The organism is Herbaspirillum sp. WGmk3 (assembly GCF_023952535.1).
GTDB classification, from domain to species: Bacteria; Pseudomonadota; Gammaproteobacteria; order Burkholderiales; family Burkholderiaceae_D; genus Herbaspirillum; species Herbaspirillum huttiense.
The window spans coordinates 169,105-225,986 of the sequence record NZ_JAKYWT010000007.1 but is presented as its reverse complement, the minus strand read 5'-3'; the positions used below and the strand labels follow the sequence as shown (position 1 = coordinate 225,986).

At 62.1% G+C, this 56,882-nt stretch carries 52 protein-coding genes and 4 tRNA genes (1 of these 56 running past the window's edge); 16 read left to right on the top strand and 40 right to left on the bottom strand.

All coding sequences use genetic code 11. The features are described 5' to 3' along the window. The 38 genes from rpsC to MKD49_RS23665 form a co-directional block, all read right to left on the bottom strand. Positions 1 to 227, bottom strand: the 5' end (the start) of a protein-coding gene (rpsC, locus tag MKD49_RS23850) for a 30S ribosomal protein S3 (protein WP_008334135.1). 592 nt of this gene lie to the left of the window's left edge; the window shows 227 of its 819 coding nt (coding positions 1-227); its start codon is at positions 225 to 227; the stop codon falls past the left edge of the window. Positions 228 to 236: 9 nt separating this feature from the next. Next, positions 237 to 569, bottom strand: coding sequence for a 50S ribosomal protein L22 (gene rplV, locus MKD49_RS23845; protein WP_008334132.1), 333 nt, complete (start codon positions 567 to 569; stop codon positions 237 to 239). A gap of 6 nt (positions 570 to 575) precedes the next feature. Then, a complete protein-coding gene (gene rpsS / locus MKD49_RS23840) occupies positions 576 to 851 on the bottom strand; it encodes a 30S ribosomal protein S19 (protein WP_006464930.1) in 276 nt (91 codons plus the stop codon). A gap of 10 nt (positions 852 to 861) precedes the next feature. Then, positions 862 to 1,689 carry a 50S ribosomal protein L2 gene (gene rplB, locus MKD49_RS23835; RefSeq protein ID WP_006464931.1) on the bottom strand — a complete coding sequence of 276 codons (828 nt, stop codon included), beginning with the start codon at positions 1,687 to 1,689 and terminating at the stop codon, positions 862 to 864. Continuing rightward, positions 1,689 to 2,006: a 50S ribosomal protein L23 gene (rplW, locus tag MKD49_RS23830; protein ID WP_006464932.1), complete on the bottom strand. Its 318-nt coding sequence runs from the start codon at positions 2,004 to 2,006 to the stop codon at positions 1,689 to 1,691. Before rplW ends, rplB begins: the two co-directional genes overlap by 1 nt. After that, positions 2,003 to 2,623 carry a 50S ribosomal protein L4 gene (gene rplD / locus MKD49_RS23825; protein WP_006464933.1) on the bottom strand — a complete coding sequence of 207 codons (621 nt, stop codon included), beginning with the start codon at positions 2,621 to 2,623 and terminating at the stop codon, positions 2,003 to 2,005. Before rplD ends, rplW begins: the two co-directional genes overlap by 4 nt. A gap of 2 nt (positions 2,624 to 2,625) precedes the next feature. Beyond that, entirely contained in the window at positions 2,626 to 3,294 is a 669-nt protein-coding gene (gene rplC / locus MKD49_RS23820; RefSeq protein ID WP_013232185.1) for a 50S ribosomal protein L3, read from the bottom strand. Positions 3,295 to 3,445: 151 nt separating this feature from the next. Beyond that, entirely contained in the window at positions 3,446 to 3,763 is a 318-nt protein-coding gene (gene rpsJ / locus MKD49_RS23815) for a 30S ribosomal protein S10 (RefSeq protein WP_006464935.1), read from the bottom strand. A gap of 98 nt (positions 3,764 to 3,861) precedes the next feature. Beyond that, the gene (gene tuf, locus MKD49_RS23810) at positions 3,862 to 5,052 is read right to left on the bottom strand and encodes an elongation factor Tu (protein ID WP_008334097.1); all 1,191 of its coding nucleotides are present in this window, start codon (positions 5,050 to 5,052) and stop codon (positions 3,862 to 3,864) included. A 109-nt stretch (positions 5,053 to 5,161) separates the two neighbouring features. Then, a complete protein-coding gene (gene fusA, locus MKD49_RS23805) occupies positions 5,162 to 7,267 on the bottom strand; it encodes an elongation factor G (RefSeq protein WP_013232184.1) in 2,106 nt (701 codons plus the stop codon). Between the two features lie 126 nt (positions 7,268 to 7,393). Further along, positions 7,394 to 7,864, bottom strand: a complete 471-nt coding sequence (gene rpsG / locus MKD49_RS23800) for a 30S ribosomal protein S7 (RefSeq protein ID WP_006465489.1) — start codon at positions 7,862 to 7,864, stop codon at positions 7,394 to 7,396. 158 nt (positions 7,865 to 8,022) lie between these two features. After that, a complete protein-coding gene (gene rpsL, locus MKD49_RS23795) occupies positions 8,023 to 8,406 on the bottom strand; it encodes a 30S ribosomal protein S12 (RefSeq protein WP_006465490.1) in 384 nt (127 codons plus the stop codon). Between the two features lie 353 nt (positions 8,407 to 8,759). Further along, positions 8,760 to 9,917, bottom strand: coding sequence for a hemin-degrading factor (locus tag MKD49_RS23790; RefSeq protein ID WP_252697538.1), 1,158 nt, complete (start codon positions 9,915 to 9,917; stop codon positions 8,760 to 8,762). A gap of 42 nt (positions 9,918 to 9,959) precedes the next feature. After that, positions 9,960 to 12,257 carry a TonB-dependent hemoglobin/transferrin/lactoferrin family receptor gene (locus MKD49_RS23785; protein WP_252697537.1) on the bottom strand — a complete coding sequence of 766 codons (2,298 nt, stop codon included), beginning with the start codon at positions 12,255 to 12,257 and terminating at the stop codon, positions 9,960 to 9,962. 365 nt (positions 12,258 to 12,622) lie between these two features. Further along, positions 12,623 to 16,864, bottom strand: coding sequence for a DNA-directed RNA polymerase subunit beta' (gene rpoC, locus MKD49_RS23780; protein WP_121037792.1), 4,242 nt, complete (start codon positions 16,862 to 16,864; stop codon positions 12,623 to 12,625). 293 nt (positions 16,865 to 17,157) lie between these two features. Further along, positions 17,158 to 21,264: a DNA-directed RNA polymerase subunit beta gene (gene rpoB, locus MKD49_RS23775; RefSeq protein ID WP_121037795.1), complete on the bottom strand. Its 4,107-nt coding sequence runs from the start codon at positions 21,262 to 21,264 to the stop codon at positions 17,158 to 17,160. A gap of 279 nt (positions 21,265 to 21,543) precedes the next feature. Next, positions 21,544 to 21,921 carry a 50S ribosomal protein L7/L12 gene (gene rplL, locus MKD49_RS23770; RefSeq protein ID WP_034333536.1) on the bottom strand — a complete coding sequence of 126 codons (378 nt, stop codon included), beginning with the start codon at positions 21,919 to 21,921 and terminating at the stop codon, positions 21,544 to 21,546. 96 nt (positions 21,922 to 22,017) lie between these two features. Next, on the bottom strand, positions 22,018 to 22,515 hold the full coding sequence (gene rplJ / locus MKD49_RS23765) for a 50S ribosomal protein L10 (RefSeq protein ID WP_006465496.1): 498 nt from the start codon (positions 22,513 to 22,515) through the stop codon (positions 22,018 to 22,020). Positions 22,516 to 22,850: 335 nt separating this feature from the next. After that, positions 22,851 to 23,546: a 50S ribosomal protein L1 gene (gene rplA, locus MKD49_RS23760; RefSeq protein WP_008334113.1), complete on the bottom strand. Its 696-nt coding sequence runs from the start codon at positions 23,544 to 23,546 to the stop codon at positions 22,851 to 22,853. Next, entirely contained in the window at positions 23,546 to 23,977 is a 432-nt protein-coding gene (gene rplK / locus MKD49_RS23755) for a 50S ribosomal protein L11 (RefSeq protein WP_007875265.1), read from the bottom strand. The genes rplA and rplK overlap by 1 nt, the downstream gene beginning before the upstream one ends. Before the next feature lie 160 nt (positions 23,978 to 24,137). Then, the gene (gene nusG / locus MKD49_RS23750) at positions 24,138 to 24,728 is read right to left on the bottom strand and encodes a transcription termination/antitermination protein NusG (protein WP_034333546.1); all 591 of its coding nucleotides are present in this window, start codon (positions 24,726 to 24,728) and stop codon (positions 24,138 to 24,140) included. 1 nt (position 24,729) lies between these two features. After that, positions 24,730 to 25,110, bottom strand: a complete 381-nt coding sequence (gene secE / locus MKD49_RS23745) for a preprotein translocase subunit SecE (protein WP_013232176.1) — start codon at positions 25,108 to 25,110, stop codon at positions 24,730 to 24,732. Between the two features lie 31 nt (positions 25,111 to 25,141). Further along, positions 25,142 to 25,217 (bottom strand) — tRNA-Trp (locus MKD49_RS23740). Between the two features lie 73 nt (positions 25,218 to 25,290). Beyond that, complete coding sequence (gene tuf / locus MKD49_RS23735) at positions 25,291 to 26,481, bottom strand: elongation factor Tu (RefSeq protein ID WP_008334097.1); 1,191 nt, start codon at positions 26,479 to 26,481, stop codon at positions 25,291 to 25,293. 80 nt (positions 26,482 to 26,561) lie between these two features. Beyond that, positions 26,562 to 26,636 (bottom strand) — tRNA-Thr (locus MKD49_RS23730). A gap of 46 nt (positions 26,637 to 26,682) precedes the next feature. Further along, positions 26,683 to 26,756: transfer RNA gene (locus MKD49_RS23725), tRNA-Gly, on the bottom strand. A 79-nt stretch (positions 26,757 to 26,835) separates the two neighbouring features. Further along, positions 26,836 to 26,921: transfer RNA gene (locus MKD49_RS23720), tRNA-Tyr, on the bottom strand. A gap of 128 nt (positions 26,922 to 27,049) precedes the next feature. Next, positions 27,050 to 28,312: an AmpG family muropeptide MFS transporter gene (locus MKD49_RS23715; protein WP_209585359.1), complete on the bottom strand. Its 1,263-nt coding sequence runs from the start codon at positions 28,310 to 28,312 to the stop codon at positions 27,050 to 27,052. Positions 28,313 to 28,441: 129 nt separating this feature from the next. Beyond that, on the bottom strand, positions 28,442 to 29,044 hold the full coding sequence (metW, locus tag MKD49_RS23710; protein ID WP_034337480.1) for a methionine biosynthesis protein MetW: 603 nt from the start codon (positions 29,042 to 29,044) through the stop codon (positions 28,442 to 28,444). Further along, entirely contained in the window at positions 29,041 to 30,180 is a 1,140-nt protein-coding gene (locus MKD49_RS23705; protein ID WP_209569967.1) for a homoserine O-acetyltransferase, read from the bottom strand. The genes metW and MKD49_RS23705 overlap by 4 nt, the downstream gene beginning before the upstream one ends. A gap of 317 nt (positions 30,181 to 30,497) precedes the next feature. Then, positions 30,498 to 32,288 carry a phosphoenolpyruvate--protein phosphotransferase gene (ptsP, locus tag MKD49_RS23700; RefSeq protein WP_252697536.1) on the bottom strand — a complete coding sequence of 597 codons (1,791 nt, stop codon included), beginning with the start codon at positions 32,286 to 32,288 and terminating at the stop codon, positions 30,498 to 30,500. A gap of 249 nt (positions 32,289 to 32,537) precedes the next feature. Beyond that, the gene (locus MKD49_RS23695; protein ID WP_034335020.1) at positions 32,538 to 32,807 is read right to left on the bottom strand and encodes an HPr family phosphocarrier protein; all 270 of its coding nucleotides are present in this window, start codon (positions 32,805 to 32,807) and stop codon (positions 32,538 to 32,540) included. Between the two features lie 57 nt (positions 32,808 to 32,864). After that, positions 32,865 to 33,275 carry a PTS sugar transporter subunit IIA gene (locus MKD49_RS23690; RefSeq protein WP_008334083.1) on the bottom strand — a complete coding sequence of 137 codons (411 nt, stop codon included), beginning with the start codon at positions 33,273 to 33,275 and terminating at the stop codon, positions 32,865 to 32,867. 65 nt (positions 33,276 to 33,340) lie between these two features. After that, positions 33,341 to 34,309 carry a glutathione synthase gene (gene gshB / locus MKD49_RS23685; RefSeq protein WP_039790493.1) on the bottom strand — a complete coding sequence of 323 codons (969 nt, stop codon included), beginning with the start codon at positions 34,307 to 34,309 and terminating at the stop codon, positions 33,341 to 33,343. A 38-nt stretch (positions 34,310 to 34,347) separates the two neighbouring features. Beyond that, the gene (gene gshA / locus MKD49_RS23680) at positions 34,348 to 35,646 is read right to left on the bottom strand and encodes a glutamate--cysteine ligase (RefSeq protein WP_034335012.1); all 1,299 of its coding nucleotides are present in this window, start codon (positions 35,644 to 35,646) and stop codon (positions 34,348 to 34,350) included. A gap of 405 nt (positions 35,647 to 36,051) precedes the next feature. Beyond that, complete coding sequence (locus tag MKD49_RS23675) at positions 36,052 to 37,587, bottom strand: ammonium transporter (protein WP_134134532.1); 1,536 nt, start codon at positions 37,585 to 37,587, stop codon at positions 36,052 to 36,054. 15 nt (positions 37,588 to 37,602) lie between these two features. Then, positions 37,603 to 37,941 carry a P-II family nitrogen regulator gene (locus MKD49_RS23670; RefSeq protein WP_006713297.1) on the bottom strand — a complete coding sequence of 113 codons (339 nt, stop codon included), beginning with the start codon at positions 37,939 to 37,941 and terminating at the stop codon, positions 37,603 to 37,605. Positions 37,942 to 37,953: 12 nt separating this feature from the next. After that, on the bottom strand, positions 37,954 to 38,736 hold the full coding sequence (locus MKD49_RS23665) for a TorF family putative porin (protein ID WP_034334997.1): 783 nt from the start codon (positions 38,734 to 38,736) through the stop codon (positions 37,954 to 37,956). Positions 38,737 to 38,902: 166 nt separating this feature from the next. On the opposite strand from MKD49_RS23665, the gene MKD49_RS23660 reads away from it, so the two are divergent. From MKD49_RS23660 to MKD49_RS23615, 10 genes are all read left to right on the top strand, one after another. Beyond that, positions 38,903 to 39,133 carry a hypothetical protein gene (locus MKD49_RS23660; protein WP_134134533.1) on the top strand — a complete coding sequence of 77 codons (231 nt, stop codon included), beginning with the start codon at positions 38,903 to 38,905 and terminating at the stop codon, positions 39,131 to 39,133. A 58-nt stretch (positions 39,134 to 39,191) separates the two neighbouring features. Beyond that, positions 39,192 to 39,437, top strand: a complete 246-nt coding sequence (locus MKD49_RS23655; protein WP_121037228.1) for an accessory factor UbiK family protein — start codon at positions 39,192 to 39,194, stop codon at positions 39,435 to 39,437. 73 nt (positions 39,438 to 39,510) lie between these two features. Next, entirely contained in the window at positions 39,511 to 41,034 is a 1,524-nt protein-coding gene (locus MKD49_RS23650; protein ID WP_252697535.1) for a YifB family Mg chelatase-like AAA ATPase, read from the top strand. A gap of 159 nt (positions 41,035 to 41,193) precedes the next feature. After that, complete coding sequence (locus MKD49_RS23645; protein WP_134137604.1) at positions 41,194 to 41,823, top strand: LysE family translocator; 630 nt, start codon at positions 41,194 to 41,196, stop codon at positions 41,821 to 41,823. A 316-nt stretch (positions 41,824 to 42,139) separates the two neighbouring features. Continuing rightward, positions 42,140 to 42,754 carry a CDP-alcohol phosphatidyltransferase family protein gene (locus MKD49_RS23640; protein WP_121037236.1) on the top strand — a complete coding sequence of 205 codons (615 nt, stop codon included), beginning with the start codon at positions 42,140 to 42,142 and terminating at the stop codon, positions 42,752 to 42,754. Further along, complete coding sequence (locus MKD49_RS23635; protein WP_252697534.1) at positions 42,751 to 44,502, top strand: bifunctional alpha/beta hydrolase/class I SAM-dependent methyltransferase; 1,752 nt, start codon at positions 42,751 to 42,753, stop codon at positions 44,500 to 44,502. The genes MKD49_RS23640 and MKD49_RS23635 overlap by 4 nt, the downstream gene beginning before the upstream one ends. Continuing rightward, the gene (locus MKD49_RS23630) at positions 44,499 to 45,857 is read left to right on the top strand and encodes a phosphatase PAP2/dual specificity phosphatase family protein (protein WP_252697533.1); all 1,359 of its coding nucleotides are present in this window, start codon (positions 44,499 to 44,501) and stop codon (positions 45,855 to 45,857) included. The genes MKD49_RS23635 and MKD49_RS23630 overlap by 4 nt, the downstream gene beginning before the upstream one ends. Continuing rightward, positions 45,850 to 46,380 carry a hypothetical protein gene (locus MKD49_RS23625; protein ID WP_252697532.1) on the top strand — a complete coding sequence of 177 codons (531 nt, stop codon included), beginning with the start codon at positions 45,850 to 45,852 and terminating at the stop codon, positions 46,378 to 46,380. The genes MKD49_RS23630 and MKD49_RS23625 overlap by 8 nt, the downstream gene beginning before the upstream one ends. A gap of 20 nt (positions 46,381 to 46,400) precedes the next feature. Beyond that, the gene (locus tag MKD49_RS23620; protein ID WP_084320412.1) at positions 46,401 to 47,021 is read left to right on the top strand and encodes a 1-acyl-sn-glycerol-3-phosphate acyltransferase; all 621 of its coding nucleotides are present in this window, start codon (positions 46,401 to 46,403) and stop codon (positions 47,019 to 47,021) included. A 16-nt stretch (positions 47,022 to 47,037) separates the two neighbouring features. Continuing rightward, positions 47,038 to 47,979: a phosphatidate cytidylyltransferase gene (locus MKD49_RS23615; protein WP_121037242.1), complete on the top strand. Its 942-nt coding sequence runs from the start codon at positions 47,038 to 47,040 to the stop codon at positions 47,977 to 47,979. A 30-nt stretch (positions 47,980 to 48,009) separates the two neighbouring features. On the opposite strand, the gene MKD49_RS23610 is transcribed toward MKD49_RS23615, so the two are convergent. Further along, on the bottom strand, positions 48,010 to 50,016 hold the full coding sequence (locus MKD49_RS23610) for an OPT family oligopeptide transporter (RefSeq protein WP_034334977.1): 2,007 nt from the start codon (positions 50,014 to 50,016) through the stop codon (positions 48,010 to 48,012). Between the two features lie 140 nt (positions 50,017 to 50,156). Between MKD49_RS23610 and MKD49_RS23605 the strand changes: the two genes are divergently transcribed. The 6 genes from MKD49_RS23605 to MKD49_RS23580 all read left to right on the top strand — a co-directional run bounded on the left by MKD49_RS23605 (position 50,157) and on the right by MKD49_RS23580 (position 56,630). After that, positions 50,157 to 50,684 (top strand): hypothetical protein, encoded by a 528-nt coding sequence (locus MKD49_RS23605; protein ID WP_252697531.1) that lies wholly within the window; start codon positions 50,157 to 50,159, stop codon positions 50,682 to 50,684. Between the two features lie 173 nt (positions 50,685 to 50,857). Then, positions 50,858 to 51,202 carry a DUF1840 domain-containing protein gene (locus MKD49_RS23600; protein ID WP_039790503.1) on the top strand — a complete coding sequence of 115 codons (345 nt, stop codon included), beginning with the start codon at positions 50,858 to 50,860 and terminating at the stop codon, positions 51,200 to 51,202. Between the two features lie 292 nt (positions 51,203 to 51,494). Then, a complete protein-coding gene (gene rsmB / locus MKD49_RS23595) occupies positions 51,495 to 52,814 on the top strand; it encodes a 16S rRNA (cytosine(967)-C(5))-methyltransferase RsmB (protein ID WP_252697530.1) in 1,320 nt (439 codons plus the stop codon). Beyond that, positions 52,811 to 53,440, top strand: coding sequence for a DUF4390 domain-containing protein (locus MKD49_RS23590; RefSeq protein ID WP_232729800.1), 630 nt, complete (start codon positions 52,811 to 52,813; stop codon positions 53,438 to 53,440). The genes rsmB and MKD49_RS23590 overlap by 4 nt, the downstream gene beginning before the upstream one ends. Continuing rightward, positions 53,437 to 55,713 (top strand): ATP-binding protein, encoded by a 2,277-nt coding sequence (locus tag MKD49_RS23585; protein ID WP_121037251.1) that lies wholly within the window; start codon positions 53,437 to 53,439, stop codon positions 55,711 to 55,713. The genes MKD49_RS23590 and MKD49_RS23585 overlap by 4 nt, the downstream gene beginning before the upstream one ends. A 167-nt stretch (positions 55,714 to 55,880) precedes the next feature. Beyond that, positions 55,881 to 56,630, top strand: coding sequence for a response regulator (locus MKD49_RS23580; protein ID WP_121037254.1), 750 nt, complete (start codon positions 55,881 to 55,883; stop codon positions 56,628 to 56,630). Between the two features lie 66 nt (positions 56,631 to 56,696). On the opposite strand, the gene MKD49_RS23575 is transcribed toward MKD49_RS23580, so the two are convergent. After that, complete coding sequence (locus tag MKD49_RS23575; RefSeq protein ID WP_252697529.1) at positions 56,697 to 56,882, bottom strand: hypothetical protein; 186 nt, start codon at positions 56,880 to 56,882, stop codon at positions 56,697 to 56,699.

Genomic DNA, 56,882 nt, shown 5'->3' with positions numbered 1-56,882 from the left:
ACAACGCCCGGACGGGAGCTGTAAATGGTGATGCGGGCGTTCTTGGCCGGACGCTCGATGACCACGCGGCCAACCGAAGCGTTCTTCAGCTTCTTCTTCAGGTAAGCACGGACCTTCAGGTCCTCGTTGAGCATGTCGGCAAAGTTGTTGTTGCCTGCATACCAACGCGAGCCCCAGTTACGCGTAACCGCCAGACGGAAACCGGTTGGATGAATCTTCTGTCCCATCGTGACTCCTTAGTTTCCGACGGTCACGTAAATGTGACACGACTGCTTGGAAATACGATCACCACGGCCCTTGGCACGCGCTGTGAAGCGCTTGAGGACCGCACCCTTTTCCACATAAATAGTCTTGACTTTCAGCTCGTCAATGTCGGCACCATCGTTGTGTTCGGCGTTCGCGATGGCGGACTCCAGAACCTTCTTGATGATGACCGCGCCCTTCTTGGGGCTGAAGGCCAAGATATTCAGTGCCTGATCAACTTTTTTACCGCGGATCAGGTCTGCAACCAGGCGGCCTTTCTGGGCCGACAGGTGCACACCGCGCAGAGTAGCTTTAGTTTCCATCATAGGACCTTATTTCTTAGCCTTCTTATCGGCAGCGTGACCCTTGAAAGTACGGGTCAGCGCGAATTCGCCGAGCTTGTGACCAACCATGTTTTCCGACACATAGACCGGCACGTGTGCCTTGCCATTGTGCACGGCAATCGTCAGGCCGATGAAGTCCGGCATGATGGTCGAACGACGCGACCAGGTCTTGATCGGCTTCTTGTCCTTGGTAGCCTGGGCAGCCTCAACCTTTTTCACCAGGTGGGCGTCGCAGAAAGGACCTTTTTTCAATGAACGTGTCATGTTTTATCCTTTATTTCTTGCCGCGACGCGAGACAATCATCGAAGTCGTACGCTTGTTGCTACGAGTCTTCTTGCCCTTGGTCTGCTGGCCCCACGGGGAAACCGGGTGACGACCAGCGGCGGTCTTGCCTTCACCACCACCGTGCGGGTGATCCACCGGGTTCATGACAACGCCACGAACGGTCGGACGCACACCGCGCCAACGGGTTGCACCGGCCTTACCGATCTTGCGCAGGTTGTGCTCGCCGTTACCGACTTCACCGATGGTGGCGCGGCATTCGATGTGAACGCGACGCACTTCACCGGAACGCAGACGAACCTGAGCGTAGGTGCCTTCGCGTGCCATCAGCACGACAGCGGCGCCAGCGGTACGGGCGATTTGCGCGCCCTTGCCCGGCAGCATTTCCACGCAGTGGATGGTGGTACCGACGGGGATGTTGCGGATCGGCAGAGTGTTGCCCGACTTGATCGGAGCTTCAGAACCGCTGATCAGCTGATCGCCAACCGACACGCCCTTGGGAGCGATGATGTACTTGCGCTCGCCGTCCGCGTAGCACAGCAGTGCGATGTGCGCGGTACGGTTCGGGTCGTATTCGATACGCTCAACCTTGGCAGGGATACCATCCTTGTTGCGACGGAAGTCGACAACACGGTAGTGCTGCTTGTGACCACCGCCGATGTGGCGGGTGGTGATGTGGCCGTTGTTGTTACGGCCGGCGGTCTTGGACTTCTTTTCGACCAGCGATGCCAGCGGACGGCCCTTGTACAGGTCGGGATTGACGACCTTGACCATGCCGCGCCGACCGGGCGAGGTCGGCTTCACTTTTACGAGTGCCATTATTTAGCCTCCTCGGTGAAGTTGATTTCTTGACCCGGCTTCAGGCTGACGAAAGCACGGCGGGTGTGGTTGCGGCGGCCCATACCGTTGCGCGAGCGCTTCTGCTTGCCCTGACGGTTGGCGACTTGCACCGATTCCACTTCCACCTTGAACAGCAGTTCGACGGCGGCCTTGACTTCCAGCTTGGTGGCGTCCTTGGCGACCAGGAAGACGACTTGCTCGTTCTTCTCGGCGACAAAGGTTGCCTTTTCGGAGATCACCGGTGCCAGCAGCACCTTCATCAGGCGCTCTTCGCTATGTTTCACGATTGCGTTCATGCCAGCAACTCCTCAATCTTTGCCAGAGCCGGCTTGGTGATCAAGACATTCTTGAAGTACACCAGCGACACGGGATCAGCTTGACGCGGCTCGACCACCAGCACGCCCGGCAGGTTGCGCGAGGCCAGCAGCAGCTTTTCGTCCAGGCTGTCGGTAATAACCAGCACCGATTCCATGCCCATGCCCTTCAACTTCTGGGCCAGCAGCTTGGTCTTCGGGGCTTCGACGGCGAACTCTTCGACGACCGACAGGCGGCCTTCACGTGCCAACTGGGACAGGATCGAGCAGACACCTGCCCGATACATCTTCTTGTTGACCTTGTGGGTGAAGTTTTCGTCAGGCGAGTTCGGGAAGATACGGCCACCACCGCGCCACAGAGGCGACGAGGACATACCGGCACGTGCACGGCCAGTACCCTTTTGACGCCAAGGCTTCTTGGTGGTGTGGCTGACTTCTTCACGATCCTTTTGCTTGCGGTTGCCGCTACGAGCGTTGGCTTGGTAGGCAACCACGACCTGGTGGATCAGGGCTTCGTTGTAGTCACGACCGAAAATGGTATCCGGTGCGGCGACGTTCGAAGCAGCTTGACCTTGGTCATTCAGGAGCTTCAGTTCCATTATTAAGCCCCCTTCTTCGCTTTGACTTTGACTGCCGGCGAAACGATCACTTGACCGTTCTTGGCGCCAGGAACGGCACCCTTCACCAGCAGCAACTGACGCTCTGCGTCCACACGGGCGATTTCCAGGTTCTGGACGGTGGTCTTGACATCACCCAGATGACCGGTCATGCGCTTGCCGGGGAACACGCGGCCCGGATCCTGCGCCATACCGATGGAGCCAGGAACGTTGTGCGAGCGGGAGTTACCGTGGGTCGCGCGACCCGACGAGAAGTTGTAACGCTTGATGGTACCGGCGTAGCCCTTACCGATCGACACGCCTTGCACGTCGACTTTCTGGCCAGCTTCAAACATGCCGATGCCAACGACGTCGCCAGCCTTCAGTTCGGCAGCCTTGGAAGCGTCAACACGGAATTCTTTGAGGACAGTACCTGCCTCGACGCCAGCTTTGGCGAAGTGGCCGGCGGCGGCTTTCACCACGCGCGAAGCGCGGCGTTGACCGAAGGTCACCTGAACAGCGGAATAACCATCCACTTCAGGCGTTTTGATTTGAGTCACGCGGTTGTTGGACACGTCCAGCACGGTCACAGGGATCGAATCCCCATCTTCCGTGAAGATGCGCATCATACCAACCTTGCGACCAACAAGGCCCAGGCTCATTGTTTTCTCCATTCCCGCCTGCGATTGGGCGGGGCTGATGTTCGTACTACCATAAATTATGGGCCTTGCAAACGCAAAACCCACATCGAAGCCGAGCATTATAGCCCGTAAAACAAAAGCGCACAACCGAGGTTGTGCGCTTTTCCAACACTATGCCAGCTGATTACTGCAGCTTGATTTCAACATCAACGCCAGCGGGCAGGTCCAGCTTCATCAATGCGTCAACCGTCTTGTCAGTCGGATCGACGATATCCATCAGGCGCTGATGGGTACGGATTTCGAACTGATCGCGGGAAGTCTTGTTGACGTGCGGCGAACGCAGAACGTCGAAGCGCTGGATGCGGGTCGGCAGGGGAACCGGGCCCTTGACGACAGCGCCGGTACGCTTGGCGGTGTCAACGATTTCCAGTGCGGACTGGTCGATCAGACGATAGTCGAAAGCTTTCAGACGGATACGGATTTTTTGGCTAGGAACCGACATGATTTTCCTTTAAAGAACGAACCGGGGATGGGAATCATCCCCGGCGATGTTAAAAATGCGACTAGTGTTACTGGGTACTGCTACTGCTGATCCGACGATCAGTCGAAGATCTTGGCAACCACGCCGGCGCCGACGGTACGGCCGCCTTCACGGATAGCGAAGCGCAGACCTTCTTCCATAGCGATCGGGTTGATCAGTTGCACGGTGATCGACACGTTGTCGCCCGGCATGACCATTTCCTTGTCCTTCGGCAGTTCGATCGCACCGGTCACGTCGGTGGTACGGAAGTAGAACTGCGGACGGTAGTTGTTGAAGAACGGGGTGTGACGGCCGCCTTCATCCTTCGACAGAACATAGATCTCGCCGGTGAAGTGCTTGTGCGGCTTGATCGAACCCGGCTTGGCCAGAACCTGGCCACGCTGCACGTCTTCACGCTTGGTGCCGCGCAGCAGCACGCCAACGTTGTCGCCAGCTTGACCCTGGTCCAGCAGCTTGCGGAACATTTCCACGCCGGTGCAGGTGGTCTTCTGGGTGTCAGCGATACCGACGATTTCGATTTCTTCGCCGACCTTGATGATGCCGCGCTCAACGCGACCGGTCACCACGGTGCCACGGCCGGAGATCGAGAACACGTCTTCCACCGGCATCAGGAAGGTACCGTCAACGGCACGTTCCGGGGTCGGGATGTAGGTGTCCAGGGCTTCGGCCAGGGCCATGATGGCTTGCTCGCCCAGGGGACCAGTGTCGCCTTCCAGCGCCAGCTTGGCCGAACCCTTCACGATGGGCAGGTCGTCGCCAGGGAACTCGTACTTCGACAGCAGTTCGCGGACTTCCATTTCCACCAGTTCCAGCAGTTCAGCGTCGTCCACCATGTCAGCCTTGTTCAGGAAGACGATGATGTAAGGCACGCCAACCTGACGCGACAGCAGGATGTGTTCGCGGGTCTGGGGCATCGGGCCGTCAGCGGCCGAGCACACCAGGATCGCGCCGTCCATCTGGGCTGCGCCGGTGATCATGTTCTTCACATAGTCGGCGTGGCCTGGGCAGTCAACGTGCGCGTAGTGGCGGTTTGCGGTTTCGTATTCGACGTGCGCGGTGTTGATGGTGATGCCGCGTGCCTTTTCTTCAGGCGCTGCGTCGATCTGGTCGTAGGCCTTCGCTTCGCCGCCGAACTTCTTCGACAGAACGGTTGCGATTGCAGCGGTCAGGGTGGTCTTGCCGTGGTCAACGTGACCGATGGTGCCGACGTTCACGTGCGGCTTGGTCCGTTCAAACTTGCCTTTTGCCATTTTAAATTTCCTTCAAAAGAACGATATGTTCGATGTTCAATATTCAATGTAAGGCTGGTGATCCAGCCAGCGATCCCCTCCACTCGGAAGGGATCGCCATTCCTGCGACTTACTTGGCCTTGGAAGTGACGATTGCGTCGATCACGTTCTTGGGCGCTTCGGAGTAGTGCTTGAATTCCATCGAGTAGGTTGCACGGCCTTGGGTAGCCGAACGCAGCGTGGTCGAGTAACCAAACATTTCCGACAGGGGCACTTCAGCCTTGATGATCTTGCCACCACCGCCGGCGATTTCATCCATGCCCTGGACCATGCCACGGCGGGAGGACAGGTCGCCCATCACGGTACCGGCGTAATCTTCCGGGGTTTCCACTTCGACAGCCATCATCGGTTCCAGGATGACGGGGCTGGCGCGGCGGCAACCTTCCTTGAAGGCCATCGAGCCGGCCATGCGGAAGGCGTTTTCGTTCGAGTCCACATCGTGGTACGAACCGAAGAACAGGGTGACCTTGACGTCAACGACAGGGTAACCCGCCAGCACGCCGGTGTTCAGGGTTTCACGCACGCCCTTTTCAACGGCCGGGATGAATTCGCGAGGAACGGTACCGCCCTTGATCGCGTCGACGAACTCGAAGCCCTTGCCGGCTTCTTGCGGCTCGATCTTCAGGACGACGTGACCGTACTGACCACGGCCACCCGACTGCTTGACGAACTTGCCTTCGGATTCTTCGCAGGTCTTGCGGATGGTTTCGCGGTAAGCCACTTGCGGCTTGCCAACGGTGGCTTCCACGTTGAATTCACGCTTCATGCGGTCAACGATGATGTCCAGGTGCAGCTCGCCCATACCGGCGATGATGGTCTGGCCCGATTCTTCGTCGGTTCGCACGCGGAACGACGGATCTTCAGCAGCCAGGCGGTTCAGGGCCAGGCCCATCTTTTCCTGGTCGGCCTTGGTCTTGGGTTCCACAGCCTGCGAGATCACCGGCTCGGGGAAGACCATGCGCTCCAGCACGACCATTGCCTTGTCGTCGCACAGGGTGTCACCGGTGGTGGTGTCCTTCAGGCCCACGACGGCGGCGATGTCACCGGCCATCATTTCCTTGATTTCTTCACGCTGGTTGGCGTGCATCTGAACGATACGGCCGATACGCTCCTTCTTCGACTTCACCGAGTTCAGCACGGTGTCGCCCGAGTTCAGGGTACCGGAGTAGCAGCGGATGAAGCACAGCTGGCCAACGAACGGGTCGGTAGCGATCTTGAAGGCCAGGGCGGAGAACTTCTCGTCGTCCTTGGCTTCGCGCACGACCGGCTCGTCGTCTTCGTTCAGGCCCGGAACCGGGGGAATGTCCACCGGCGACGGCAGGTATTCAACGACGCCGTCCAGCATCGCTTGCACGCCCTTGTTCTTGAAGGCGGTGCCGCACATCATCGGGACGATTTCGCCGGAGATGGTGCGTTGACGGATCGCGCCCTTGATTTCGGCTTCGGTCAGGTCGCCTTCTTCCAGGTACTTGTTCATCAGGTCTTCCGATGCTTCAGCAGCGGTTTCGACCAGGTTTTCACGCCACTTCTGCGCGTCAGCCTTCAGGTGCTCGGGGATGTCGCGGTAGTCGAACTTCATGCCCTGGGAAGCGTCGTCCCAGTAAATTGCGCGCATCTTGACCAGGTCGATCACGCCTTCGAAGTTTTCTTCGGCGCCGATAGGCACTTGCATCGGGATCGGGTTGGCCTTCAGGCGAGCACGCATCTGCTCGTAGACCTTGAAGAAGTTGGCACCGGTACGGTCCATCTTGTTGACGAAGGCCAGACGCGGGACCTTGTACTTGTTGGCCTGACGCCACACGGTTTCCGACTGCGGCTGCACGCCGCCCACTGCACAGTAGACCATGCAGGCGCCGTCGAGCACGCGCATCGAACGTTCCACTTCGATGGTGAAGTCAACGTGACCCGGGGTATCGATGATGTTGATGTGGTGGGCCGGGAAGTTGTTCGCCATGCCCTTCCAGTAACAGGTGGTCGCTGCGGACGTGATGGTGATGCCGCGCTCTTGTTCCTGTTCCATCCAGTCCATGGTGGCGGCGCCGTCGTGCACTTCACCGATCTTGTGGTTCACACCGGTGTAGAACAGCACGCGCTCGGTCGTGGTGGTCTTGCCAGCATCGATGTGCGCGGAGATACCGATGTTGCGGTAGCGCTCAATGGGGGTCTTGCGAGCCATGATTTATTCCTAAGTCTTTAATGCACGAAACCGAGCGTCATTTTTTTCAAATAAACGCTCGGCTCGAACCAATTTAGATGCAGGCCTGGAAACACCCGGATAGGGTACGTCCCGGCCCAGTCTTGATTAGAAGCGGAAGTGCGAGAACGCCTTGTTCGCTTCTGCCATACGGTGCACTTCATCACGACGCTTCATGGCGCCACCACGGCCTTCGGCGGCTTCCATCAGTTCACCACCCAGGCGCTGCGGCATCGACTTTTCGCTGCGCTTGTTGGCGGCTTCACGCAGCCAGCGCATCGACAGGGCCATACGGCGCACCGGACGCACTTCAACGGGCACCTGGTAGTTGGCGCCACCGACGCGGCGGGACTTCACTTCCACCATCGGCTTGCAGTTGTTCAGGGCTGCAGAGAACACTTCCAGCGGGTCCTTGCCCGACTTGGTCTGGATGTAGTCGAAGGCACCGTAGATGATGTTTTCAGCGACGGACTTCTTGCCCGACAGCATCAGCACGTTCACAAACTTGGCGACTTCAACGTTGCCGAACTTCGGATCCGGCAGAATTTCCCGCTTGGGGACTTCACGACGACGTGGCATTTCGATTCCTTTCAATCTTCAGTTGAGTGGGCGAACCCTGCTTCAACTTCGCCTGCACTCGCGGAGAGCCATCATGGCTTCCACTTACTCGGCCCAACCTGGACCGACTCTGAGTCTGTTCACACGACGCGCGAAAGCGTCATGATAAACACCAATTATTACTTCTTCGCTGCCTTGGCGCGCTTGGCACCGTACTTCGAGCGAGCTTGCTTACGATCCTTGACGCCCTGGGTATCCAGTGCACCGCGAACCATGTGGTAACGCACACCCGGCAAGTCCTTCACACGGCCGCCGCGGATCAGCACGACGCTGTGTTCTTGCAGGTTGTGGCCTTCACCGCCGATGTACGAAATGACTTCGAAACCGTTGGTCAGACGCACCTTGGCCACCTTACGCAGCGCCGAGTTCGGCTTCTTCGGGGTGGTGGTGTACACGCGGGTGCAGACACCGCGCTTTTGCGGGCTGTTTTCCAGCGCCGGCGACTTGCTCTTCACGATCGCGCGGACACGTGGTTTGCTAATCAGTTGATTGATGGTTGGCATCGTTTTAATCCAACAAAGTACAACATTGAAAACAGGTTCCGGAATCGGTTGCCCGGAACCACACAGGAAACTCTTGTGCGCAAGACAATGCGCAAATCGGATTTAAGACCGGAAGGGAGGGTAGCGTCGCAGAAGCGATGTTTCAGACCAAAGAACGCATAAGCCCGGGAGAGCCTAAATTCGAGAACTCGCGAGTGTACGCCGGAATGTCCAGCGGGTCAACCCGAAGCGGGCTCCAGTGCCGATTTGACGCGGTTTATGGCCATTTCGCCACGGTTTACGGGTGGCGAAATGGCAATGTTTTCCTTGATGCAAGAGTTGCACGCAACGCCTGCATTGCCCTCGTGGCAAGTTCAGCCGCGCGGCAGCGCCTCGACCATGTTGCGCCACTGCATCGTCTCGGGCTGGCCGCGGTCGCGGCGCGAGAAGAAGTTGACGATCTGCTTGCCCTGGGCGTCATAGAACTCCACCGAGGTGATCATGCCGTGATCGGTCGGACGACGCACCACCCAACCGTGATCCACCGCCTTGGCGCGCAGATGGAGGTTGAAATCCGGATCGAGCACGTTGTACCAGTCCCCCGCCACGGCAGTCTTGCCGATCAGGCCGCTATAGATCTGCGTCATGCCGCCATTGCTGACGAACACCATGATGGGCTGCTGGCGTTGCCTGGCATCTTCCAGCAGCGCCTGGGCCGCCTGCGGCGCAATACGCCAGGCGGAGTCGGGACCAATGAGCTGCAGTGCCTGTTCGCGGGTCAGCTTGAGCTCGCGCAGCAGGCGCGGGAATTGGTGCACGTCGGTCAACTCATGCCAGGACTGGCGCAGTTCGCGGATCGCCTCGGCACTGGGTGGCGCAGCCTGCTGTGCAGTCGCCGTCACCGGGCCGGGCTCGATGTTCAAGGCCGCCTGTTGATCGGGCAGCCTGAAGTCCGCCACCAGACGATCGAATTGGGCCACGTGCTGCTCATTGTCCAGATAGACCTTGTGCACGGCATCGCCCTGGCGGTCGAAGAACTGCAGGCTGCGGCTGGTCTTGCCATCCCGGCCCGCTTGCACCACCGCAAAGGCGCTGCCCCATTTGGCCGTGGCAAAACGCAGATCAATGGGGCCGCCCGCGAAGCCGGTCCCGGGGATCACCCTGCCCTGCTCATCCCGTTTGACGGGCGTGACTTCGCCGCTGCGCTCCAGCACGGCGTCTTCATTGCGCGTGATGGCCTTGATGCGGCCCAGCTCCGGCAGACGTTCGAACAGGGCCTCGATATCGGCCGGGTCCCCCTTGAGGCGCACGGCATTGCGGCCGATCTGGGTGGCCAGCAAGGCCGATTCTTTGACACCGAGTTCACGTGCGGCATCTCTGGTATGAAGTTTTGGCTGCGAACGCTGCAGCTCTGCCCAGCGTTCGGACAAGGAGGGCTGAGTTGCGCAGCCGGCAGCGGCCAAGGTCGTGGCCAGCAACACGGCCAGGGAGGTACGGCGCAATGCGGGGCGGGCGATGATGTGCTTGCTCATGGAATTCCTTCAGGATGAATGAGAGGTGACGGGTCCGGTGAATCAGTAGGCGATCTTCAGGCTGACATTGAAGCTGCGCCCCGGCTCGGTATAGGCATCCTTGTTGACCGCGCTGTCGGCCAGCGACAGGCCGCGGATGTCGGTCCAGCTCCAGTACTTGCGGTCGAACAGGTTGCGAATGCCGGCGGTGACGGTCATGTTGCGGGTGAGGTGATAGCCCCCCGAGAGATCCATCACGAAGAAGGAGGGCGAGACGAAGTTGGTGGCGGTCGGAATGTCTTCCTTCTTCTTGGCCGCGTTGTAGACCAGGTCGCTCTGCACGAACCACTGCTGGGCACGCTCATAGCGCAGGCCCGCCACCACCGACAGCGGGGCCACGGATTCCAGTCCCTGCTCGACGCCATTGGCGGTCGTAGTTCCCTTGGTCCAGGCGAACCCGCCCTTGACGGTGAAGCCATTGTCGAGCGCGTAATCGATCCGCCCTTCCAGCCCGTGGATCTCGGCCTTGGCCGCATTGCGGTACTGGAAGATGGTCGGGTTGGCCGCCGTGAGGTTGCCGCCCACCGTCACGAGGTCGATGAAGTTGCGGTAATTGCCCTTGTATGCCGCCGCACTGTAGCGCAACGCTCCGGGCCCGGCCGCCAGCTTGCCGCGCAGGCCGACTTCGACCGTGTTGCTGGTCTCGGGCTTGAGGTCAGGATTGGAGATCTGGCGATAGACGGTATTGTTGAAGAAGGAATTGATCTCCTGCGGCGAGGGCGAACGGAAGCCGCGCGCATATTGGATGTAGGGGATGAAAGCCGGCGTGACTTCATAGAGGAACGCCAGGCGCGGCGAGAAGGCGCTGTCGCGGCTGCTCACTGCAGGCTGCCCGCTGGCGATGGCCTGGGCGTCATATTTCGCGCTGGCCTTGGGCTTGAGTTCATAGCTGTCCAGGCGCAGGCCGGCGATGGTGGTCAGCGCGCCGGTGCGCATCTCATCCTGCACATAGGCCCCGAGCTGGGTGCTCTCGGTCTTGGGGAAGTACTGGCAATACTGCGTGCCGGTGCAACTGGTCCAGCCGGTGCCGTCGGCGCTGGTCTGCAAGGTGGACAAGCTCAGGTCCAGCCCATAGACCAGCTTGTGCCGCCAGCTATCGGAGCCGAAGTTGCTCTCGGCCAGCAGGCTGCCGCTGATCATCTGGTCGCTGTAGGAAACCGCACGGAAACGCGGCCGCACGATCGTCGCCGTGCTGGTGCCGGCTTCATTGGTGAGCTGGTCGGTGTCGGCATTGCGCCAGGTGAGGCTGGCCTTGAATTTTTGTATCCACGGCTGATCCGCATCGTTGCGTTCATAGGCCAGCGTGGCACGCTGGCCGGTGGACTTGCTGCTGGTGCTGTAGGCGGTCACACCATTGCCGATCGCAGAAAGGCTGTCCCCGCTCTCGCGCTCTTCGGTGGCCTGCAGGGTGAGCTTGAAGGTGTCGATGCCATTGGGCTTGAAGACCAGTTTGCCCAGGGCCGAGCGATTGGTAGTGCTCATCGGGTCGGGCGTGGTGCGGGCGCTGCCGCGCACGTCGTTGGTCCCCTTGTTGTCGCTCTCGTTGCCGTGGCGCGCATTGAGGATCAGCATGCCCTGCCATTGCTCGCTGCCCCAGGCCGCGCTGGCCGTCGCGCCAAAGCTCTTGTCGACCGAGTCGTAGGAAGGCTTGAAGGAGAAATAGCTGGACTTGCCATAAACGTCCAGCAAGTCGGACGGGTCCTTGGTGATGAAGTTGACCGCGCCGGTGAGCCCATCGCTGCCGTAGAGCGAAGACGCAGGCCCGCGCAGCACTTCGATGCGGCGATACAGTTCGGTGTCCGTAGTCGCACCCCGCCCCACGCTGGCCACGCCCTGGCTGAAAGCGCGCGGCATGACGATGCCATCCTCCAGCATCAGCACGCGATTGCCATCGAGGCCACGAATGGTGATGCCCTCATTGCCGCCACGCCCGGTAGTGGCCGTCGCCCCCGTGATGCCGGACATGCGATACACCGAGCGCCGCACCTCCACCCCCGGCTCGTAGCGCAAGGCATCCTTGATGTCCTTGGCGTTGTGCTCCTCGATCTCCTCGGAGGTGATGACGGAGACAGTGGCGGCCGCGTGATCGAGGTCACTGCTGCCGGAACGATTGGCCGTGACCACCACGTCCTGCAGCTTCTTGCCGCTGGCTTGCGCCAAGGTGATGGATTCACTCGCCGACGCGCGAGCGGGATCGTTTTGGGTATTGGCATCGGCCGATTGCGCAAAGGCACTCGCACACAGCCACTGCTGCAGCGCCAGGAACACGGCCGCTGCACACTTCGATTTGCTTGGAAACACTGGTAACCACCCCTTGGTCTGGTTCGGTTACTAGCGCTGGCTGGCTACCTCTTGGATAAAAACGGCCTGTGGAAACAGGTCGTCATCGATATGAAGATTGATTCCACGCGACGGGAATCAGATGAGAATCATTATTATTTGGAGATGATAAAAGATTCACTCATCCTTGGCAATGCCGCAAGCAGCAAGGCCTACCGCCAGTAGGGACAAACAGGGATATGAAGGCCGTGATGCCCCGGCAAATAACCCCCATGAACGAAAAAACGGCACCGGAATTGCTTCCGGTGCCGTTCTCTCTTGCAGCTGGTTGTCTTGCCGGGGCGGCCGGTCCTGCTGGCCGCCCCGTGATGCCTTGCGCGTGATGCTTACGCTTCGCCTTCGCCGCCACCAATGGATTCGGTCGAGGAGACTTCCTCGTCGGCGAAGTCGGAACGGGAGGCACGTTCGGCTTCGAGCAGTGCTGCGCGCTCTTCGGCTTCCCATGCATCCTTTTCCTTGCGGGCGCGGTGGAAGGCCAGGCCAGTACCGGCCGGGATCAGGCGGCCGACGATGACGTTTTCCTTCAGGCCGCGCAGGCCGTCCTTCTTGCCCATGATGGCCGCTTCGGTCAGCACGCGGGTGGTTTCCTGGAACGATGCGGCCGAGATGAAGGAGTCGGTCGACAGCGATGCCTTGGTAATACCCAGCAGCACGTTTTCGTAGGTCGCCGGGATCTTGCCTTCGGCGGTCACGCGGTCGTTCTCGTCCAGCAGCTCGGAGCGCTCGACCTGCTCACCGGTGATGTAGTTGGTGTCGCCCGGCTCCACCACTTGCACGCGGCGCAGCATCTGGCGCACGATCACTTCGATGTGCTTGTCGTTGATCTTCACGCCCTGCAGACGGTACACGTCCTGCACTTCGTCCACGATGTAGCGAGCCAGCGCTTCGATACCCAGCAGACGCAGGATGTCCTGCGGATCGGCCGGACCGTCGACGATCATTTCGCCCTTGTTCACCACCTGGCCGTCGTGCACCAGCACTTGCTTGTCCTTGGTGATCAGGAACTCGTGCTTGGTACCTTCCATGTCGGTGATTTCCAGACGCTGCTTGCCCTTGGTTTCCTTGCCGAAGGCAACGGTACCAGTGACTTCGGCCAGCATGCCGGCATCCTTCGGCGAACGGGCTTCGAACAGCTCGGCCACGCGCGGCAGACCACCGGTAATGTCACGGGTCTTCTGCGATTCGGTCGGGATACGGGCCAGCACTTCACCCACATGCACTTGCTGGCCGTCCTTGACGGTGATCAGCGCGCCGACCTGGAAGCCGATGGTCACCGAATGTTCGGTGCCGGCGATCTTCACTTCTTCGCCTTGTTCGTTCAGCAGTTTCACCTGCGGACGCATGACCTTCGAGGAAGGACCACGGCGCTTCGCATCGATGACCACCAGGGTCGACAGACCGGTGACTTCGTCGATCTGCTTGGCCACGGTGGAGCCCTCTTCCACGTTTTCGAACTTCACGGTACCGGAGTACTCGGTGATGATCGGACGGGTCAGCGGATCCCAGGTCGCCAGTGCGGTACCGGCCTTGATGGTCAGGCCATCCTTGACGATCAGGGTGGCGCCGTACGGCACTTTGTGACGCTCGCGCTCACGGCCCAGGTCGTCGGTGATCAGCACTTCGCCGGAACGGGAAATGACGATCTGTTCGCCCTTGCCATTGGTCACGTAACGCATCGTGGCGGTGAAGCGCACGGTGCCGTTGGACTTGGCTTCCACCGAGGATGCCACCGCTGCACGCGATGCCGCACCACCGATGTGGAAGGTACGCATGGTCAGCTGGGTACCCGGCTCACCGATGGACTGCGCAGCCACCACACCGACGGCTTCGCCGGAGTTCACCAGCAGGCCACGGCCCAGGTCGCGGCCATAGCACTTCGCGCACAGGCCATAGCGGGTGTCGCAGGTCAGCGGAGTACGCACCTTCACTTCGTCGATACCCATGCGTTCGATCTCTTCGACCTTGTCTTCGTCCAGCAGGGTGCCGGCTTCGAACAGGGTGGATTGATCTTCCGGGTTGACGATGTCGGTCGCAGCCACACGGCCGAGGATACGGTCGCGCAGGGCTTCGATGACTTCACCGCCTTCGACCAGCGCCTTCATGGCCGAACCGTTGGAAGTGCCGCAATCGTCTTCGATCACGACCAGATCCTGGGTCACGTCCACCAGACGACGGGTCAGGTAACCGGAGTTTGCGGTCTTCAGCGCGGTGTCGGCCAGACCCTTACGGGCGCCGTGCGTCGAGATGAAGTACTGCAACACGTTCAGGCCTTCGCGGAAGTTCGCGGTAATCGGCGTCTCGATGATGGAGCCGTCAGGCTTGGCCATCAGGCCGCGCATACCGGCCAGCTGGCGAATCTGGGCAGCCGAACCACGGGCGCCGGAGTCGGCCATCATGTAAATCGCGTTGAACGATTCCTGAGTGGTCTTCTTGCCTTCGCGGGTGATGACGTCTTCCACCTTCAGCTGGTCCATCATGGCCTTGCCGACTTCGTCACCGGCCTTGCCCCAGATGTCCACAACCTTGTTGTAGCGTTCGCCTGCGGTCACCAGACCGGAGGAGTATTGCTGTTCGATCTGCTTGACTTCCGATTCGGCAGCCGCGATCAGGGTGGCCTTTTGCGGCGGCACCAGCATGTCGTCCACGCAGATGGAGATACCGGCGCGGGTCGCCAGGCGGAAGCCCGACTGCATCAGCTGGTCGGCAAACACGACGGTGGCACGCAGACCGCACTTGCGGAAGGACGTGTTGATCAGCTTGGAGATTTCCTTCTTCTTCAGCGCGCGGTTCAGCACCGAGAACGGCAGGCCCTTGGGCAGGATCTCGGAGAGGATGGCACGGCCGATGGTGGTCTCGTAACGCTTGACGGTACGCACGAATTCGCCGGTGACCGGATCCTTCGGGTGTTCCACGATACGCACCGTGATACGGGTGGCCAGCTCGACTTCCTTGTTGTCGTAAGCGCGGATGACTTCCGACACGTCCTGGAACATCATGCCTTCGTTCTTGCCGTTGATGGCTTCACGGGTGGCATAGTACAGACCCAGCACGATATCCTGGGACGGCACGATCGACGGTTCGCCGTTGGACGGGAACAGGATGTTGTTGGAGGCCAGCATCAGGGTGCGGGCTTCCATCTGCGCTTCGATCGACAGCGGAACGTGGACAGCCATCTGGTCGCCGTCGAAGTCGGCGTTGAACGCCGCGCAAACCAGCGGGTGCAGCTGGATCGCCTTGCCTTCGATCAGGACCGGCTCGAACGCCTGGATGCCCAGACGGTGCAGGGTCGGCGCACGGTTCAGCATGACCGGGTGTTCGCGGATGACTTCTTCCAGGATGTCCCAGACCACCGGCTCTTGCGCTTCCACCAGCTTCTTGGCGGCCTTGATGGTGGTCGACAGACCCATCAGTTCCAGCTTGTTGAAGATGAAGGGCTTGAACAGTTCCAAGGCCATCAGCTTGGGCAGGCCGCACTGGTGCAGCTTCAGCTGCGGGCCCACCACGATGACCGAACGGCCGGAGTAGTCCACGCGCTTGCCCAGCAAGTTCTGACGGAAACGGCCGCCCTTGCCCTTGATCATTTCGGCCAGCGACTTCAGCGGGCGCTTGTTGGCGCCGGTCATGGCCTTGCCGCGACGGCCGTTGTCCAGCAGCGAGTCCACCGCTTCCTGCAGCATGCGCTTTTCGTTGCGCGTGATGATTTCTGGAGCACGCAGCTCCATCAGGCGCTTCAGACGGTTGTTACGGTTGATGACGCGGCGGTACAGATCGTTCAGGTCGGAGGTCGCGAAGCGGCCGCCATCCAGCGGCACCAGCGGACGCAGTTCCGGCGGCAGCACGGGCAGCACTTCCATGATCATCCAGTCGGGCTTGATGCCCGAGCGCTGGAACGCCTCCAGCACCTTCAGGCGCTTGGCGTACTTCTTGATCTTGGCTTCGGACTTGGAGTCCTTCAGTTCCTGGCGCAGGGTTTCCGCTTCGCGGTCGATGTCGATCGAGCGCAGCAGTTCGCGGATACCTTCGGCGCCCATGAAGGCGATGAAGTCGTCGCCGTACTCTTCGTACTTGGCGGCGTAGTCGTCTTCGGACATGATCTGGCACTTCTTCAGCGGGGTCATGCCAGGATCGGTCACGACGTAGGCTTCGAAGTACAGCACGCGCTCGATGTCGCGCAGGGTCATGTCCAGCACCATGCCCAGACGGGACGGCAGCGACTTCAGGAACCAGATGTGGGCAGTCGGGGACGCCAGCTCGATGTGGCCCATGCGCTCACGGCGCACCTTGGCCAGGGTCACTTCCACGCCGCACTTCTCGCAGATCACGCCACGGTGCTTCAGGCGCTTGTACTTGCCGCACAGGCACTCGTAGTCCTTGATGGGGCCGAAGATCTTGGCGCAGAACAGGCCGTCGCGCTCAGGCTTGAAGGTACGGTAGTTGATGGTTTCCGGCTTCTTGACTTCGCCGAAGGACCACGAGCGGATCTTGTCAGGCGAAGCCAGACCGATCTTGATCGCGTCGAATTGTTCGTTTTGCTGGACTTGCTTGAATAGATCGAGCAGTGCTTTCATGTATCACTCCAGGTTGGCGTGAGAAACTAAATTTACGTGTGGCCGGTTCACCCTGCTTAACCCTGTTCGCATCGGCGGGAGAGCCAGCGAAGCCTCTGCTTCGTGGTGCCGCTCGATACCGGGACAGACCTCCCCAGCTTACTGCCGTACTTCGCTTGAATCTCTTGAATCTGTTGAATCTCTCGATTCGTTCACATCGCCCGTGGAGCGATGCGTCACTACTGAGTTCTTGAATTCTTGTTTTGCCGGAAAAACCGGCGGGGTGCGCAGCCTGCGCCACGCACCCCTTTACATCATTCGCGTTCCAGGTCGATGTCGATACCCAGCGAGCGGATTTCCTTCACCAACACGTTGAAGGATTCCGGCATGCCGGCATCGATCACGTGATCGCCCTTGACCAGGTTCTCGTACACCTTGGTACGGCCGTTCACGTCGTCGGACTTCACCGTCAGCATTTCCTGCAGGACGTAGGAGGCACCGTAAGCTTCCAGTGCCCACACTTCCATTTCGCCGAAACGCTGGCCGCCGAACTGCGCCTTGCCGCCCAGCGGCTGCTGGGTCACCAGCGAGTACGGGCCGGTGGAACGGGCGTGCATCTTGTCGTCGACCAGGTGGTGCAGCTTCAGGTAGTGCATGTAGCCAACGGTCACGGTGCGCTCGAAAGCTTCGCCGGTACGGCCGTCATACATGGTGACCTGGTTCTTGGACGGGGTCATGCCCAGCTGCTTGGCGATCGGGTCCGGATAGGCCAGATCGAGCATGCGGCGGGTTTCTTCCTCATGCGCACCGTCGAACACCGGGGTCGCGAAGGGCACGCCCTTCTTCAGGTTGGTCACCAGCTCGATGATTTCCTCATCGCTGAAGGTATCCAGTTCTTCCTTCTTGCCCGATTCGTTGTAGATGGTGGTCAGGAACTTGCGCAGTTCCGCGACCTTGGCTTGCGCCTGCACCATCTCGCCCAGACGCAGGCCCAGACCCTTGGCCGCCCAGCCCAGGTGAACTTCCAGCACCTGGCCGACGTTCATACGGGACGGAACACCCAGCGGGTTCAGCACGATGTCGGCGGGGGTACCGTCGGCCATGTGCGGCATGTCTTCGATCGGCAGGATACGCGAGACCACACCCTTGTTACCGTGACGGCCGGCCATCTTGTCGCCAGGCTGCAGGCGGCGCTTCACGGCCAGGTAGACCTTGACCATCTTCTGCACACCCGGCGGCAGTTCGTCGCCCTGGGTCAGCTTCTTGCGCTTCTCTTCGAAGGCCAGGTCGAACTGGTGACGCTTCTCGGCGATGGATTCCTTGATGGCTTCCAGCGCGTTGGCGATGTCGTCATCGGCCGGGCGGATATCGAACCAGTGGAACTTGTCCAGGTCGTCAAGGTAAGCCTTGTCCAGCTTGGTGCCCTTGACCAGCTTCTTCGGACCGCCGTTGGCGACCTTGCCGATCAGCAGACGCTCCAGACGCTGGAAGGCATCGCCTTCCACGATACGCAGCTGGTCGTTCAGGTCCAGGCGATAGCGCTTGAGTTCATCATCGATGATCTGCTGGGCGCGTTTGTCACGCTGGATGCCTTCGCGGGTGAACACTTGCACGTCGATGACGGTGCCGACCATGCCCGAGGGCACGCGCAGCGAGGTATCCTTCACATCGGAAGCCTTCTCGCCGAAGATCGCGCGCAGCAGCTTCTCTTCCGGGGTCAGCTGGGTCTCGCCCTTCGGGGTGACCTTGCCGACCAGGGTGTCGCCGGCTTCGACTTCGGCGCCGATGTAGACGATACCCGACTCATCCAGACGGGCCAGTTGGTTCTCGGCCAGGTTGGAGATGTCGCGGGTGATTTCTTCTGCACCCAGCTTGGTGTCACGTGCGACCACCGACAGTTCCTCGATGTGGATCGAGGTGTAGCGGTCATCGGCCACGACCTTTTCGGAGATCAGGATCGAGTCTTCGAAGTTGTAGCCGTTCCAGGGCATGAACGCCACCAGCATGTTCTGGCCCAGGGCCAGCTCGCCCATGTCGGTGGAGGCACCGTCGGCGATCACGTCATGCTTGGCCACGCGGTCACCGATCTTGACGATCGGGCGCTGGTTGATGTTGGTGTTCTGGTTGGAACGGGTGTACTTGATCAGGTTGTAGATGTCCACACCGACTTCGCCAGCTTGCGCTTCTTCGTCGTTGACGCGGATCACCACACGGCCTGCATCGACATAGTCCACCACGCCGCCACGCAGGGCTTGCACGGTGGTACCGGAGTCGACTGCCACGGTACGCTCGATGCCGGTGCCGACCAGCGGCTTTTCCGGACGCAGGCAAGGCACGGCCTGGCGCTGCATGTTGGCGCCCATCAGTGCACGGTTCGCGTCATCGTGTTCCAGGAACGGAATCAGCGAGGCTGCCACCGACACCACCTGGCCCGGGGCCACGTCCATGTACTGCACGCGTTCCGGCGAGACCAGGATGGTTTCGCCAGCTTCACGGGCCGACACCAGTTCGTCGGACAGCTTGCCTTCGCCGTCGATGGTCGCGTTCGCCTGGGCGATCACGTAACGACCTTCTTCGATGGCCGACAGGTAGTCGATCTGGTTGGTGACCTTGCTGCCCTCGACCTTGCGGTACGGGGTTTCCAGGAAACCGTATTCGTTCAGGCGGGCATACAGCGCCAGCGAGTTGATCAGGCCGATGTTCGGGCCTTCAGGCGTTTCGATCGGGCAGACGCGGCCGTAGTGGGTCGGGTGCACGTCGCGCACTTCGAAGCCGGCGCGTTCGCGGGTCAGACCGCCAGGGCCCAGGGCGGAAACGCGGCGCTTGTGCGTGATTTCCGACAGCGGGTTGGTCTGGTCCATGAACTGCGACAGCTGGGACGAACCGAAGAACTCACGGATGGCAGCCGAGATCGGCTTGGAGTTGATCAGGTCGTGCGGCATCAGGTTGTCCGCCTCGGCTTGGCCCAGGCGTTCCTTGACAGCGCGCTCCACGCGCACCAGGCCGGCGCGGAACTGGTTTTCGGCCAGTTCGCCCACGCAACGCACGCGACGGTTGCCCAGGTGGTCGATGTCATCGACTTCGCCACGGCCGTTACGCAGTTCGACCAGGATCTTGATGACGGCCAGGATGTCGTCATTGGACAGGGTCATCGGACCGGTCAGCTCGTCGCGGCTGACGCGACGGTTGAACTTCATGCGGCCCACGGCCGAGAGGTCGTAACGGTCTTCGCTGTAGAACAGGCCGTTGAACAGGGCTTCCACGGACTCTTCGGTCGGCGGTTCGCCAGGACGCATCATGCGGTAGATCGCCACGCGTGCAGCGGTCTGGTCAGCGGTGTCGTCGGTGCGCAGGGTCTGCGAGATGTAGCCGCCCTGGTCCAGGTCGTTGGTGTACAGGGTCTGGATGGCCGAGATGTTGGCTTCGCGCAGCTTGGCCAGCAGTTCTTCGGTCAGCTCGTCGTTGGCGCTGGCCACGACTTCACCGGTGTCCGGATCGACGATGTTCTTGGCCAGCACGCGGCCCAGCAGGTAGTCCTCAGGCACGGAGATGTGCTTGATGCCGGCGGCTTCGATGTCACGCACGTGCTTGGCGTTGATGCGCTTGTCCTTGGCGACCATCACCTTGCCCGACTTGTCGGTGATGTCGAAACGTGCGACTTCACCGCGCAGGCGCTCGGAGACGAACTCCATGTCCGCGCCTTCGGCGTGCAGGTTGAAGTTGTCGAAGACGAAGAAGTTCGCCAGGATCTGCTCGGAGGTCATCCCGATGGCCTTGAGCAGGATCGTCACCGGCATCTTGCGGCGGCGGTCGACGCGGAAGAACAGGATGTCCTTCGGGTCGAATTCGAAGTCCAGCCAGGAGCCACGGTAAGGAATGATGCGGGCCGAGAACAGCAGCTTGCCCGACGAGTGTGTCTTGCCGCGGTCGTGTTCGAAGAACACGCCCGGGGAGCGGTGCAGCTGGGACACGATCACGCGCTCGGTGCCGTTGATGACGAAGGAACCGGTGGTGGTCATCAGGGGCAGTTCGCCCATGTAGACTTCCTGTTCCTTCATTTCCTTGACGACCGGCTTGGTCGGCGATTCCTTGTCCAGGATCACCAGGCGCACCTTGGCACGCAGCGGGGACGCGAAGGTCAGGCCACGTTGTTGGCACTCTTTGACGTCAAACGGCGGAGCGCCCAGCACATACGACAGGAATTCGAGGCGCGCAAAGCCATTGTGCGACACGATGGGGAAAATCGAGGTGAAAGCCGATTGCAGGCCTTCATTCTTGCGTTCCGATGCGGCACGTTCGGGTTGCAGGAAATTCTGATACGACTCGATCTGAGTCGCGAGCAGGAACGGAACGTTGTGGACGTTTGCGCGTTTCGCGAAGGATTTGCGAATGCGCTTCTTCTCAGTAAATGAGTAGTGCATGGACACTCCGTGAGTGACAGGAAGGATAGAGAATTCAAGATTCGATCAGACCGCGCGACTTGCCGGCAAAGCAGTCCGGGCCATCGGCACTCAAATCTTCAAATGTCTACCCTAGTTTTTTGCTGAGATCGCGCTTAATATTCCCGACAACGAATACTGCGGCGCATCAACATCACCAGCAAAAATAAGAAACGACAAAGGAGCCAAAGCCGAATCCCTTTTTCAAGGGATTCTGCACTTTGACTCCGGAGTAATGACTCGCCTTGGTAGGCAAGAGAATTACTTCAGTTCGGCCTTGGCGCCAGCTTCTTCCAGCTTCTTCTTGGCAGCTTCAGCGTCAGCCTTGGCGATGCCTTCCTTGACCGGCTTCGGTGCACCGTCAACCAGATCCTTGGCTTCCTTCAGGCCCAGACCGGTGATTTCACGCACGGCCTTGATGACGCCGACCTTGTTGGCGCCGACTTCAGCCAGCACAACGGTGAACTCGGTCTGCTCTTCAGCAGCAGCAGCGGCACCAGCGCCACCGCCAGCAGCGGGAGCGGCCATTGCGGCAGCGGAAACACCAAACTTCTCTTCGAATGCCTTGACCAGGTCATTCAGTTCCATCACGGACAGCGCGCCAACGGCTTCCAGGATGTCTTCTTTGCTAATTGCCATTTGAAACTCCTAAATTTATTTCGGTAATAACATCAGATTGGTAGTGACGCGAAAGCCTCGAAACTGCAGAGCGGGGCCGCCTCAGGCGGCCGTGCCTCATGCGGCTTCGGCTTCCTTCTTGGCTGCCAGGGCAGCCAGAGCGCGCGCAAAGCCCGACACCGGAGCCTGCATCATGCCCAGGACCTGGGCCAGCAGAACTTCGCGAGACGGGATGTTTGCCAGCGAAGCCACAGCAGCCTTGTCCAGCTGCTTGCCTTCGTAGTTACCTGCCTTCACAACCAGCTTGTCGTTGGTCTTGGCAAAGTCCGACAGGACTTTGGCAGCGGCCACGGCATCTTCCGAGATCGAGTAGATCAGCGGACCGGTCAGTTGCGGGGCGAGGTCGGCAAACTTCGTGCCTTCAACAGCGCGACGAGCCAGCGTGTTTTTCAACACGCGCAGGTACACGCCTTGGGCACGCGCTTGTGCGCGCAGTTGCGTCAAGGAACCAACCTGGATGCCACGGTATTCGGCCACGACGATCGTTTGCGCAGTTGCTACCTTTGCGGAAACTTCGGCGACGACGGCCTTCTTGTCATTCAGATTGAGACTCAAGATCAACCTCCAAAAATAGTACTCGGCCACTACACAGGCCACTGCCTGCTTGCCTTGCACCGGTTCGAACACGGCGTCCGACGTTTAGGAGTTCACTGCAGCATAGGGCAAAACTGAATATGCTGCCTGAGACTACGAAACTTGCTCGGGTTCACCATCTGCGTTGGGTTCACTGGACTTGCGGCCAGCATTTTTAACTTCGTCCGGCTTGTTGCTGCCGGCTTCCGCCCAACGGTCTTTGAAGGCCTGCCGCAATCGATTGCTGATTGCGCTCAACTGCGACAGCCCAAAGAGATGCCCCGCCTCCTCTCGGAAACGGGGACTGTATTGCTTGCTTAGGCAGCCAGGGAAGCCTGGTCCACGCGAACGCCAGCGCCCATGGTGGACGACAGAGCGATCTTGCGCAGGTACACACCCTTGCTGCTGGCCGGCTTGGCCTTGTTCAGGGCATCGATCAGGGCCAGCAGGTTGGCCTTCAGATCGGCGTCGGAGAACGACTTGCGGCCGATGGTGGCGTGGATGATACCGGACTTGTCGGTACGGTATTGCACTTGACCAGCCTTGGCGTTCTTGACGGCAGTTGCCACGTCCGGGGTCACGGTGCCAACCTTCGGGTTAGGCATCAGGCCGCGGGGACCCAGGATCTGACCCAGGGTACCGACGATACGCATGGTGTCGGGCGAAGCGATGACGATGTCGAACGGCATGTCGCCGGCCTTCACGCGCTCTGCCAGATCTTCCATGCCGACCACGTCAGCGCCGGCTGCCTTGGCAGCTTCAGCCTTGTCGCCGGAAGCGAACACGGCCACGCGAACGGTCTTGCCGGTACCGGCAGGCAGCACCACCGAACCACGGACCACCTGGTCCGACTTCTTCGCGTCCACGCCCAGCTGGACGGCGACGTCGATCGATTCGTTGAACTTGGCGGTTGCAAATTCCTTGATCAGGGAAACGGCGTTGTCGAACGGATAGGCCTTGGTACGATCGACCTTTTCCTTCATTGCCTTGACGCGCTTGGATACCTTAGCCATTACAGACCCTCCACCGTGATGCCCATCGAACGTGCGGAACCAGCGATGGTACGCACGGCAGCTTCCAGATCAGCAGCGGTCAGGTCCGGCTTCTTCTGGGTTGCGATCTCTTCCGCTTGCTTGCGGGTGATCTTGCCGACCTTGTCGGTATGCGGCTTGGCGGAACCCTTCTGGATACCAGCAGCCTTCTTGATCAGGATGGTCGCCGGCGGGGTCTTCATCACGAAGGTGAAGGACTTGTCCGCGAAGGCGGTGATCACGACCGGAATCGGCAGACCGGGTTCGACACCTTGAGTCTGGGCGTTGAAGGCCTTGCAGAACTCCATGATGTTCAGACCGCGCTGACCCAGGGCCGGGCCGATCGGGGGGGACGGGTTTGCTTTACCAGCTGGCACTTGCAGCTTGATAAAACCAATAATCTTCTTTGCCATGACGGCTCCTTATTGATTGAGTTGTAGCGCCGTGTCATTCGCCTTGCGGCTCCTTACTGCGGCTCCTCGGATGACTGGATGATCGGACGATGACTTGTCCGGTACGCTCCAGCGGGCGTTGAAAACTTGACAGGGAAAGGCGGGATTCCGGAGGGCGGGATCAGACTTTTTCCAGTTGGCCGAATTCGAGTTCGACCGGGGTGGCGCGACCGAAGATGGTGACCGAGACGCGCACGCGCGATTTCTCGTAGTTCACTTCCTCGACGTTGCCGTTGAAGTCGGTGAACGGGCCTTCCTTGATACGGACCATTTCGCCAACTTCGTAGAGCACCTTCGGACGGGGCTTCTCGACGCCTTCTTGCATCTGGCGGAGCAGCGAGTCCACTTCGCGCTGCGGCAGCGGAGTCGGACGATTCGACTTGCCACCGATGAAACCGGTCACTTTGGCGGTATTCTTCACCAGGTGCCAGGTCTCGTCCGTCATTTCCATCTCGACCAGGACGTAGCCCGGGAAGAAACGACGCTCGGTCACGGACTTGTGACCATTCTTCATGTCAACGACTTCTTCAGTCGGCACCAGGATCTGGCCGAACTGTTCTTGCATGCCGGCGCGGTTGATGCGCTCGGTCAGCGCGCGCTGCACGCTCTTTTCCATGCCGGAATATGCATGCACCACGTACCAGCGCTTGTTTCCTGCGCTTGAAACGCTTTGCGCACCAATCGGTGCGCTGTCTTGCGTGCTATCGCTCATGTTATTTCCAGCCCAAAATTACGTCGTACAACAGGAACTCGAGCAACTTGTCCGTACCCCAGAGGAAGATGGCCATGATCAGCACGAAGGCGAAGACCACCGCCGTGATCTGCATGGCTTCCTTGCGGGTGGGCCAGACGACTTTCTTGGTTTCGCGCACGGATTCCTTGGCGAAACCGACGAAGCCGCGGCCTTGTGCAGACGTCCAGGCAAACGCCACAGCCACCAGCAGACCGGCGACCAGGGCGACAGCGCGCACCGGAGTCGACTGATCAGACAACACAAAAAAACCGACCACGCCTGCAACCACAGCCACGATCGCCAATGCGATCTTGATCTTGTCGTTGGAGGTGTTGACGGTTTGAACTGGCTGGCTAGACATATTTACTTTCAGTACCCTGCACCAGATTCGGTGGCAGGGGCGGAGGGCATCGAACCCCCAACCTTCGGTTTTGGAGACCGACGCTCTGCCAATTGAGCTACGCCCCTACAAAAACTCGCGATTGAGACACGAATGCCGCGATACGTTACGCACCGCGGCAAAGTGTTTTACAGCTTGATCTTAGTCGAAGATCTTGGCAACCACGCCGGCGCCGACGGTACGGCCGCCTTCACGGATAGCGAAGCGCAGACCTTCTTCCATAGCGATCGGGTTGATCAGTTGCACGGTGATCGACACGTTGTCGCCCGGCATGACCATTTCCTTGTCCTTCGGCAGTTCGATCGCACCGGTCACGTCGGTGGTACGGAAGTAGAACTGCGGACGGTAGTTGTTGAAGAACGGGGTGTGACGGCCGCCTTCATCCTTCGACAGAACATAGATCTCGCCGGTGAAGTGCTTGTGCGGCTTGATCGAACCCGGCTTGGCCAGAACCTGGCCACGCTGCACGTCTTCACGCTTGGTGCCGCGCAGCAGCACGCCAACGTTGTCGCCAGCTTGACCCTGGTCCAGCAGCTTGCGGAACATTTCCACGCCGGTGCAGGTGGTCTTCTGGGTGTCAGCGATACCGACGATTTCGATTTCTTCGCCGACCTTGATGATGCCGCGCTCAACGCGACCGGTCACCACGGTGCCACGGCCGGAGATCGAGAACACGTCTTCCACCGGCATCAGGAAGGTACCGTCAACGGCACGTTCCGGGGTCGGGATGTAGGTGTCCAGGGCTTCGGCCAGGGCCATGATGGCTTGCTCGCCCAGGGGACCAGTGTCGCCTTCCAGCGCCAGCTTGGCCGAACCCTTCACGATGGGCAGGTCGTCGCCAGGGAACTCGTACTTCGACAGCAGTTCGCGGACTTCCATTTCCACCAGTTCCAGCAGTTCAGCGTCGTCCACCATGTCAGCCTTGTTCAGGAAGACGATGATGTAAGGCACGCCAACCTGACGCGACAGCAGGATGTGTTCGCGGGTCTGGGGCATCGGGCCGTCAGCGGCCGAGCACACCAGGATCGCGCCGTCCATCTGGGCTGCGCCGGTGATCATGTTCTTCACATAGTCGGCGTGGCCTGGGCAGTCAACGTGCGCGTAGTGGCGGTTTGCGGTTTCGTATTCGACGTGCGCGGTGTTGATGGTGATGCCGCGTGCCTTTTCTTCAGGCGCTGCGTCGATCTGGTCGTAGGCCTTCGCTTCGCCGCCGAACTTCTTCGACAGAACGGTTGCGATTGCAGCGGTCAGGGTGGTCTTGCCGTGGTCAACGTGACCGATGGTGCCGACGTTCACGTGCGGCTTGGTCCGTTCAAACTTGCCTTTTGCCATCTTAGACTCCTAAATTTGATGAGAATGTCCAGGCAACACGCCCGACTGATTACTGACTTGTCAGCGATACGACGAGAAACTGGTGCCCTTGACGTGGATTGAACACGTGGCCTCTCCCTTACCAAGGGAGTGCTCTACCACTGAGCTACAAGGGCATTTTTCCGACTGCACAACAACCAAACATGCAACCGGACCAAAACTTGGAGCGGGTGAAGGGAATCGAACCCTCGTCTTAAGCTTGGAAGGCTTCAGCTCTACCATTGAGCTACACCCGCGAGGAAACAACGTTCACTTCACAACCGCCGCGTCTTTCGATCGCGTATGTACTGCAGACCGCTTTGACTCCCGGCCTAATGGTGGAGAGGGCTGGATTCGAACCAGCGTACTCGTAAGAGGGCAGATTTACAGTCTGCTGCCATTAACCACTCGGCCACCTCTCCGTGCAGGGAACTCAAAACTATAGAGGAACATCTCTGGACTGTCAACTAAATTTTCGCTTCGGGGCAAAATATTTTATCAACTGCCGGATATTGCTCAGAGGAACGACCCGCGACGTTTTTTCGAATCTTCAGGCTTTTTGTGTCTGCGACTCAACCGGCTTTTCATTCCAGGGCGCAATTCTAGGCAACATCAGCATTCCAGGCAAGGCCAGAACGAAACAAATTAGAAAAAAATTTAACCAGCCGGTGTCGGCGACGATGTAACCCACCGAAGAATTCACAAAAGTTCGAGGCACGGCCATCAAACTGGTGAACAAAGCAAACTGCGTGGCGGTGTAGCGTGGATCGGTCTCGCGCATGATGTAGGCGACGAAGGCCGTGGTCCCCAGGCCCACACCAAAGGCTTCCAGCCCGATCACCACCGCCAGCACCGGCAGGCTGGCACCGACGTGGGCCAGCCAGGCAAACCCGAGGATGGGTACCGCCTGCAGTACCCCGAACACCCACAGCCCGCGATTGATGCCCAGCCGTACCATCCAGATGCCGCCGATGATGCCGCCGGCCACGCTGGCCCACAGGCTGGTCGTCTTGGAGACCACGCCGATCTCCGTCATCGAGAAGCCGAGGTCGATGTAGAACTTGGTGGCCAGCGCCGTGGCCATGCTGTCGCCCAGCTTGTAGAGGAAGATGAAGCCCAGCACCCACAGCGCATTGCCCCAGCCGCCCCGGGCGATGAATTCGCGGAAAGGCAGCACCACGGCTTCAGTCAGGCTCTTGGGTGGCGTCCCGTAGACCTTCGGCTCCTTCACCACCAGCGAGCACAGCAGCCCCGGCAGCATGAAGGCTGCAGTGATCCAGAACACGGTCGGCCATGGCATCTGGTCGGCCAGCACCAGCGACAGCGCGCCCGGCACCATGCCGGAGAGCTTGTAGGCATTGACGTGGATGGCGCTGCCCAGGCCCAGCTCGGCTTCGGGCAGGATCTCGCGCCGATAGGCATCGATGGCAATGTCCTGGCTGGCCGAGAGGAAGGCCACCACCGAGGCCATGAAGGCAATCGCACTCACGTCAGTGAGCGGATCGAGCATGCCCATGCCGCCGATGGCGAGGAACAGCAGCAGCTGGGTGAACACCATCCAGCCGCGCCGGCGGCCCATGCGGCCGAAGTGGAAGCGGTCCATCAGCGGCGACCAGACGAACTTCCAGGTGTAGGGGAACATCACCAGCGCAAACAGCCCGAGCGTCTTGACGTTCAAGCCGGACTTGGCCAGCCAGGCCTGCAACAGGCTCAACAGGATGAACAGCGGAAGGCCGGAAGTGAATCCGAGGAAGACGCAGATCAGCATGCGCCGGTTCAGGTATTGCTGCCAGGAAGCGGCGGGTGCGGTCATGGGCGGATCAGCTCGAAAAACGCGAAACATGAAACAAAAAACGCCGGTCGCCAGCGATAGGCACTGCCGGACCGGCGTCTGCGGGGCATGGTGAAGCTTTTTGCAAAAACCTGTCGATGCGATTCCAGCTTATTTCTTGCGCAGCCGGAAGACCGCCAGGCTGCCGCGCCAGTTCGGGAAGTAGCGCACCGGCTTGCCATCCTTCAAGGCCACGCATTCCAGCACTTCCAGGCCCAGCTCGTTGGCCAGCGCCTCAAAGTCCCTGATCGTGGCGCAGCGCAGGTTCGGCGTATCGTACCACTGGTAGGGCAGGCTCCTGGACACCGGCATGCGTCCGCGCAGCAGCGCCACGCGGTGCGGCCAGTAGGCGAAGTTGGGGAAGGACACCGTCACCTCGCGCCCGACGCGGGCAATCTCGCGCAAGGTCCCCTCCACATCCTTGACCATCTGCAGCGCCGACAGGCACAGCACGGTATCGAAGGCATTGTCCTCGAACATGGCCAGACCGCCGTTCAGGTCCTGCTGGATCACCGAGACATTGCGCGCCACGCACTTGGGGATCTGCTCATCGTCGATCTCCACACCATAACCCGAGCAGCCCTTGTCGGATTGCAGATAGTCCAGCATCACGCCATCGCCGCAGCCCAGATCCAGCACCTGCGACTTCTCGCGCACCCAGTGGGCGATGAAGGCCAGGTCGGGGCGCAGCGCGCTCAATTGTTCGAAAGTCATGCGCGGCCCTCCTGCTGCAGTTCAGTCCAGATGCTTCCGTAGTACTCGCGCACCACCTTCATGTAGCGCGCATCGTCCAGCAGGAAAGCGTCATGCCCGTGCGGGGCGTCGATTTCGGCATAGCTCACGCGGCGCTTGTTGGCCACCAGCGCCTGCACCATCTCGCGGCTGCGTTCGGGCGAGAAGCGCCAGTCGGTCGTGAAGGACACCAGCAGGAACTTGGCCTTCGTGCGGGCGAAAGCGCGCGCCAGGTCGCCGCCGAATTCGCGCGCAGGATCGAAGTAGTCCAGCGCCTTGGTGATCAGCAGATAGGTGTTGGCGTCGAAGTAGGTCGAGAACTTGTCGCCCTGGTAGCGCAGATAGGATTCGATCTCGAAATCCACCCCGTAGCCGAACTGGTACTCGCCCGAACGCAGGTCACGGCCGAATTTCTCGGCCATGTCGTCGTCCGACAGATAGGTGATGTGGCCCACCATGCGCGCCACCCGCAGGCCGTTCTTGGGCACCACGCCATGCGCATAGAAATCGCCGCCGTGGTACTGCGGATCGGTCAGGATGGCCTGGCGCGCGACGTCATTGAAGGCGATGTTCTGCGCCGACAGCTTGGGCGTGGAGGCGATCACCAGACAGTGGCGCAGGCGGTCCGGATACATCATGCTCCAGGCCAGCGCCTGCATGCCGCCCAGCGAGCCACCCATGACGGCGGCGAAACAGGTGATGCCGAGGCGGTCGGCCAGGCGCGCCTGGGCGTTGACCCAGTCTTCCACCGTCACCACCGGGAAGTCTGCACCATAGGGCTGGCCGGTAGCCGGGTTCGGGTGCATCGGCCCGGTCGAGCCAAAACAGGACCCCAGGTTGTTCACGCCAATGACGAAGAAGCGGTCGGTGTCCAGCGATTTGCCGGGACCGACCATGTTGTCCCACCAGCCCACGTTGTCCGGGGCGTCGGCGTAGACGCCAGCCACGTGATGTGAAGCATTGAGCGCATGGCAGACCAGCACGGCATTGGATTTGTCGGCATTCAAGGTGCCGTAGGTTTCATAGGTCAGCGAGTAGTCCGCCAGCGCGGCACCGCTTTGCAGCGGCAGCGGCTCGGCGAAATGCATGACCTGGGGCGATACGATTCCGATCGACATGATTGTTCTGCGTAAGTGACTCGGCGCCAGCCGGCTCCGGGGAGCGGCATTGGCGGTCGCTTCGCCGGGCGGGTGGCCAGTCTCGTGCGCGGGCAACAAAAAAGCCCGGAAGCAGTGCTTGCGGGCTCGCTCATCGATGGGGCGGGGCAGTCTTGGGAGGAACAGCTGATCCAAGCTCGCTTTAGCCGCATTTAGATGGGATCAGGATCCCGGCGCCCGCAAGCTGAAGTTGGTCAAACCGTTCAAATCGGCGCAGTGGCGTAAGAATACCCAAGTCGGGCAGGCCCGTCAAACGGCCCTGCCCGGCTCCCTTGCGGTTAACGGCGGCGCGCCGCCACCTTGGCTTCAGCCACGGCCGGCTCGGCGTGCAAGGCTTGCAACTGCGCCATGGCCGCACTGATGGCGGCGGGCTCGGTGGCACGCAGGACCTTCTTGACCTGCGGTTCCAGCAGGCGCAAGTCGCTGTTGAGGATCTCGTTCTTCACCGACAAAATCTGCGAAGGATGCATGGAGAACTCCAGCAGCCCCATGCCCAAGAGCAAGCGCGTCCATTTCAGGTCACCGGCCATTTCGCCGCACACCGAGACCGGAATGCCCGCCTTGCGGCCTTGGGCAATCACGGTCGAGAGCAGGAACAGCACCGCCGGATGCAGGGGATCGTAGAGATGCGCCACCTCATGGTCCACGCGGTCAATGGCCAGGGTGTACTGGATCAGGTCGTTGGTGCCGATGGAAAGGAAGTCCAGCCGCTTGATGAACAAGGGCAGCGCCAAAGCCGCCGCCGGAATCTCGATCATGGCACCGACCGGGATCTCTTCATCGAACTTCTGCTTGCGGTCGCGCAGCTGCTGCTTGGCCTGTTCGATCATGGCCAGGGTCTGGTCGATCTCGAAGGCATGCGCCATCATCGGCACCAGCAGCTTGATCGGACCATAGGCCGACGCCCGCAGGATGGCCCGCAGCTGCGTCAGGAACATCTGCGGCTCGGACAGGCAGTAGCGGATGGCGCGCAAACCCAGCGCCGGGTTCAGGGCGGTTTCTTCATCCTCGTCCAGCGGCTTGTCGGCCCCCACGTCCAGGGTACGGATGGTGACCACCCTGCCCTTCATGGCAATGACGGCCTGCTTGTAGGATTCGAACTGCTCATCCTCGCTGGGGAATTTCTCCAGATGCCCGGCCCGTCCCATGAACAGGAATTCCGACCGGAACAGCCCGATACCCATCGCGCCCGCCTCGAAGGCGTTGGCGGCATCGTTGGGCAGCTCGATGTTGGCCAGGAGCGTGATCGGCTCGCCATCCTGAGTGATGGCCGGGGTTTTCTTGAGACGTGAAAGTTTCTTCCGCTCGCGCAGCAGCCGTTCCTGCCGCGCGCGGTACTGCGCCAATACCAGCGGGGAAGGATCGACAATGACCACACCGGCGTCGCCATCGATGATGAGCACATCGTCATGCTTCACCAGCACCGACGCATTGTGCATGCCGACCGCTGCCGGAATGGCCAGGCTGCGCGCCACGATGGCGGTGTGCGAGTTGGGACCGCCCAGGTCGGTGACGAAGCCGGCGAAGGCGCTCTCGCGGAACTGCAGCATGTCGGCCGGCGAGATGTCGTGGGCCACCACGATGATGTTGGCGGCGGCCTCGCCGGTGGGCGGCAGGTGGGTGGCGCTACCGGTCAGGATCTTGAGGATGCGCTCGCCGACCTGCTGGATGTCGGCCTTGCGCTCGCGCAGGTAAGGATCTTCGATCTCGTCGAACTGGGCCGACAATTCCTCGATCTGGGTCACCAGCGCCCATTCGGCGTTGTAGTAGCGGTGCCGGATGATGTCCTGCGGCACCTCGGCCAGCATCGGATCCGACAAAATGAGCGAATGCACATCAATGAACGCGCCCAGCTCGGGCGGCGCATCCTTGGGCAATTCCGAGCGGATGATATGAAGTTCCTGGTGCACCGCCTTGACCGCGCTGCGCAAGCGCCCGATCTCGGCCTCGACCTGGTCGGGCGCGATCAGGTAGTGTTTGACGTCCAGTGCAGCCGGCGCCATCAAGTGCGCGCGTCCGATGGCGATGCCTTGCGACACCGCGATTCCATGTAAGCTGAATGAAGCCATCGCGTATCTCCTGCCTGTTTTCTTATAGTCCGCCGTGTTGCCTGCGCGCGGTAGCTGGAGCAAGTTACCGAACAATGTACGGTTTGGCAATCAGGACCGGGCGCGACACACTGAAGACAGATGGACAGGCAGCGTATATGAACATTGTTTCAGCCCGCACAGGAAGTGCGCGGGCCTTGACATATCGCAAGAAGCATTCCAGCCGCGCCGCGGTGCTGCGGCGCAATACCGCGAGCGCGGTGAAGGGGCTTACTGGCCTTCGCCGAACTTGTCGGCGATCAGCGCTTCCAGGGCGGTGAAGCATTCCTGCTCATCGGCGCCGTTGGTTTCCAGGGTGACGATGCTGCCCTTGCCAGCGGCCAGCATCATCACGCCCATGATGGACTTGGCATTGACGCGGCGCTTGTTGAAGGTCAGCCAGACTTCGCTCTTGAACTTGCCGGCCAGTTGGGTCAGCTTGGCCGAGGCGCGTGCATGCAGGCCCAGCTTGTTGACGATTTCGAGTTCTTTTTGAATCATGTTCTGCTTTCGTTTTTATCGTATTGGCGCGGTTCGATGCCGCCGGGCAAGCAAGGTTCAGGCCGAGGCCGCCACCCGGATGCGGTTGTCGATCCGCACCGCACCATTCTGGCCCCCTGCCAGCGCCATTTCCACCACCACATCCAGCGTATCGTTACGGTAGGTCAGCGCCCGCAGCAGCATGGGCAGGCTGATGCCGGCGATCACCTGGACGTTGCCCAAGCCGCACAGGAAGCCCGTACAGTTGGAGGGCGTGCCGCCCATCACATCGGTGATAACCAGTACGCCGCTGCCATCATCGAGGCGTCCGACCGCCTCGATGGCCAGTTTTTGCACTTCCGCCGGGTTCTGGTCGGCGATCACGTCGATCGCCTCCATCCGTTCGGGGCGGCCGCGGAAAACGTGCGTGGCGGCGGCCAGGAAAGCTTGCCCCAGCGGGGCGTGCGTCAAGAGAAGAATACCAACCATGGAATTGTTGCCATCTGATGCGACGCGCTTTTCCCCGAGCAGCCCGTCATGCTCTGTCGATCCCATTATCCGACCGACCCTGTAACCTCTGCTGCCCCTGCGGCTGCCTCCAGCGCGTCCACGAACATCGCCGCCACATCAAAGCCGGTCTGCTGGGTAATTTCCTGGAAGCAGGTCGGGCTGGTGACGTTGATTTCGGTGAGATAGTCGCCGATAGCGTCCAATCCTACCAGTAACAGGCCACGTTGATACAAGATCGGCCCCAAAGCCTCGCCGATCTCGATGTCGCGAGCCGATGCCGGCTGCGCTTTGCCCAGACCGCCTGCGGCCAGGTTGCCGCGCACCTCGTTGCCCTGCGGAATGCGTGCCAGCACATTGGGCACCACCTTGCCGCCGATCAGGAGAATGCGCTTGTCGCCTGCGCTGATCTGGGGAATGAAACGCTGCGCCATGATCGTGCGTTGACCGTTGTCGGTCAGGGTTTCGATGATGGAGCCCAGATTCATGCCATCGGCCTTGACGCGGAAGATGCCCATGCCGCCCATGCCATCGAGCGGCTTCAGGATCACGTCCTGGTGCTCGTCGTGGAAGGCGCGCAGGCGCTTGGCGTCGCGCGTGACCAGGGTCGGCGCGGTGTACTGCGGGAACTGGGCAATGGCCAGTTTCTCGTTGTGGCTGCGAATGGCAGCCGGCTTGTTGAATACGCGCGCCCCCTGCTTCTCGGCCAGCTCCAGCAAGTACGTCGTGTAGATGTACTCCATGTCGAAGGGCGGATCCTTGCGCACGATCACCGCATCGAATTCGGAGAGGAAGGACGACGCCGGCTTGTCGGCACGGTACCAGTCATCGGCCTCGCCGGTCAGCGTGATCTTGAAGGCATTGGCAGTCACCAGGCCGTTTTCCAGCACCAGGTCGCCCTGTTCGAAGGCGTAGATGCTGTGTCCGCGGCGTGCGGCCTCGCGCATCATGGCGAAGGTGGAATCCTTGTACGTCTTGAACGTATCCAGAGGATCGGCGAGGAAAGCGATTTTCATGAGGCTGGGGTCCTGTTGAGCCTGGCAAAGGCGCGATATTAATAAACTTCCGGGTTGGGGTCGGTCTTTTCCATCTCCACCGAAGCGGCCAGCAGCGCCAGTCGCGCCACCACGCCATACATGTAGAAACGGTTGGGTGCGGCCGTGCCCGGCTTGGCATGCATGTCAGGCAGGGCATGCTGCTGGGCGAACGCCAGCGGCACGAAGTGCGCGCCGGGGGCGTTCAGGTTTTCGTTCACGCCACGTTCGGCGTGCACGCGGTAGAAACCGCCCACCACATAGCGGTCGATCATGTAGACCACCGGCTCGGCCACGGCCTGGTTGATGCGCTCGAAGGAGTGCACACCTTCCTGCACGATCACTTCCGAGACTTCCAGGCCTTCCTTGCCGGCCAGCATGCCGGTGCGCTGCTTGCGGTTGAGGTCCTTGATCTCGCTGGCATCCTTGACCGCCATGATGCCCATGCCATAGGTGCCGGCATTGGCCTTGATGAAGACGAAGGGCTGTTCCTTGATGCCGTATTCCTTGTACTTCTTGCGGATTTTCGACAGCAGCGAGGACACGCTGTCGGCCAGCGCGTCGGTGCCGGTGTTCTCCTGGAAATCGATGTCGCTGACCTTGGCGAAGAGCGGGTTGAGCATCCAGGGGTCGACCTCGACCATTTTGGAAAACTTCTTCACCACTTCATCGTAGGCGGCAAAGTGGTTGCTCTTGCGGCGCAGCGCCCAGCCCGCGTGCAGCGGCGGCAGGACGCTTTGTTCATGCAGCCCTTCCAGCACCGAGGGTATGCCACTGGAGAGGTCATTGTTGAGCAGCACCGTACAGGGGTCGAAGTTCTTCAGGCCCAGGCGGCGGCCGTTGGCCGAGCGCTCCAGCGGTTCCAGCGTAATGTGGGTGCCGTCGGGCAGTTCGATCTGCTGCGGCTTCGTTGCGCCTTGGGCCAGCGTACCCAGGCGCACGTTCAGCCCGGTCTGGCGGAAGATCTGCATCAGGCGGCCGATGTTCTGCAGGTAGAAGGTATTGCCGGGCTGGGTTTCGGGGATCAGCAGCAGGTTGCGTGCATCCGGGCAGTATTTCTCGATGGCCGCCATGGCCGCTTGCACCGCCAGCGGCAGCATTTCCGGCGAGAGGTTGTTGAAGCCGCCCGGGAACAGGTTGGTATCGACCGGTGCCAGCTTGAAACCGGCATTGCGCAGGTCCACCGAGCAATAGAAGGGCGGCGTGTGCTCCTGCCACTCCATGCGGAACCAGCGTTCGATGGCCGGCGTGGCACCCAGGATTTTCTTCTCCAGCTCCAGCAGGGGACCATTCAGAGCGGTGACGAGATGCGGGACCATAAAAGACCTTAACAATATGTAAATGCCGGCAGCGAGCTTCGATTTTAGCGGATTCCTGAAACCGTGTTGCGACGCAGTAGACGCCGCTGTTGCCATTTCAGCAAAGCCGGGATCCGGCCACGATCGCTGCAAAGGCGTGGCCGGGAGTGTTCACATGGCGATGATGGCGGCATTTTAAAGAGTCCGACTCAAATACTCGGGAATTATCCCCCTGCGACGCGGCAATGCATCAGGAAACCGCTTTACCTGAAGGAAATGGCAAAAAAACGACAGCTTGACTCCCTGGCAAGCTTGCATCCTCTTCATGTCGTGAAGCCTGCAAATGAAAAAAGGCACCCGAAGGTGCCTTGTAAAGAGGCCGTTTCCAGCCCCGAAGGAATACTGCAGACTCAGTACGACAGATGCTTAGTGGTAGGCCGATTCGCCGTGGCTGGAGATGTCCAGGCCTTCGCGTTCTTCTTCCTCGGTCACACGCAGGCCGATGACGACGTCGACGATCTTGTAGGCGATGAAGGAAACCACACCCGACAGGATCACGGTGGTCAGCACGCCCTGGAACTGGATCCAGACCTGGCCGCCGATGGAGTAATCCGGAGCAACGGCGTTGGCCACGTAGTCGTAGATGCCGGTGCCGCCCAGGCTGGGCGCTGCGAACACGCCGGTCAGGATGGCGCCCAGGATGCCGCCCACGCCGTGCACGCCGAAGACGTCAAGTGCATCGTCCGAACCCAGGATCTTCTTCAGGCCGCTCACGCCCCACAGGCACAGCAGGCCGGCCAGCAGGCCCATGACCACGGCACCGATGACGCCCACGAAGCCGGCCGCCGGGGTGATCGCCACCAGACCGGCGACGGCACCCGAAGCAGCACCCAGCATGGAGGGCTTGCCCTTGCCGATCCATTCGCCGAAGCTCCAGGACAGGACCGCGGCAGCAGTGGCCAGGATGGTGTTGACGAAGGCCAGGGCAGCAGTGCCGTTGGCTTCCAGACCGGAGCCGGCGTTGAAGCCGAACCAGCCGAACCACAGCAGCGAGGCACCGACCATGGTCAGGGTCAGGCTATGCGGCTTGAAGGCTTCCTTGCCGAAACCGATACGCTTGCCGATCACGTAGGAACCCACCAGGCCGGCGATGGCGGCATTGATGTGCACCACGGTGCCACCAGCGTAATCCAGCGCGCCCTTCTGGAACAGCCAGCCCGAGATGGCGGTCGCCTTTTCAGCGGCGGCGGTATCGGTGAAGGCGTCCGGACCCGGCCAGAACCAGACCATGTGGGCCATCGGCAGGTAGGAGAAGGTGAACCACAGGATCGAGAACAGGATCACGGCGGAGAACTTCACGCGCTCGGCGAAGGCACCGATGATCAGCGCCACGGTGATGGCGGCAAACGCACCCTGGAAGGCGACGAAGACCAGTTCCGGAATGACCACGCCCTTGCTGAAGGTAGCGGTGTTGGAGTCACCGGTCAGGCCGTGCAGGAACAGGCGATCAAAGCCGCCGAAGAAGGCGCTGCCCTCGGTGAACGCGATACTGTAGCCGTAGACGAACCACAGGATGTAGATCAACGAGAAGATCATGAAGCACTGCATCAGCACCGACAGCATGTTCTTGCTGCGCACCAGGCCGCCGTAGAACAGGCCCAGGCCCGGCAGGGTCATCAGGATGACGAAAGCGGTACACACCAGCATCCAGGCGGTGTCGCCCTTGTTGGGGACCGGAGCCGGAGCAGCAGCGGCTGCGGCCGGCGCTGCAGGGGCAGCGGCAGCCGGGGCAGCTGCTTCAGCCTTGGGCGCAGCCGGAGCGGCAGCGGCCGGGGCAGCGGCGGTGGCCGCTGCAGCTTCAGGCTTGGGCGCGTCCTGCGCCTGGGCCGGAGCGGTAAAACCTACCGCCAACAACAGCGCGCCAATGGCGAGCGCGCCGGAAAACATTTTCTTCATGCTCATTAGAATTCCCCTTTTTTACAGAGCGTCTTTACCGGTCTCGCCGGTACGGATACGGATCACGTCCAGCAAGTCCTGGACGAAGATCTTGCCGTCGCCGATCTTGCCGGTGCGGGCGGCGGTCTCGATGGCTTCCAGGGCGCGTTCGACGATGGCGTCGTCCACGGCGGCCTCGATCTTGGTCTTGGGCAGGAAATCCACCACATACTCGGCACCGCGATACAGCTCGGTATGGCCTTTCTGACGACCGAAGCCCTTGACTTCAGTCACGGTGATGCCTTGCACACCGATGGCCGAGAGGGCTTCACGCACCTCATCCAGCTTGAACGGTTTGATGATCGCAGTGATCAGTTTCATACGAACCTCTTGTTAGAAAGTTTTGCTGATGGAGAAGACGAAGCCGTTCTTGCCGACGTTCTTGGCGCCATCCGATGCCGGGGTGGTGGTCACGCCGTCCTTCAGGTCGGTACCGACGTAGGCCAGGCCCAGGGTGATGCCGGCTGCCTCGTCGAAGGTCTTGGACAGGCCGATCTTCCAGTCGGTGTAGCTGAAGTCGTTGGGGTTGCCGCGCACGCTCTGGTGACCGACGTGCAGACCCAGCATCACGCCGTAGTAGGTCTCGATGTTGGCACCCAGGTCGAAGTACTGGCTGTACTTGCTGTTGACGGCGCCGAACAGGTTGGTCAGCGATTGCGAATACTTGAAGTAAGCCGGACCGTAGCCGACCTGGCCATACAGTTCGAAGGTGTTGGCGTTCTTGGCACCGCTGTTGGCCAGGGTGTTGCCCGGGTAGTAGTAGTACAGGCCGCCGACGTCATAGGTGAAGCCGCCGCCGATGTCGCCGCGCTTGCCGCCGTAGATGTCCCACTCGACGTCACCCTTGGTGTCGGTACCGGTCAGGGTGCCCGCGTCCTTGATCCACTTGATGTTGGTCAGCCAGGTCCCGGCGTAGAGGCCGGTCGGGTTGTGCGTGTAGTCAGCGCCAACCTGCAGGGCCGGATCAAAGCGGGTCTGGGTCAGGCCACGATAGCGGTAGTCGCTCACCACGGCAGCGTTGAAGCTCAGTTCATTGTCCGGCTTGGCGTCTTCTGCGCGGGCCACGGTAGAAACGAAGGATGCGGCGATGGCTGTTGCAAGAATCAGTTTCTTCATGACTTTCCCTCTGGTTTATGTTTTAACAATAAAGTCGGTTTTTTTGTCTTTGCTCAGACTCATTAGCAGGAGCCGTGCCATGTCCGTTCGGCAAGGCAGACTTGTCTTTTTGCGTGAAACCAGAGATTTGCAACGATTTTTTTCGAGATCAGCTTCAAAATAGTGCATGCGCCACCCAAATGCACGCTGCTGGTGCGATATTGATGGTTTTTTATCAATCCTGCATCAAACGCGGCGAACACATTTTGGTGCGCGGGTGGCGGGCGAAGCAAAGATCACCAAGTCGGAGCATTTCCTGCAGGAAAATTCACTGCATTTCAGCGCGTTTTCTGCCCGTTTTGAAGCGCTGGCCGGCACCTGTTGGCAAAAATGCGGTCTCAGCGGGACATCCCGGTAGGAGGATGGGCGGGAAACCGCTAAACTTGCAGTACAGCTATCTGCCAAGGAGATCCGACATGGACAAGCCCCCATTTTTTGAAGACCTGCAATCCAAGATCAACAAGGCGATCGAGAACTCTCCGGCCAAGGACATCGAGAAGAACGTCAAGGCCATGCTGAGTCAGGGTTTTGCCAAGCTGGACCTGGTCACGCGCGAGGAATTCGACGTCCAGGCCCAGGTACTGGCCAAGACCCGTGCCCGCCTGGAGGCGCTGGAAGCGCGTGTTGCCGAGCTTGAGGCTCAGCAAAAACAGAATCCATGACCCTGGCCCGGACACTTTTCTCTTTCCCTCCCCCTTCCCTTCTTTCTGCTGACCAGCTGCCGGGTTCATCGCGATGAGCCTGGCAGTCTTGCGCAGCCGCGCCCTGGCCGGCATGAGCGCCCCGCCGGTGACGGTCGAGGTGCATCTGGCCAATGGCTTGCCGGCCTTCACCATCGTCGGACTCCCCGAGGCCGAGGTGAAGGAAGCCAAGGACCGCGTCCGGGCGGCGCTGCAAAACGCCCGGTTTGAATTCCCCGCCCGCCGCATTACCGTCAACCTGGCCCCCGCCGACCTGCCCAAGGACTCCGGGCGCTTCGACCTGCCCATCGCCCTGGGCATCCTGGCCGCCTCCGAACAGATGCCTGCGGATCGTCTGGACGACCACGAATATGCCGGCGAACTGTCGCTGTCGGGCCAGCTGCTGCCCATTCGCGGCGCGCTGGCCATGACCTGCGCCATGCAGCGCGAGCAGCAGCAGGATGGCCACCGGCGCAGCTTCATCCTGCCGGCCGCCAATGCCGACGAAGCCGCACTGCTGCCCGAGGCGCAAATCCTCCCGGCGACCTCCTTGCTGGAGGTCTGCACCCACTTCAGCACGCGCGATCCCGCCGCCCGGCTGCAGCGGCACCAGCCGCAGCCGGTCGGCAAGCGGGCGGCCTATCCGGATTTCAGCGATATCAAGGGGCAATTGCAGGCGCGGCGCGCCATGGAAGTGGCCGCGGCGGGCCAGCACAGCCTGCTGCTGGTTGGCCCGCCCGGTGCCGGCAAGTCGATGCTGGCGACCCGCTTTCCCGGGATCCTGCCGCCGATGACGCAGGACGAAGCGCTGGAATCCGCCGCGGTGCAATCCTTGAGCGGCAGTTTCGACATCGCACGCTGGCGGCAGCGGCCTTATCGGGCGCCGCACCACACCGCCTCCGCCGTGGCACTGGTCGGCGGTGGCAGTTCGCCCAGGCCGGGTGAAATCTCGCTGGCGCATCATGGGGTCCTGTTCCTGGATGAGATCGCCGAATATCCCCGCAGCGTGCTGGATGTGCTGCGCCAGCCGATGGAGTCCGGCCACATCGTGATCTCGCGGGCGGCGCGGCAGGCGCAATTCCCGGCACGATTCCAGTTGATCGCGGCCATGAATCCCTGTCCGTGCGGACAGTATGGCGACAGCCAGGGCCGCTGCCGCTGCACGCCGGAACTGGTCAAGCGCTACCAGGCGCGCTTGTCCGGCCCGCTGCTGGACCGCATCGACATGCAACTGCACGTCAACGCCCTGAGCCCCGCCGAACTGGCCGTCCAGCAGCCGGGCGAAACCAGCGCCGCCATCGCGGAGCGGGTGGCGCACGCCTTTGAACGCCAGCGGCAACGCCAGGGCAAACCCAACAGCCAGCTTAGTGGCAGCGAGATCGACCGGCACTGCCAGCACGATGTGGCGGCGGGCCAACTGCTGCAAGCCGCCATGCTGCGGCTGAACTGGTCGGCGCGGGCCTATCACCGGGTGCTGAAACTGGCGCGCACCATCGCCGATCTGGCGGAGTCCGATGTGATCACACAGGCGCATGTGGCCGAGGCAGTGCAATACCGGCGGATGCTGACCACGAATTGAGCGGTAGCCGAGCTGTACCAACAGACAAGGGCGTTCCCCTGTTGCGCCATGCAAGAGCACCGTCTGTATCTTCTCCCTCGGCCGGCCGGGCCTTAGCCTTGCAATTCACACGGCATTGACTGCCGCCCCCCACCTGCCGACCGAAAGAGGATCATCGCCATGCCCACTGTCTCCACCCTGCTGGCCTTCGCCGCCCTCTGCCTGGGCATGGTGCTCACCCCCGGCCCCAACATGCTTTATCTGGTCTCGCGTTCGGTCTGCCAGGGCCGCAAGGCCGGGTTGATCTCGCTGGCCGGAATCGCGCTGGGGCTGGTGTTCTACATGCTCTGTACCGCGCTGGGCATCAGCGCCCTGCTGATGACCCTGCCCCTGGCCTACGACGCGCTGCGCCTGGCGGGAGCGCTCTACCTGCTCTACCTGGCCTGGCAAGCCCTCAAGCCAGGCGGCCGATCGCCGTTTGCCCTGCGCCCCCTGCCCCCGGACAGCCCCCGCAAACTCTTCAGCATGGGTCTGCTGACCAGCCTGCTCAATCCCAAGATCGCCGTGATGTATCTGTCGCTGCTACCGCAATTCATCCAGCCCGAGCACGGCAGCGTACTGCTCCAGTCCTTCGCCCTGGGCCTGACGCAGATCGTGGTCGGCGTCAGCATGAACGCCGTGATCACCTTCTCAGCGGCTTCCATCTCGGCCCTGCTGGCTGGCCGTCCACACTGGCAACGCCTGCAGCGCTGGCTGATGGGCAGCGTGCTGGCCGGACTGGCCGTCCATATGCTGATCCAGCGCCGCTGACCCGCCCCCGCCTCACTTCCCGACGTAACGATGCGCTCACCGGGAGCGCATCGCTGCGTCGCCTTCTCCCTCGCCTGCCTGCGGCAACGGCGCCAAAGCCGATGACATTCAGTCAACGCACGCCTCGAACGGCGACGAGAACTCCCCTTTCATTCACTCGATTTCAACTTCTGCTCGCATCAGCCGGGAACAGAAATCGTCATTGCGTTGCCTAAGGTGAGCTTCGCCCGATACAACAAATAACAAATCAGAATCGACAACAAGGACGATCCCCCATGCCCTCTTCCCTCCCCGACGACCGTGCGGCAGGTGCCGCATGATCAGCATCTATCAACTCAAACCCCGCTTTCAGGCACTCTTGCGGCCGATGGTGCGTGCCCTGGCCGAGGCCGGCGTGACGGCCAATGCGGTCACCGTGCTGGCCATGCTGGTCTCGCTGGCACTGGGCGCGCTGCTGTTCGTGGCCGGGCCACAGCGGCCGGCGCTGTTCCTGCTGCTGCCGCTGTGGATGTTCCTGCGCATGGCCTTCAATGCCGTCGATGGCATGCTGGCGCGTGAATTCGGGCAGCAGTCGGCGCTGGGGGCCTATCTCAACGAGCTGACCGACGTCGTCTCCGATGCCGCCCTGTACCTGCCCTTTGCGCTGGTGGCCCCGTTTGGCTGGGCCAGCGTGGGCGGAGTGATCTTCCTGTCGGCGGTGTCGGAGATGACCGGGGCGCTCGGCCCCATGGTCGGTGCGCCGCGCCAGTACGACGGCCCCATGGGCAAGAGCGACCGCGCCTTCCTGTTCGGCGCGCTGGGCTTGTGGCTGGGACTGGCCGGCAGCCTCCCGGGCTGGATCTTCTGGGTGCTGCCGCTGGCTGTCGCCGCCATCCTCCTCAATATCGTCAACCGCATCCGCAGCGGCCTGCGCGCCGCCCCCCACCCATGACACGATCCTGCCAGGAACACCAGTTCACCACCCACGACGGCCAATCCCTGTTCTATCGCCGCTGGCCGGCCACCGGCGCGCAGCGGCGGGGCGCTGTCGTCATGTTCCATCGCGGCCACGAGCACGGCGGGCGCATGGAGCATCTGGTCGATGAACTCGGCCTCTCCGATTTCGATTTCTATGCCTGGGATGCGCGCGGCCATGGCCGTTCGCCCGGCCCGCGTGGCTATTCCCCGAGCTTTGCGCACTCGGTGCGGGACGTGCAAACCTTCATCCACCATCTGCGCGACCAGTGGCAGGTGGCCGAGGAAGACATGGCCGTGCTGGCCCAGAGCGTGGGCGCGGTGCTGGTCTCGACCTGGGCGCATGACTACGCGCCCCGCGTACGCTGCCTGGTGCTGGCCTCGCCCGCCTTCAAGGTGAAGCTTTATGTTCCCTTCGCCCGTCCGGGACTGGCCCTGCAGCAGAAGCTGCGTGGCAATTTCTTCGTCAACAGCTATGTCAAGGCGAAGTATCTGACCCACGACCGGCAACGCCAGGCCTCCTACGACAGCGATCCGCTGATCAGCCGTCCGATCTCCGTGAATATCCTGCTGGCGCTGTATGAAGCGGCCGAACGCGTGGTCGCCGATGCCCAGGCCATCACCATTCCCACGCAATTGCTCATATCCGGCGCGGACTGGGTGGTGCACCACGGCCCCCAGCACGATTTCTTCGCACGCCTGGGCACACCAGTGAAGGAAAAGCACGTCCTCCCCGGCTTCTATCACGACACCTTCGGCGAGAAGGACCGCAAGATCGCCACCGACCTGGCGCGTGAATTCATCCTGCGTCAATTCTCCCAAGCCTGGGCCCGTCCGGACCTGCGCCAGTCGCACCGCCAGGGCCCGACCTTCGAGGAGTCGCGCCAGCTGTCCGCGCCGCTGCCCGCTCTCAGCCCCAAGGGGCTGTACTGGGCCGGTTACCGCGCCAACATGAAGCTGGGCGGCCTGCTCTCCAAGGGCGTGGCGCTCGGACATCGTACCGGTTTTGATTCGGGCAGCACGCTCGATTACGTCTACCGCAACACGCCCGAAGGCGTCGGTGCGCTGGGCCGCGCCATCGATCGCCAGTATCTGGACGCGATCGGCTGGAAAGGCATCCGCCAGCGCAAGCTGCATGTGGAAGAATTGCTGCGCACGGCCCTGGCCCGCCTGCAGGCCGAGGGACAGCCGCTGCACGTGCTTGACATCGCCGCCGGCCATGGCCGCTACGTGCTGGAAGCGCTGGGCCAGGGACCGCGTCCCCACTCCATCCTGCTGCGCGACTACAGCGAACTGAATGTGCAGCAAGGCACGGCGCTGATTGCCGACAAGGGCCTCGCCGACATCGCCCGCTTCGTGCAGGGAGACGCCTTCGACCGCGCCAGCCTGGCCGCCGTCACGCCGCGCCCGACGGTGGGCATCGTCTCCGGCCTGTACGAACTGTTCCCGGACAATGACGCCGTGGCCACCTCCCTGGCCGGACTGGCCGATGCCATCGCGCCGGGTGGCTATCTGGTCTACACCGGCCAGCCCTGGCATCCGCAACTGGAACTGATCGCCCGCGCCCTGACCAGCCATCGCGGCGGCCAGGCCTGGGTCATGCGCCGCCGCACGCAAGCCGAGATGGACCAGTTGGTGGCCGAAGCGGGGTTCGAGAAGATCGAACAGCGCATCGACCAGTGGGGCATCTTTACCGTCTCGCTGGCCCGGCGCAAGGCCGCATGAGCCAGGCCGACCGCCTGCTGCCCGCGGCAGCACCGGCCACGCCGCTGCCGTGGAAGCGCGGCGTGGCCTGGCTGCTGTTGCTGGGGCCGCTGTTCTTCCTCAGCTATGGCTTCGCCAACCATGCAGCCGCCGCGCGCGCCAGCGTGCCCAGCTTCTTCTATGGCTGGGAGCGTCATATTCCCTTCCTGCCCTGGACCATCCTGCCCTATTGGTCCATCGACCTGCTCTACGGATTTTCCTTCCTGTGCTGCCGCACCCCGCGCGAGACCGATCGCCACGCGCTGCGGCTGCTGACGACGCAGCTGATCGCGGTGGCCTGCTTCCTGGCCTTTCCGCTGCGCTTTGCCTTCGTGCGGCCGGCCACCGACGGACTGTTTGGCGCGCTCTTCGCCTCGCTGGCGGCCTTCGACCTGCCCTTCAACCAAGCCCCCTCGCTGCATATCGCACTGCTGGTGCTGATCTGGGTCCAGTTCGCCCGGCTGCGCACGCACTGGTTCTGGCAGCTGGTCATCCATGGCTGGGCGCTGCTGATCGGCCTGTCCGTGCTGACGACCTGGCAGCATCACTTCATTGATATCCCGACCGGTGCCATGCTGGGCCTGTTCTGCCTGTGGCTGTGGCCGGATGAGGGAGGTACGCCGCTGCGCCGCAGCGGCCAGCGCAGTGCGCGACGCATGCGTCTGGCGCTGGCCTACGCGCTGGGAGCCTTGCTGGCACTGGCGCTGGCGATTCTCGTGCGCGCCCTGGCCGCCCCGCTAGGCTGGCTGGCCTTGTCCTTGGCCATCGTGGCGTGGAATTACGCCCATGCCGGTGCCGCCGGTTTCCAGAAGCACGACGGCCGCCGGTCGCTGGCCGTCACCTGGTTGCTGGCTCCACATGTATTGGGTGCCTGGATCAATGCCCGCCTGTGGACCCGCCGCCGTCCGCAGCCAGATCCCATCACCGGGGATGTCTGGCTGGGCCGCTTGCCAAGCGCTGCCGAGCTGCGCGCCAGCCCGTTCGCCGCCCTGTGCGACCTCTGCGCCGAACTGCCCGCCCCGCGCGGTCCGTGGGCTTATGCCGGCCATGCCTGGCTGGACCTGGTCGCCCCCGACGCCGACCAATTGCTGGCGGCCGCCCGCAGCATCGAATCGCTGCGCAGCCATGGACCCGTGCTGGTGGCCTGTGCGCTGGGCTATTCGCGCAGCGCTGCTGCAGTGGCGACCTGGCTGTGCCTGAGCGGACGCTGTCCCGACATGGACTCTGCTCTCGCGCTATTGGCCGAACGCCGCCCCACGGTGGTCATCAACGCCGCGCTGCGGGAACGCCTGCGGGAGGTCGAGCAGCAGTTGCTGAAGGGAGAACGCCATGTCTGACCTGCGCCAAGGATCCGGCAGCGATGCCGCCAACGATGCCGCTCATCAAGGCCTCCCGCCTGAAAACGCCCCAGCTGCGCAGCAGGCAGCCCACCAGGCCGACATTGCCCTGGCAATCCTGGCCGTGAGCCGTCCGCTGGACAACACCAGCCGCCTGCTCAGCCTCTGCGCGCTGGTCCTGCTGGTCTTGCATCCAGGCGGCCCTGCAGTCTGGGCTGCGCTGGCGCTGTCCATCGTGTTCGGGATCGCCGAATGCAGTTTCGCGCTGCGCTGCGCCTTCGATGTCCCCATCTTCACCTCATGGGCGCGCCGCTGGCACCAGGGAAATCCACCGCAGGACGATCTGGCTGCCTTTGACCTGGCCCTCGCAGACAGCGGTCTTTGGCCCAAAGCCGGTGCGGCGCCGCGCCCGCTGGCGCAACGCATCGCCGGGGTACGCCGCCTGGTGAAGAATCAGGTCCGATACCTGGCTTTGCAGGTGGTGGCCTGGGTGGTCACCCTGGCGTTACTGTTCCTTTCCTGATCCTTGAAAACTGAATTTGTATGCTGATCGACCGCCTCTTCGCCTCCGCCATCTGCACCTTCGCCCGCGTCCTCACGGGCGTGCGCGCCCGCTGGTTTGCCGCGCCCGATCCCGGCAAGCTGCGTGTCTACTATCCCAACCACCGCAGCCACGGTGATTTCGTGCTGGTCTGGAGCATGCTGCCGCGCGCCATGCGCAAGCGCACCCGGCCAGTGGCCGGCTCGGACTACTGGCTCAGCAGTGCCGTGCGGCGCTATGTGATCAATCGGGTCTTCCGGGGTGTACTGGTGGACCGCCAGGCTGGCCGCAGCGCCGATCCCATCGGCGTGATGGGCCAGGTGCTGGCCGGTGGTGAATCGCTGATCCTGTTCCCGGAAGGCACGCGCAACCTGGACGAGGGCCTGCTGCCCTTCAAGAGCGGCCTGTATCACCTGGCCTGCGCGCATCCGGAAGTGGAACTGGTGCCGGTGTGGATCGAGAACCTCGGCCGGGCCATGCCCAAAGGCCATCTGGTGCCGCTGCCGCTGCTCTGCACCCTCAGCTTCGGCGAGCCCTTGATGCTGCGCCCCGACGAAAGCAAGGAACAATTCCTGGCCCGCACCCGCCAGGCCCTGCTCGCCCTGGCCCCCGTGGCCGAATGATCCGCGACGAACGACCATGACTCCTCAAGATACCCTCATCGCCCTGTTTGGCGGCGTGTTCGCCGTCCTCGCCCTGGCCAGTTCGGTTGGTGGCCTGCTGCGCTGGCGGCTGGCCGGACGCAGCAGCAGCGTCATCGACAATCTCAATGCCCGCATCAAGGCCTGGTGGTGGATGATCGGCGCGCTGGCCATCGCGTTCTGGATCGGCAAGACCGGCGTGGTGGTGCTGTTTGCCTTCATCTCGCTGCAGGCGCTGCGTGAATTCATTTCCGTCACCTACACCCGCGTGGGCGACCATCGGGCGCTGCTGTGGTGCTTCTTCGTGTTCCTGCCGCTGCAGTACGTGCTCATCGGGATGGACTGGTATGGCCTGTTCTCCATCCTGATCCCGGTCTACGCCTTCCTGCTGCTGCCGATCTCGGCCTCGCTCTCCACCGATACCAAGCATTTCCTGGAGCGTGCGGCCAAGGTGCAGTGGGGGCTGATGATCTGCGTCTACTGCATCTCGCACGTGCCGGCCCTGCTGACGCTGCCCATCGAGGGCTTCGAAGGCCGCAACCTGCAACTCATCGTGTTCCTGGTGCTGACGGTGCAATCCAGTGATGTGTTCCAGTACGTGTGGGGCAAGCTGTTCGGCAAGCGCAAGCTGGCCCCGCAGATTTCACCTTCCAAGACGCTGGAAGGCTTGGTCGGGGGCGTGCTGACGTCCACCGCCGTCGGGGCAGCGCTGTACTGGATCACGCCTTTCAATGTGTGGCAGGCGGCGCTGGTGGCGCTGACCATCAACATTCTGGGCTTCTTCGGGGGATTCGTGCTGTCGGCGATCAAGCGTGACCGCGGACTCAAGGACTGGGGTGCCATGATCGAAGGCCATGGCGGCATGCTGGACCGGGTCGATTCGATCAGTTTCTCGGCACCGATTTTCTTTCATATCCTGCGCTACTGGTGGGTGCACTGAAGCACCACCAGCAGCGCATTCCCGCTAACGTCAACGTGACGGCAGGATGCGGCGCGCAAACGCGATCAGCACCAGCACCAGCGCAACCAGGCCCAGCCACTGCCCGGTCGATTCAAACGCCCCCGACACCACGGCCAGCGGCGCATCCTTGCCGGTAAAGCCGATGATGGCGGCCAGCAGCACACCCACCAGGCTTTCCCCCACGATCAGGCCTGAGGCCACCAGGATGCCGCGCTGGCGCGGCTTGTCGGCATAGGCTTCCAGATCCGCACCGGCGGCCAGTGCCCGGCGGCGCAGTGCGCGTTCGATCAGCCAGCCCAGGACCGCCCCCAGGAACAGGGCGCTGCTGACCATCGGCGGCAGGTAGATGCCGATGCCCACGGCCAGTACCGGCAAGCGCGCCACGCCGCCCCGGCGGGCCAGCAGCCAGTCGATCACGATGAGCACGATGCCCAGTGCCACGCCGACACCCAGCATGGTCCAGTTCAGCTCGCGGGTGAAGATACCGGTGGCAATGGCCGTCATCAGGGTCGCCTGCGGAGCCGCCAGGGCCTGGGCTGCATCCATGCCCGCGCGCGGCAGGGCACCGGTGAAGCCATAGGCGTTGTAGAGCAGGTTCAGCACCGGCGGGATGATGAGCGCGCCCACCACGCAACCGACCAGCAGCGCCACCTGCTGGCGCCAGGGGGTGGCGCCGACCAGTTGGCCGGTCTTCAAGTCTTGCAGGTTGTCATTGGCGATGGCCGCCACCGCAATGATGGCCGCGGTGACGAACAGCGCCACCGCGATGGCCAGCTTGCTGCCTTCGGGCGTGGCCAGCAGCGGATCGACTGCGCCCGAGACCAGCAGCAGGACCGACACCAGGATCACGGCCACGATGCCGATACCCGAGATCGGGCTGGAGGAGGAGCCGATCAGCCCGGCCATGTAGCCGCAAGCCGCCGCCACCAGGAAGCCGAAGATGAAGGCAAACACCACCGCATAGACGATCAGCCCGATGAACAGCGCAGGCGACACCGGTGCTTCGGACAGGAAGGACGCGAACACCACCGCCAGCAGCGCAATCATGGCCAGGCTGATGACGATGATCCAGCGCGGCGACATATCCTGGTCGGTGCGCTCGGTGCTGCCCTGCTGACGGCGCGAGAGCGTCGACAGCGAGGCCTTCACGCCTTCCAGCATGGGCTTGAAAAGGGTGGCCAGGGTCCACACTGCAGCCACGCCGATCATGCCGGCACCGATGAAGCGTACCTGGCTCTTCCACAATCCGTTGGCAAAGTCCGACAGGGCGACATCGGCCGCATGCGGGGTGACGGCGGTGAGATAAGGCACGGCCACACCCCAGGCGATTACCAGGCCGATCAGGATGGCGATGCCGGAGACGATGCCAATCATGTAACCCGCGCCCACCAGGGCCAGCGAGAAGCCCATGGTCAGGCGGACCACCGAAGCACCGGCGGTGAACCAGAGGCTGATGCTTTCGGCAAACAGCTTCAGTCCGCTGGCGATCACGCTGAAGGCTGCTGCAATTGTGCCGCCGAAGAGGATGTCACGCAGACCGCGCCGGGTTTCCTCGCCGCCCTCGGCGTCGGCGCTGCCCACGCGCAGGATCTCCGCGGCCGCCACGCCTTCCGGATAGGGCAGCGCGCTCTGCACCACCATCACCCGGCGCAGCGGGATGGAGAACATCACCCCCAGCATGCCGCCGGCGGCGCAGATGCCCAGCGTCTGCAGGAAGGGGAAGCCCTGCCAGTGGCCCATCATCACCAGGCCGGGCAGGATGAAGATGATGGAGGAGAGCGTGCCGGCCGCCGAGGCCTGGGTCTGCACCATGTTGTTTTCCAGGATGTTGGCATTGGAAAACAGGCGCAAGACCGCCATCGAGATCACCGCTGCGGGGATCGCCGAGGAAAAGGTCAGGCCGACCTTCAGCCCGAGATACACGTTGGAAGCGGTGAAGACCACCGTGATGAGCGCGCCCAGCAGCATCCCGCGCAGGGTCAGTTCCGGCAGGCCGGTTTGGTTATCTTGGTTCATATCGGGAAAGGGTTCCGTTTCGATGCGTTCTTATACCGCAAGAATTGCCGTACGGCCATCGGACAATCGCGCTATTTGCTTCATATGTGCCTCAAACCGGCTTTGATATGATGCCCCTCTCCCCGTTCCGGACCCTTCCCATGCGCCGCCTTCGTCCTGCCCTGCTGTTGCTGTCCTTGGCCTGCCTGTGCCTGGCGGCCTGCTCTCCGCGCTACAACTGGCGTGAAGCCAGCGACAACGGCGCACATTTCGTGGTGCTCCTGCCCGCCAAGCCGGCCAGCGTGACGCGCCCGGTCGACCTGGACGGCCCCAAGGTCGACATGAGCATGACCGCCGCCGAAGTCGTCGGCCTCACCTTCGCCGTGGGAACGGCCGAACTGCCCGATGCGGCCGCGGCCAACCGGGCGCTGGAGGCAATGCGCACCGCCCTGCTCAACAACATCGGCGGCCAGCCGCAGGGCACGCCGGTGTGGCCGGGCAAGACCACGGGCCTGGCGCGCACGCTGGACCTGGACGCGCGGGGCGTGTCCCGCGGCCGCCCTCTGCGGCTGGTCGCCCGGCTGGCGGTGCGTGAGCGGCGGGTGTACCAGATTCTCATCGTGGGGGAGCAAAAGGCCTTCACCGAGGAAAATATTGAAACCTTTTTCAGCTCTTTCAAACCAACCTGAGCGGGGCCGAGCCGGATGACAATATTCCGGCTACCGGGGTATTCTTGTCCTGCCTGACTCTCCAAACAGGCATTCCCGCAGAAATGCGGATGCAGTCTGCAGCGCATTTCCAGCGCGCCCGCCTTGGCGGGCCTGCCCCAAAAAACGTTATCAATCAAAGACCCTGAGGAAATATGCTGATTACCTTCAAATCAAAAGCGGCTGCCGATGTGGTGATGTATGAGTCGCACGCCAAACCCATTCTGGACCTGTTGCACAAGGATCCTGCCCGTGGCGTGATCACCGCCGCCGAGGCCGGTGACGCCATCACTCTGCTGGAACAGCAGATCAACGCCAGCAAGTCGCATGAAGCGGCCGAAGCGCTGGCGCGTGACGTCAACGCCCACCACAACGCCGACGTCGACGACCACAACCACGAAAAGATCGAGCCGGTCAGCTTCTCGGCACGCGCCTATCCGCTGCTGGACATGCTGCGCGAAGCCAAGAAGGGCAATTACGACATCCTGTGGGGCGTCTGATGCCTGCAGGAAGCCCGGACGCGTTGCGCTCCTGACACTTCCTGACACTTGATTGCCTGCATCACCCTGACATACCCGCGCCGAACGGCTGCCGCGAACATCCACCGCGGCGGCCGTTTGTCCTTGTCGGGCGGCATTCTGCCGTGCCGGACCGACACTTGCACCACCCAAAATGCATCGCGCAGGTGTGAGCACCATTGGCCGCTGGTACACTGGCGGCCCGCGCCCCTTGCTCCGACCATTGCCGGGTTGCAATACGGGGTGCCGCCTTATCTTCCGAGCCAGCAAAGACGTGATCCAGATTTCTCTCCTCCCTCCCGGTGCCAAGGCCGATTCCCTGGGCTATCAGCTGGCCTATGCCGCCCAGGCCGTGGCCGCCGTACGCGCCGGCCACGCCCTGCCGCAGGCACTGGCGCAGATCTTCTCCCGCAGCGACGCCCCGCCGTCGGCACGCGGTGCCATCCAGGACCTGAGCTATCGCGCCATGCGCAGCCTGGGGCTGAGCGACAGCCTGCTGGGCCTGCTGGCCAACAAGCCACCGCAACCGGAGGTCCTGCACGGCCTGCTGGTGACGGCCCTGGCACTGCTGGTCAATGAAGAAGACGCGGGCTACGACAGCTTCACCGTGGTGGACCAGGCCGTCGAGGCCGCCGCCATCAGCCAGGAGATGAGTTTCGCCAAGGGCGTGGTCAATGCCATCCTGCGCCGCTTCCTGCGCGAACGCGCGACGCTCATGCCGCAGGCCACCAAGACCCCGCCTGGCACCTGGAATTATCCGACCTGGTGGATCGACCGCCTCAAGGGCGCCTATCCCGAGCAGTGGCAGGCCATCCTGCACGCCGGCAACCAGCCACCGCCGCTGACCCTGCGCGTGAACCGCCGCCGCGCCAGCGTGGAACAGTACCTGTCCACCCTGCAGCAGGCCGGCATCGGCGCACGCGCCGTCGGGCCCTACGCGGTGCGGCTGGACAAGCCGGTCCCGGTGCAACAGATCCCCGGCTTTGCCGAGGGCGTGGTCTCGGTGCAGGATGCGGCGGCCCAACTGGCCGCGCCGCTGCTGGAGGTAGCTGATGGCATGCGCGTGCTCGATGCCTGCGCCGCGCCGGGCGGCAAGACCGGCCACCTGCTGGAACTGGCCGACATCGAACTGCAGGCGCTGGACCACGATCCGCGCCGCCTGCAGCGCATCGCCGAAAACCTGGACCGTCTGCAGCTCAAGGCGCAACTGATCACCGGCGATGCCCGGGAAGATGGCTGGTGGGATGGCCAGGGCTTCGACCGCATCCTGGCTGACGTGCCCTGTACCGCCTCCGGCATCGTGCGGCGCCACCCGGATATCCGCTGGCTGCGCCGCAAGACCGACACCGCGCAGCTTGCAACACTTTCCGCGCAAATTTTGGACAAGCTTTGGCAGATGCTGCGACCGGATGGTAAATTGCTGCTCGTAACCTGCTCGCTGTGGCCCCAGGAATCGGAGCAGCAAGCGATCGCCTTCGCGCAGAAAAACCATGCCATCCGGCTGCCCGCTCCAGGTCAACTGCTGCCGACCGCCGGTGCCGATGCCGATCACGATGGCCTGTTCTATGCGCTGTTCCAAAAACCTGGTGCATGAATTTGACGCAATCGGCCCCCTTCCCCACTTCCACGTCCGCACGCCCGCGCGATGCCGGCTTCCCGCGGCTGCTGCGCGCGGCGCTGCAATGGCTGCTGGCGCTGCTGCTGGCCTGTTCCGCTCTGGCCGTCCAGGCCGCTGAAATCACCGTCAACCAGGCCGCCATCGAAGCCAGCGACGAAGGCTACCGGCTCTCGGTGTCCTATGACTTCGAATTGAATCGCGGCCTGGAAGATGCGCTCTCGCGCGGCGTGCCCCTGTACTTCACCACCGAGGTACAGCTGACCCGGCGGCGCTGGTACTGGTTCGACGAGACCAGCGTCTCGGCGTCACGCACCCTGCGCCTGTCCTACAACGTGCTGACGCGGCAATATCACACCGCCATCAGCGGCCAGCTGCAGCAGAGCTTCACCAACTTGGATGACGCACTGACCCTGATCCGCCGTCCGCCGCGCTGGATCATCGCCGACAACAATACGCTCAAGGCCGGCGAGACCTATCATGTCGGCCTGCGCATGCGGCTGGACGTGGCGCAGCTGCCCAAGCCCTTCCAGGTCAACGCGCTCAACAACAATGACTGGCGGCTGTCGTCCGACTGGATCGAATTCAACTACAAACCCGAATGAGCCGCACCTTACGCTATCTGCTGGTGGTCGGCGGGGGCGTCATCAGTGTCCTGCTGTTCCTGCTGGCGTCGGCCTCCGAGAATTCCGCCCTCTTCGAGCAGCACTATCCGTGGCTGCTGTTCCTCAACGGCCTGGCGGCCATTTCGCTGCTGGGCCTGGTGCTGCTGCTGCTGGGCCGGCTCTACAAACGCTACCGGCGCGGCAAGTTCGGCTCCAAGCTGCTGGCGCGGCTGGTGCTGATGTTTGCCCTGGTGGGCATCGTGCCGGGGGCGGTGATCTATCTGATGTCGGTGCAGTTCGTGTCGCGCTCCATCGAATCCTGGTTCGACGTGCGCATGGAAGCGGCGCTGGAATCGGGCCTGAACCTGGGCCGCAATGCACTGGACTCCTCGCTGTCGGACCTGGTCTCGCGGGCGCGCGGCATGGCCCAGGAGCTCTCCGACATGAGCGACTCCGAACAGGTGACCTACCTTTCGCGCCAGCGCGACCAGAACATGGAGATCACCATCGTCAACGCCAATGGCCAGGTGATGAGTACGGTCGGCGGCTCCATCGGCTCGCTCACGCCCATCCTGCCCAGCAGCCAGGCGATGCGCCAGGCGCGGGTCTCGCGTGCCTTCTCGGCGGTGGAAAGCGATGACACCCGCCCCCCCAGCGGCTCCGATACCGACGGCAACCTGCGGCTGCACGTGGTGGTGCTGGTTCCGGCTCCCAGCCGCGGATTGTCGCTGCAGAATGAAACGCGCTACCTGCAGATCCTGCAGCCGGTCCCGGATTATCTGGCCACCAATGCCGAGACGCTGCGCCTGGCCTACAACGAGTACCAGCAACGTTCCGTGTCGCGCTCGGGCCTGCGCAAGATCTACCTGGTGACGCTGACCCTGACCCTGCTGCTGGCCATTTTCGCCGCCATCGCCAGCGCCTTCCTGATCGCCAGCGACCTCGCCAAGCCACTGCTGCTGCTGGCCGAAGGTACCAAGGCGGTGGCCGAAGGCAACCTCTCGCCGCGCCCCATCGTCAGTACCTCGGATGAGCTGGGCACGCTGACCCAATCCTTCAACACCATGACGCGCCAGCTGCTGGAAGCGCGCACCTCGGTCGAAAAGAACCGGGCCGAACTGGAAAACGCCAAGGCCTATCTGGAATCGGTGCTGGCCAACATGTCGGCCGGGGTGATGGTGCTGGACGGGCAATTCAACATCGTCAGCGCCAATGATTCAGTGCGCCGCATCCTGGGCTACGACTTCTCGGCCAACATCGGCACGCCGCTGCAAACCATCGACAGCCAGGCACCGTTTGCCCAGGCCGTCATCCGCGCCTTCTCCGAACAGCTGGCCCAGCACAGCAGCGAAGGGGCCGACGGCCTGCACTGGCAGCGGCAGTTCGAACTGTCGCGCCAGCCCGGCGCGGTGCTGGATGCCGGTGACGAGCAAGGCGGCAAGCCCGACCATGACAAGCTGACCTTGCTGGCGCGTGGCTCGCACCTGCCGGTGGAAAACGGCGTCGGCTACGTGGTGGTGTTCGATGACATCAGCAACGTCATCTCGGCCCAGCGCTCGATTGCGTGGGGTGAGGTGGCGCGCCGCCTGGCGCACGAGATCAAGAATCCGCTGACCCCCATCCAGCTCTCGGCCGAACGCCTGCAGCATCGCCTGGCCGACAAGCTCATGCCGGCCGATGCCGCCATCCTCGACAAGGGCACCACCACCATCGTCAACCAGGTCACGGCCATGAAGCGCATGGTCGACGACTTCCGCGACTACGCCAAGACCCCGCCGGCCAAGCCGGTGGCGCTCGATCTGAATGCCCTGATCGAGGAAATCCTCAACCTCTACCTGGCCGGCGATGGCCGCGACGTGATCCATGCGCGCTTGGCCCCGGTAATGAGCAAGGTCATGGGCGACGCCACCCAGATGCGCCAGGTCATCCACAACCTGCTGCAGAATGCCCAGGATGCCGTGACCGATGACGGCCAAAGCGCGCCGCGCATCGACGTGCTGACCGAACAGATCGACATCGCCGGCACCGACGGCCAGCGCCGGCCGGCCGTGCGTTTGTCGATCATGGATAACGGTCCCGGTTTCTCGCCGACCATCCTGGCGCGTGCCTTCGAACCCTACGTCACTTCCAAGGCCAGAGGGACCGGCCTGGGACTGGCGATGGTCAAGAAAATCGTCGAGGAACATGGCGGTCGCATCGATATCCAGAATCGGACCGATGGCCGAGGCGCAAAAATTGTAATTTTGCTGGTAAAGTTAGCACCTATTGATTAAGAGACAGTTTTCTCAGGAAACCGTCCCCAGGGTCAAGATTCGACAGCAAGTCGCCGGGAGGGACCCGGCAGTTCATCAAGGCACGCTCGCTAACGCCGCGTCGAGCGCGCCGGCCCGGAACAAGATCGAAAACTTGGACAATGAACTAGCAGCGAGGAAAGCAGCACATGGCTAACATCCTGGTCGTCGATGACGAAATGGGTATCCGCGAATTGCTCTCAGAAATTCTGGGCGATGAGGGGCATGTCGTGACCACTGCGGAAAACGCGCAGCAGGCACGCGAGCTTCGCCAGGCCGGAGTCCCCGACCTCGTGCTGCTCGACATCTGGATGCCCGACACCGACGGCGTCACGCTCCTGAAGGAATGGCAACGCGATGGCCTGTTGACCATGCCGGTCATCATGATGTCCGGCCACGCCACCATCGACACTGCCGTCGAGGCCACTCGCATCGGCGCACTGAACTTCCTGGAAAAGCCGATCGCGCTGCAGAAGCTGCTCAAGGCCGTGCAGCAAGGGCTGTCACACAGCCGCGAAGCGGTGCGTCCGGCCAGCTATCGCCCGGCCCCGGTGGCCGCCGTGGCCAATGGTGCAGCCGACGGCCTGCACACCCCCGAACACGTCGCCCCGGTGGCCGCCTACGCGCCCGCATTGGGCAGCGAACCGCTGCATCACGGCACGCCGGCCGCGGCACCCTTCGGACAGGTGGCCGACAATGCCGCCAATATTTCCTTCGACCTGCCGCTGCGCGAAGCCCGCGATGCCTTCGAGCGCGCCTACTTCGAATACCACCTGGTGCGCGAAAACGGCAGCATGACGCGCGTGGCCGAACGTACCGGCCTGGAACGTACCCACCTCTACCGCAAGCTCAAGCAGCTCGGGGTGGAACCGGGCAAGCTGGCACGCAAGAATCACTGAGCCGCACCGGCATGAACACCAGGACAACGGGATCGCAGCGCGGTCCCGTTTCTTTTGGTAGTCTGATCACGTTTTGGTGGCAGTCCGCCACAGGGGTGTGGCGGCGTCAGAAATTTCCTGATGTTCTTTTACGTCCGACAGCGGCATGCTGAAGGCGTGATGAGGCTTGCCAGGCCGCAACCCGGCCTGCTGCAGCGCGATGAACTTCCAGGCGAGCTTGTCATCTATCTTCAGCAGGTGACGGTGCATCAT

Excerpts from the sequence above, each read along its gene's own strand:
- rplV (WP_008334132.1), bottom strand. The coding sequence starts at position 569 with ATGATGGAAACTAAAGCTACTCTGCGCGGTGTGCACCTGTCGGCCCAG.
- rpsS (WP_006464930.1), bottom strand. The coding sequence starts at position 851 with ATGACACGTTCATTGAAAAAAGGTCCTTTCTGCGACGCCCACCTGGTG.
- rplB (WP_006464931.1), bottom strand. The coding sequence starts at position 1,689 with ATGGCACTCGTAAAAGTGAAGCCGACCTCGCCCGGTCGGCGCGGCATG.
- rplW (WP_006464932.1), bottom strand. The coding sequence starts at position 2,006 with ATGAACGCAATCGTGAAACATAGCGAAGAGCGCCTGATGAAGGTGCTG.
- rplD (WP_006464933.1), bottom strand. The coding sequence starts at position 2,623 with ATGGAACTGAAGCTCCTGAATGACCAAGGTCAAGCTGCTTCGAACGTC.
- rplC (WP_013232185.1), bottom strand. The coding sequence starts at position 3,294 with ATGGAGAAAACAATGAGCCTGGGCCTTGTTGGTCGCAAGGTTGGTATG.
- rpsJ (WP_006464935.1), bottom strand. The coding sequence starts at position 3,763 with ATGTCGGTTCCTAGCCAAAAAATCCGTATCCGTCTGAAAGCTTTCGAC.
- tuf (WP_008334097.1), bottom strand. The coding sequence starts at position 5,052 with ATGGCAAAAGGCAAGTTTGAACGGACCAAGCCGCACGTGAACGTCGGC.
- fusA (WP_013232184.1), bottom strand. The coding sequence starts at position 7,267 with ATGGCTCGCAAGACCCCCATTGAGCGCTACCGCAACATCGGTATCTCC.
- rpsG (WP_006465489.1), bottom strand. The coding sequence starts at position 7,864 with ATGCCACGTCGTCGTGAAGTCCCCAAGCGGGAAATTCTGCCGGATCCG.
- rpsL (WP_006465490.1), bottom strand. The coding sequence starts at position 8,406 with ATGCCAACCATCAATCAACTGATTAGCAAACCACGTGTCCGCGCGATC.
- MKD49_RS23790 (WP_252697538.1), bottom strand. The coding sequence starts at position 9,917 with ATGAGCAAGCACATCATCGCCCGCCCCGCATTGCGCCGTACCTCCCTG.
- rpoC (WP_121037792.1), bottom strand. The coding sequence starts at position 16,864 with ATGAAAGCACTGCTCGATCTATTCAAGCAAGTCCAGCAAAACGAACAA.
- rpoB (WP_121037795.1), bottom strand. The coding sequence starts at position 21,264 with ATGCACTACTCATTTACTGAGAAGAAGCGCATTCGCAAATCCTTCGCG.
- rplL (WP_034333536.1), bottom strand. The coding sequence starts at position 21,921 with ATGGCAATTAGCAAAGAAGACATCCTGGAAGCCGTTGGCGCGCTGTCC.
- rplA (WP_008334113.1), bottom strand. The coding sequence starts at position 23,546 with ATGGCTAAGGTATCCAAGCGCGTCAAGGCAATGAAGGAAAAGGTCGAT.
- rplK (WP_007875265.1), bottom strand. The coding sequence starts at position 23,977 with ATGGCAAAGAAGATTATTGGTTTTATCAAGCTGCAAGTGCCAGCTGGT.
- nusG (WP_034333546.1), bottom strand. The coding sequence starts at position 24,728 with ATGAGCGATAGCACGCAAGACAGCGCACCGATTGGTGCGCAAAGCGTT.
- secE (WP_013232176.1), bottom strand. The coding sequence starts at position 25,110 with ATGTCTAGCCAGCCAGTTCAAACCGTCAACACCTCCAACGACAAGATC.
- tuf (WP_008334097.1), bottom strand. The coding sequence starts at position 26,481 with ATGGCAAAAGGCAAGTTTGAACGGACCAAGCCGCACGTGAACGTCGGC.
- MKD49_RS23715 (WP_209585359.1), bottom strand. The coding sequence starts at position 28,312 with ATGACCGCACCCGCCGCTTCCTGGCAGCAATACCTGAACCGGCGCATG.
- metW (WP_034337480.1), bottom strand. The coding sequence starts at position 29,044 with ATGACTTTCGAACAATTGAGCGCGCTGCGCCCCGACCTGGCCTTCATC.
- MKD49_RS23705 (WP_209569967.1), bottom strand. The coding sequence starts at position 30,180 with ATGTCGATCGGAATCGTATCGCCCCAGGTCATGCATTTCGCCGAGCCG.
- ptsP (WP_252697536.1), bottom strand. The coding sequence starts at position 32,288 with ATGGCTTCATTCAGCTTACATGGAATCGCGGTGTCGCAAGGCATCGCC.
- MKD49_RS23695 (WP_034335020.1), bottom strand. The coding sequence starts at position 32,807 with ATGATTCAAAAAGAACTCGAAATCGTCAACAAGCTGGGCCTGCATGCA.
- MKD49_RS23690 (WP_008334083.1), bottom strand. The coding sequence starts at position 33,275 with ATGGTTGGTATTCTTCTCTTGACGCACGCCCCGCTGGGGCAAGCTTTC.
- gshB (WP_039790493.1), bottom strand. The coding sequence starts at position 34,309 with ATGAAAATCGCTTTCCTCGCCGATCCTCTGGATACGTTCAAGACGTAC.
- gshA (WP_034335012.1), bottom strand. The coding sequence starts at position 35,646 with ATGGTCCCGCATCTCGTCACCGCTCTGAATGGTCCCCTGCTGGAGCTG.
- MKD49_RS23675 (WP_134134532.1), bottom strand. The coding sequence starts at position 37,587 with ATGAGCATGAAGAAAATGTTTTCCGGCGCGCTCGCCATTGGCGCGCTG.
- MKD49_RS23670 (WP_006713297.1), bottom strand. The coding sequence starts at position 37,941 with ATGAAACTGATCACTGCGATCATCAAACCGTTCAAGCTGGATGAGGTG.
- MKD49_RS23665 (WP_034334997.1), bottom strand. The coding sequence starts at position 38,736 with ATGAAGAAACTGATTCTTGCAACAGCCATCGCCGCATCCTTCGTTTCT.
- MKD49_RS23660 (WP_134134533.1), top strand. The coding sequence starts at position 38,903 with ATGCGCCACCCAAATGCACGCTGCTGGTGCGATATTGATGGTTTTTTA.
- MKD49_RS23655 (WP_121037228.1), top strand. The coding sequence starts at position 39,192 with ATGGACAAGCCCCCATTTTTTGAAGACCTGCAATCCAAGATCAACAAG.
- MKD49_RS23650 (WP_252697535.1), top strand. The coding sequence starts at position 39,511 with ATGAGCCTGGCAGTCTTGCGCAGCCGCGCCCTGGCCGGCATGAGCGCC.
- MKD49_RS23645 (WP_134137604.1), top strand. The coding sequence starts at position 41,194 with ATGCCCACTGTCTCCACCCTGCTGGCCTTCGCCGCCCTCTGCCTGGGC.
- MKD49_RS23640 (WP_121037236.1), top strand. The coding sequence starts at position 42,140 with ATGATCAGCATCTATCAACTCAAACCCCGCTTTCAGGCACTCTTGCGG.
- MKD49_RS23635 (WP_252697534.1), top strand. The coding sequence starts at position 42,751 with ATGACACGATCCTGCCAGGAACACCAGTTCACCACCCACGACGGCCAA.
- MKD49_RS23630 (WP_252697533.1), top strand. The coding sequence starts at position 44,499 with ATGAGCCAGGCCGACCGCCTGCTGCCCGCGGCAGCACCGGCCACGCCG.
- MKD49_RS23625 (WP_252697532.1), top strand. The coding sequence starts at position 45,850 with ATGTCTGACCTGCGCCAAGGATCCGGCAGCGATGCCGCCAACGATGCC.
- MKD49_RS23620 (WP_084320412.1), top strand. The coding sequence starts at position 46,401 with ATGCTGATCGACCGCCTCTTCGCCTCCGCCATCTGCACCTTCGCCCGC.
- MKD49_RS23615 (WP_121037242.1), top strand. The coding sequence starts at position 47,038 with ATGACTCCTCAAGATACCCTCATCGCCCTGTTTGGCGGCGTGTTCGCC.
- MKD49_RS23610 (WP_034334977.1), bottom strand. The coding sequence starts at position 50,016 with ATGAACCAAGATAACCAAACCGGCCTGCCGGAACTGACCCTGCGCGGG.
- MKD49_RS23605 (WP_252697531.1), top strand. The coding sequence starts at position 50,157 with ATGCGCCGCCTTCGTCCTGCCCTGCTGTTGCTGTCCTTGGCCTGCCTG.
- MKD49_RS23600 (WP_039790503.1), top strand. The coding sequence starts at position 50,858 with ATGCTGATTACCTTCAAATCAAAAGCGGCTGCCGATGTGGTGATGTAT.
- MKD49_RS23590 (WP_232729800.1), top strand. The coding sequence starts at position 52,811 with ATGAATTTGACGCAATCGGCCCCCTTCCCCACTTCCACGTCCGCACGC.
- MKD49_RS23585 (WP_121037251.1), top strand. The coding sequence starts at position 53,437 with ATGAGCCGCACCTTACGCTATCTGCTGGTGGTCGGCGGGGGCGTCATC.
- MKD49_RS23580 (WP_121037254.1), top strand. The coding sequence starts at position 55,881 with ATGGCTAACATCCTGGTCGTCGATGACGAAATGGGTATCCGCGAATTG.
- MKD49_RS23575 (WP_252697529.1), bottom strand. The coding sequence starts at position 56,882 with ATGATGCACCGTCACCTGCTGAAGATAGATGACAAGCTCGCCTGGAAG.